43 protein-coding genes and 1 CRISPR repeat array (1 of these 44 only partly in view) are annotated in these 57,671 nt (G+C 46.4%); of the genes, 29 read left to right on the forward strand and 14 right to left on the reverse strand.

Annotated elements, in window-relative coordinates; all coding sequences use genetic code 11:
- Positions 1-68: 68 nt before the first annotated feature.
- From U1I11_RS09170 to U1I11_RS09180, 3 genes are all read right to left on the reverse strand, one after another.
- Positions 69-488: a hypothetical protein gene (locus U1I11_RS09170; RefSeq protein ID WP_322905793.1), complete on the reverse strand. Its 420-nt coding sequence runs from the start codon at positions 486-488 to the stop codon at positions 69-71.
- A 901-nt stretch (positions 489-1,389) separates the two neighbouring features.
- Complete coding sequence (locus U1I11_RS09175) at positions 1,390-1,773, reverse strand: VOC family protein (protein WP_322905794.1); 384 nt, start codon at positions 1,771-1,773, stop codon at positions 1,390-1,392.
- Positions 1,774-1,938: 165 nt separating this feature from the next.
- Complete coding sequence (locus tag U1I11_RS09180; protein ID WP_322905795.1) at positions 1,939-2,910, reverse strand: helix-turn-helix transcriptional regulator; 972 nt, start codon at positions 2,908-2,910, stop codon at positions 1,939-1,941.
- Between the two features lie 229 nt (positions 2,911-3,139).
- On the opposite strand from U1I11_RS09180, the gene U1I11_RS09185 reads away from it, so the two are divergent.
- Positions 3,140-4,186, forward strand: a complete 1,047-nt coding sequence (locus U1I11_RS09185) for an SPFH domain-containing protein (RefSeq protein WP_322905796.1) — start codon at positions 3,140-3,142, stop codon at positions 4,184-4,186.
- Positions 4,183-5,166, forward strand: a complete 984-nt coding sequence (locus tag U1I11_RS09190; protein ID WP_322905797.1) for an NAD(+)/NADH kinase — start codon at positions 4,183-4,185, stop codon at positions 5,164-5,166. The genes U1I11_RS09185 and U1I11_RS09190 overlap by 4 nt, the downstream gene beginning before the upstream one ends.
- A gap of 26 nt (positions 5,167-5,192) precedes the next feature.
- On the opposite strand, the gene U1I11_RS09195 is transcribed toward U1I11_RS09190, so the two are convergent.
- Entirely contained in the window at positions 5,193-6,299 is a 1,107-nt protein-coding gene (locus tag U1I11_RS09195; RefSeq protein WP_322905798.1) for a DUF4179 domain-containing protein, read from the reverse strand.
- Between the two features lie 368 nt (positions 6,300-6,667).
- Positions 6,668-8,368: a methyl-accepting chemotaxis protein gene (locus tag U1I11_RS09200; RefSeq protein WP_322905799.1), complete on the reverse strand. Its 1,701-nt coding sequence runs from the start codon at positions 8,366-8,368 to the stop codon at positions 6,668-6,670.
- Between the two features lie 440 nt (positions 8,369-8,808).
- Here U1I11_RS09200 and U1I11_RS09205 point away from each other — a divergent pair, with 440 nt between their 5' ends.
- Positions 8,809-10,131: a glycoside hydrolase family 27 protein gene (locus U1I11_RS09205; protein ID WP_322905800.1), complete on the forward strand. Its 1,323-nt coding sequence runs from the start codon at positions 8,809-8,811 to the stop codon at positions 10,129-10,131.
- A complete protein-coding gene (locus U1I11_RS09210; RefSeq protein WP_322905801.1) occupies positions 10,118-10,405 on the forward strand; it encodes a hypothetical protein in 288 nt (95 codons plus the stop codon). Before U1I11_RS09205 ends, U1I11_RS09210 begins: the two co-directional genes overlap by 14 nt.
- Positions 10,406-10,618: 213 nt before the next feature.
- On the opposite strand, the gene U1I11_RS09215 is transcribed toward U1I11_RS09210, so the two are convergent.
- Complete coding sequence (locus U1I11_RS09215; RefSeq protein WP_322905802.1) at positions 10,619-11,500, reverse strand: DegV family protein; 882 nt, start codon at positions 11,498-11,500, stop codon at positions 10,619-10,621.
- A gap of 650 nt (positions 11,501-12,150) precedes the next feature.
- Here U1I11_RS09215 and U1I11_RS09220 point away from each other — a divergent pair.
- From U1I11_RS09220 to yqeK, 3 genes are all read left to right on the forward strand, one after another.
- Positions 12,151-12,765, forward strand: a complete 615-nt coding sequence (locus tag U1I11_RS09220) for a DUF1836 domain-containing protein (protein ID WP_322905803.1) — start codon at positions 12,151-12,153, stop codon at positions 12,763-12,765.
- A gap of 179 nt (positions 12,766-12,944) precedes the next feature.
- Positions 12,945-13,365: direct repeats of the CRISPR family, unit length 27 nt; unit sequence TTTATATGGACGTAGTGGGTTTTAAAG.
- A gap of 844 nt (positions 13,366-14,209) precedes the next feature.
- Positions 14,210-15,904, forward strand: a complete 1,695-nt coding sequence (locus U1I11_RS09225) for a M3 family oligoendopeptidase (RefSeq protein WP_322905804.1) — start codon at positions 14,210-14,212, stop codon at positions 15,902-15,904.
- Positions 15,905-16,311: 407 nt separating this feature from the next.
- A complete protein-coding gene (gene yqeK, locus U1I11_RS09230; RefSeq protein ID WP_322905805.1) occupies positions 16,312-17,502 on the forward strand; it encodes a bis(5'-nucleosyl)-tetraphosphatase (symmetrical) YqeK in 1,191 nt (396 codons plus the stop codon).
- Positions 17,503-17,607: 105 nt separating this feature from the next.
- On the opposite strand, the gene U1I11_RS09235 is transcribed toward yqeK, so the two are convergent.
- The 3 genes from U1I11_RS09235 to garR form a co-directional block, all read right to left on the reverse strand.
- Positions 17,608-18,969, reverse strand: a complete 1,362-nt coding sequence (locus U1I11_RS09235) for a GntP family permease (protein WP_322905806.1) — start codon at positions 18,967-18,969, stop codon at positions 17,608-17,610.
- Between the two features lie 62 nt (positions 18,970-19,031).
- Positions 19,032-20,477 carry a four-carbon acid sugar kinase family protein gene (locus U1I11_RS09240; protein ID WP_322905807.1) on the reverse strand — a complete coding sequence of 482 codons (1,446 nt, stop codon included), beginning with the start codon at positions 20,475-20,477 and terminating at the stop codon, positions 19,032-19,034.
- A gap of 155 nt (positions 20,478-20,632) precedes the next feature.
- Complete coding sequence (garR, locus tag U1I11_RS09245) at positions 20,633-21,535, reverse strand: 2-hydroxy-3-oxopropionate reductase (protein WP_322905808.1); 903 nt, start codon at positions 21,533-21,535, stop codon at positions 20,633-20,635.
- Between the two features lie 194 nt (positions 21,536-21,729).
- On the opposite strand from garR, the gene U1I11_RS09250 reads away from it, so the two are divergent.
- The 4 genes from U1I11_RS09250 (at position 21,730) to U1I11_RS09265 (ending at position 23,795) form a co-directional block, all read left to right on the forward strand.
- Positions 21,730-22,350, forward strand: a complete 621-nt coding sequence (locus U1I11_RS09250; protein WP_322905809.1) for a GntR family transcriptional regulator — start codon at positions 21,730-21,732, stop codon at positions 22,348-22,350.
- 97 nt (positions 22,351-22,447) lie between these two features.
- Entirely contained in the window at positions 22,448-22,993 is a 546-nt protein-coding gene (locus U1I11_RS09255; RefSeq protein ID WP_322905810.1) for a GNAT family N-acetyltransferase, read from the forward strand.
- Positions 22,994-22,995: 2 nt separating this feature from the next.
- Positions 22,996-23,370, forward strand: a complete 375-nt coding sequence (locus U1I11_RS09260) for an NUDIX domain-containing protein (protein ID WP_322905811.1) — start codon at positions 22,996-22,998, stop codon at positions 23,368-23,370.
- Positions 23,367-23,795 carry a VanZ family protein gene (locus U1I11_RS09265; RefSeq protein WP_322905812.1) on the forward strand — a complete coding sequence of 143 codons (429 nt, stop codon included), beginning with the start codon at positions 23,367-23,369 and terminating at the stop codon, positions 23,793-23,795. The genes U1I11_RS09260 and U1I11_RS09265 overlap by 4 nt, the downstream gene beginning before the upstream one ends.
- Positions 23,796-24,032: 237 nt before the next feature.
- On the opposite strand, the gene U1I11_RS09270 is transcribed toward U1I11_RS09265, so the two are convergent.
- The 3 genes from U1I11_RS09270 to U1I11_RS09280 all read right to left on the reverse strand — a co-directional run bounded on the left by U1I11_RS09270 (position 24,033) and on the right by U1I11_RS09280 (position 27,517).
- Positions 24,033-25,118 (reverse strand): S66 family peptidase, encoded by a 1,086-nt coding sequence (locus tag U1I11_RS09270; RefSeq protein ID WP_322905813.1) that lies wholly within the window; start codon positions 25,116-25,118, stop codon positions 24,033-24,035.
- A 460-nt stretch (positions 25,119-25,578) separates the two neighbouring features.
- Positions 25,579-26,556: an aldo/keto reductase gene (locus tag U1I11_RS09275; protein WP_322905814.1), complete on the reverse strand. Its 978-nt coding sequence runs from the start codon at positions 26,554-26,556 to the stop codon at positions 25,579-25,581.
- 166 nt (positions 26,557-26,722) lie between these two features.
- A complete protein-coding gene (locus tag U1I11_RS09280) occupies positions 26,723-27,517 on the reverse strand; it encodes an ABC transporter ATP-binding protein (protein ID WP_322905815.1) in 795 nt (264 codons plus the stop codon).
- A 241-nt stretch (positions 27,518-27,758) separates the two neighbouring features.
- Between U1I11_RS09280 and U1I11_RS09285 the strand changes: the two genes are divergently transcribed.
- From U1I11_RS09285 to U1I11_RS09320, 8 genes are all read left to right on the forward strand, one after another.
- Positions 27,759-28,772 carry an ADP-ribosylglycohydrolase family protein gene (locus U1I11_RS09285; RefSeq protein WP_322905816.1) on the forward strand — a complete coding sequence of 338 codons (1,014 nt, stop codon included), beginning with the start codon at positions 27,759-27,761 and terminating at the stop codon, positions 28,770-28,772.
- A complete protein-coding gene (locus U1I11_RS09290; protein WP_322905817.1) occupies positions 28,772-29,515 on the forward strand; it encodes a DUF1361 domain-containing protein in 744 nt (247 codons plus the stop codon). Before U1I11_RS09285 ends, U1I11_RS09290 begins: the two co-directional genes overlap by 1 nt.
- Positions 29,516-29,536: 21 nt before the next feature.
- Positions 29,537-31,333 carry a sensor histidine kinase gene (locus tag U1I11_RS09295; protein ID WP_322905818.1) on the forward strand — a complete coding sequence of 599 codons (1,797 nt, stop codon included), beginning with the start codon at positions 29,537-29,539 and terminating at the stop codon, positions 31,331-31,333.
- Positions 31,334-31,384: 51 nt separating this feature from the next.
- Positions 31,385-32,995 carry a response regulator gene (locus tag U1I11_RS09300; RefSeq protein ID WP_322905819.1) on the forward strand — a complete coding sequence of 537 codons (1,611 nt, stop codon included), beginning with the start codon at positions 31,385-31,387 and terminating at the stop codon, positions 32,993-32,995.
- Between the two features lie 286 nt (positions 32,996-33,281).
- Complete coding sequence (locus U1I11_RS09305; RefSeq protein WP_322905820.1) at positions 33,282-34,955, forward strand: type 2 periplasmic-binding domain-containing protein; 1,674 nt, start codon at positions 33,282-33,284, stop codon at positions 34,953-34,955.
- 129 nt (positions 34,956-35,084) lie between these two features.
- Positions 35,085-35,978 carry an ABC transporter permease gene (locus U1I11_RS09310; protein WP_322905821.1) on the forward strand — a complete coding sequence of 298 codons (894 nt, stop codon included), beginning with the start codon at positions 35,085-35,087 and terminating at the stop codon, positions 35,976-35,978.
- A gap of 27 nt (positions 35,979-36,005) precedes the next feature.
- Positions 36,006-36,884 (forward strand): carbohydrate ABC transporter permease, encoded by an 879-nt coding sequence (locus U1I11_RS09315; protein ID WP_322905822.1) that lies wholly within the window; start codon positions 36,006-36,008, stop codon positions 36,882-36,884.
- A gap of 27 nt (positions 36,885-36,911) precedes the next feature.
- Complete coding sequence (locus tag U1I11_RS09320; RefSeq protein WP_322905823.1) at positions 36,912-38,987, forward strand: beta-galactosidase; 2,076 nt, start codon at positions 36,912-36,914, stop codon at positions 38,985-38,987.
- A gap of 153 nt (positions 38,988-39,140) precedes the next feature.
- Here U1I11_RS09320 and U1I11_RS09325 read toward each other — a convergent pair whose 3' ends face one another.
- A complete protein-coding gene (locus tag U1I11_RS09325; protein WP_322905824.1) occupies positions 39,141-40,172 on the reverse strand; it encodes a glycoside hydrolase family 53 protein in 1,032 nt (343 codons plus the stop codon).
- An 852-nt stretch (positions 40,173-41,024) separates the two neighbouring features.
- Here U1I11_RS09325 and U1I11_RS09330 point away from each other — a divergent pair.
- The 3 genes from U1I11_RS09330 to U1I11_RS09340 all read left to right on the forward strand — a co-directional run bounded on the left by U1I11_RS09330 (position 41,025) and on the right by U1I11_RS09340 (position 46,460).
- Positions 41,025-42,614 carry an N-acetylmuramoyl-L-alanine amidase family protein gene (locus U1I11_RS09330; protein WP_322905825.1) on the forward strand — a complete coding sequence of 530 codons (1,590 nt, stop codon included), beginning with the start codon at positions 41,025-41,027 and terminating at the stop codon, positions 42,612-42,614.
- 532 nt (positions 42,615-43,146) lie between these two features.
- Entirely contained in the window at positions 43,147-44,424 is a 1,278-nt protein-coding gene (locus tag U1I11_RS09335; protein ID WP_322905826.1) for a C40 family peptidase, read from the forward strand.
- A 419-nt stretch (positions 44,425-44,843) separates the two neighbouring features.
- A complete protein-coding gene (locus U1I11_RS09340) occupies positions 44,844-46,460 on the forward strand; it encodes an ATP-binding protein (protein WP_322905827.1) in 1,617 nt (538 codons plus the stop codon).
- Positions 46,461-47,167: 707 nt separating this feature from the next.
- On the opposite strand, the gene acsA is transcribed toward U1I11_RS09340, so the two are convergent.
- Entirely contained in the window at positions 47,168-48,892 is a 1,725-nt protein-coding gene (gene acsA / locus U1I11_RS09345; RefSeq protein WP_322905828.1) for an acetate--CoA ligase, read from the reverse strand.
- A gap of 263 nt (positions 48,893-49,155) precedes the next feature.
- Between acsA and U1I11_RS09350 the strand changes: the two genes are divergently transcribed.
- The 7 genes from U1I11_RS09350 to U1I11_RS09380 all read left to right on the forward strand — a co-directional run.
- Positions 49,156-50,280, forward strand: coding sequence for an acyltransferase family protein (locus U1I11_RS09350; protein ID WP_322905829.1), 1,125 nt, complete (start codon positions 49,156-49,158; stop codon positions 50,278-50,280).
- Between the two features lie 671 nt (positions 50,281-50,951).
- Positions 50,952-51,590 carry a GNAT family N-acetyltransferase gene (locus U1I11_RS09355; RefSeq protein WP_322906186.1) on the forward strand — a complete coding sequence of 213 codons (639 nt, stop codon included), beginning with the start codon at positions 50,952-50,954 and terminating at the stop codon, positions 51,588-51,590.
- A gap of 30 nt (positions 51,591-51,620) precedes the next feature.
- Entirely contained in the window at positions 51,621-52,799 is a 1,179-nt protein-coding gene (locus U1I11_RS09360; protein WP_322906187.1) for an acetoin utilization protein AcuC, read from the forward strand.
- 309 nt (positions 52,800-53,108) lie between these two features.
- The gene (locus U1I11_RS09365; protein WP_322905830.1) at positions 53,109-53,669 is read left to right on the forward strand and encodes an imm11 family protein; all 561 of its coding nucleotides are present in this window, start codon (positions 53,109-53,111) and stop codon (positions 53,667-53,669) included.
- 162 nt (positions 53,670-53,831) lie between these two features.
- Positions 53,832-54,962, forward strand: coding sequence for a glucose-1-phosphate adenylyltransferase (locus tag U1I11_RS09370; RefSeq protein WP_322905831.1), 1,131 nt, complete (start codon positions 53,832-53,834; stop codon positions 54,960-54,962).
- 19 nt (positions 54,963-54,981) lie between these two features.
- Complete coding sequence (glgD, locus tag U1I11_RS09375) at positions 54,982-56,085, forward strand: glucose-1-phosphate adenylyltransferase subunit GlgD (protein ID WP_322905832.1); 1,104 nt, start codon at positions 54,982-54,984, stop codon at positions 56,083-56,085.
- Between the two features lie 33 nt (positions 56,086-56,118).
- Positions 56,119-57,671, forward strand: partial view of a glycogen/starch/alpha-glucan phosphorylase gene (locus U1I11_RS09380; protein WP_322905833.1) — the 5' portion only. It continues 886 nt past the right edge of the window; only the first 1,553 of its 2,439 coding nucleotides appear in the window; it begins with the start codon at positions 56,119-56,121; its stop codon lies beyond the right edge, outside the window.

Raw genomic sequence — 57,671 nt, forward strand, 5'->3', positions numbered from 1 at the left:
CTAGCGTAGATTAGCGACTATCCACTAACCGGATCGAATCAATCTAGCTCATGAACGTATTAGCTTGCTTAATAACGTGAACCTGTTCGCGATGTATACAGTGTTTTCTGGCTTGTTTTGGCTCCGTGTGCTCGTGCGGCAGGCTGAGCGGCAGCTACTGGCGTCGGGAATGCCTCACGGAATGAGCCCACACAATGATCGCATAGTCGACCTTGACGAATCGGTTTTTGGCAGCATTCACAAGGGAACGTCAAATTGATATACGTATGTGAAAATTTGCCTGCTTGAATAAATTGATACAGTTCCTGCATACCGATACCGGAAGCTTGACTCAGCTCCTCAGTGGTACTTTTTGGAGACCGCCATAAGTGATCCAGACAACGATTCATCGCTCCGTCCAACTCATCTCGGCATCCATTGCACATATTACGCAGATTTTTTTGATATACAGAACCGCAACGCGGACAATAATCGACCATCAAACTCATCAGGATCACCTCTTTCGATTAATAGTACCAATAAACATGTATTAAATAGATCGTATGTTACATCGATTAAGCATTAGTCTATTTACGCTAAAATAGTTGTGTCTTTGCCGAGCAATCGTTCCTATAAAATGGCTGCAATGTTGATTCATCCCCGCCGTGCACAGTAATAAGATAGTACAGCTGCAAACTATACGATGTATACCAATCTGTATAGTAGAATGAAAACAAATACAAGTTAGATTACGTGCATATTATGATCATTGCGAGGCAATAGGAATGGTGATAATACAAATAAATCTACAAGTAAAACGAGTAAAAATGTATCATTTTGAAGCCGTAATATGATGTGTAGCTATATAATACTTCTTTGGGACTAATGGCGCAATACAAAATACATGTTCCATTCAAATTATTTATAAAATATTACTTTTACCAACATTTTCACTCTAAAAGGAACATTAAAAGCAATGTTTTTAGTCTAATCTGCCTTATTATTCGACACAGATAGGTATAAAGAAATGTTTCCTAATTATAATTAATATGTCTTATTTACGCATGATTGTATCAACTATGATCACAGCATCAACATTCATATCAGCTAATGAGCGCATCGATTTCCCTTATACTCCGTACAAGCTTGCTGTATAAATGATAAACTTCCTAGAAATAATATAAACCATTCGTTCGTAATCAATCACCTTTATCGATAAATGTCAATACATTAAAAACGTTATCTTCTATGTATTTGAGTGAACATAGTACAAGTCAGCAAGCGATGGTAATTGCTATACCATGCCAAAAAGATCGCAAATTCGCCATCTTACGATGACATCATCCTATGCGATCTTCTGAACTATTGTTATAGATGTTGTACAGATAACGATTATAGACAATGATCCGTTTAGCCTACCGCCGTACAAATCTCCACCAAATGACCGTCCGGATCGGTGACATAAGCAACCGTCTGTCCCCACGGTTTAGTTTCCGGCTCGCGTACGATCGGTACGCCTTGCTGACGAAGCTGCTCCATCGTACCGTGCACATCTTCAGTTACAAAACCAATTTCAAACGTGCTTGTGGCGGACATATCGGCAGTCAAGCCCAAATTAAGCAGCTCATTAACCGAAGTTCGTGTATTAAGCGACAATGTAGTCGCCCCTGTCTCAAACTCCACATACGTATCCACTTGCATTTTGATCGAAAGCCCTAGCAAATCACGGTAAAAATGCAGCGAAGCTTCCAGATCGTTCACATACAAAATGATATATTTCATATTCAACTTCATGCTAATGCACTCCTGTTCGATTGAGATTGTAAAATAGACATTGTGCAAACATAGTCGCACTGTTGTCAAAAGTGATCATGCTGCTCTTTCATTATACGATCCCTATTTGTACTGCCGCTTGGAAAAAACGGACAATGTCCACTCATTCCCGACTCTATCGCGACATTAATTTTGATCAGTATGTTCGTTCCTATAATCATTCATTATCAATTGACCGGGTGATACGCCATAATAACGCTGAAACGCAAGATTCAGATGCGCTTGATCATAATAACCAAAATGTACAGCTACTTCGCGCAGTGTCAGTTGCTGTAATGATCCTTTTCCAGTAATAGCGTAGGGAAGTGACTGATATTGCACATCATCATTTTTAAAAAGTTCTGCATTTGCTACATCATCTGAAGCTGGTGGCTGATACTGTTTAGGCCAGACTTTAGCATTCGCAAACTGAAAATAACGTAGCACCACCTGAAATCGTATCATATCCGACCATTCTTTGGGCGAAATGCCCAGTTCTTGCTGAAACAGCCGTCGTAATGTGCGTTCGCTGTAGTGCATCTGTTGCGCCAATTCACGAATCGTCAGCCGACCTTGCTTCGCATGAATCGATTGTACGATTCCATGCAAACGCTGTGTATTCATGTCATCCTGCTGACGGAGTAGCTTCAACAACCAGCGATCGGTTCGCCCGATGCGCTGCTGCATCGACGGCGCTGTGACGATATATTCTTGGATCGAAGCAGCAGCAGAGCCTAACCATTGTTCCAGTGTTACCTGTATTCCTGTCAGCGCAGTTCCCGCATCACCGAGCAAATGCCGCACTTCACTCGCATATAAACGAATGCCGAAAAACGCCATCGTTTCCGCCAGCTCCATCACTTCATATGAACGCATTAATGACGATAAAAAGGCACCACGATGATCGGTTGCATACAGATCGAAAATAATATCGATACAGCCATCCGGCACAATTCGATGCATTTGACTGCCATACTGTGGCTGCACAGCCGAACTCCAATAACAGCATACAAATGGTCGCAAAGCTGGCGCAGATGTGTATTCAACATATTGATAATGTTCATGCAGCAGTCCATGCTCTAACATCGGCGGCTGTACCGGTTGAAATCGGGACATCATTTGCCTCCTTTTACACGATTTTTATGTACGTAAATAGTAGGTAACGACGATTTGTTATCTTTCCAGCAAGCTATGCCCAACATACCATAAACAAAACCGAAATGATCATATAAATATTTTGTTAATATCATATTGATTATATCATAATCTTATGTTACAATCATGCCAACTAAAGATATTATCAAAAAGTTAATAACATTAATAGCATAACAGAGAGGATGAGCGACTTATGTTCGGACTGCGATTTGCCAAATTCCAACCGAGTGATTATGTAATGAAAATTAAAAACGGGAAAATTGTAAAAGAAGGCATCGGTCTTTCTTTTTATTACTATGAGCCAACGACTTCGGTCGTTGTTGTACCGGTATCGTCGATCGATGTGCCATTTATGTTTGAAGAAATTACTAGCGATTATCAGACGGTGACTGTACAGGGGCAAGTCACCTATCGAATTATCGATTATCACCAAACGACCCGCATTTTGAACTACACGTACAATTTGAAAAAAAATCGCTATTTGTCCGATGATCCCGAAAAGTTGTCGCAACGGGTAATCCATATCGTGCAGGTGATGATGAAGCAGCGCATCGAGCAGCTTCCACTGCGTGAAGCCATTCAGGCGGGCGAGTCGCTCGTGCGTCAAATTAGCGCCCAAATTCAAAACAATCCGGAACTGCAAAAGCTGGGGATCGAAGTGATGGGGCTATCGATCGTTGCCATACTGCCTAACAAAGAGACGATGCGAGCACTTGAAGCACAAGCGCGTGAGCAAATATTGCGCAGTGCGGATGAAGCGCTCTACGAGCGCCGTAACGCTTCGATCGAACAAGAGCGCAAAGTACGCGAAAATGAACTGAATACCGAAATCGCCGTCGAAACGAAAAAGCGGCAAATTCGCGAAACACAGCTTGAAGCCGAGCGTTCGGTCAAAATCAAGCAAAATGAGATGGAAGAAGAACAATTGCGCTTTGATACCGAACTGGAAGAACGCAAAAGCCAGCTGATCGAACTGACCGTTTCTAACGACAAAGCACAAGCGGATGCGCGCGCTTATGAAATGTCGGCGGTGATGCAATCGCTTGAAGGCGTACAGCCGCATGTATTGCAAGCGATGGCAAGTATGGGTATGAAACCGGATCAATTGATCGCTATGGCATTCCAAGGCATCGCAGAAAATGCCGGACGGATCGGTCAGCTTAATATTTCGCCTGATCTGTTGCAAGGATTGTTACATGAGTCGAATGCTGCTACCGGACGAGGAGGCAGAGAACGATGACATCGCGTTTAACGGAAAATAAGCTGATTGTAGTGAAGCGCAGAACACGTTTGCAAGAGTTGATCGTGCGTTACAATACGGTACAGCAGGCACAATTTTATATCGAACGTATGGGTGCCGATTTTAGCGATTATGTACAGGAAGATCAGCACTATCAACTGGCGCTGGAGCGTGTGATGCTCCAGTTGCAGCAACTCGGACGTGTACAGTTGCTTGATCGGGAACATGTGCCTAGCTTTATTTTTGGACGTGACGATGTGGTCGTTGTACTCGGTCAGGATGGATTGGTAGCGAATACGATGAAGTATGCGACCGGGCTGCCATTGATCGGCGTAAACCCAGACCCAAGACGCTGGGATGGGGTGCTGTTGCCGTTTGGCGTTGATGATCTGAGCTTGCTTGTACCGGAAGTGTTTGCACGCAAGCGTCACGTGCGGGATGTACGACTCGCCTGTGCTACACTCAATGATGGTCAAGTGCTATACGGTGTGAATGACTTATTTATCGGTCGTAAAACGCATGTGTCTGCCCGATATGAAATTAGCTATCGCGGACGCATGGAACAGCAATCTTCGAGCGGGGTTATCGTATCGACCGGTATGGGTGCCACCGGTTGGCTCAAAAGTGTATTGACCGGCGCTGCCGGTATCGTCAGTCTCGCTCATGATCGTGCTGGTCAATCCTACGACGAGCAGGATAGTAGCAGACGACAGCCATTGCCGCAATTATCGGCATCATTTGATTGGAATGCGCCTTATTTATATTTTAGTGTACGTGAGCCATTCCCTAGCCGCACCACGTCGGCTGAACTGGTGTTTGGGCGTATTGGTATTGAAGGCGAGCCACTGCGCATCGTGTCACAGATGCCGGAAGAAGGCGTTATTTTTAGCGATGGGGTGGAAAGTGATTATTTGGAATTCAATTCAGGCATTAGCGCCACAATCGGCATAGCAGAGCAAAGAGCGCATCTTGTAATTTGATGCGCTTTTGGCGATTGTTATGTTAGTTATTTGATTCGGATGATGCGTACGTCTTCGTAGGCTACCGCATCGCGCGGTTTGACGACAAGTTGGAGCGAATCGGGATTATCGAGCAGATTGCTGTAAAACACATGTTCAAACGTATACGGACTTTCACTGATCAGACGGCTACCGATCGGTTGCAATGTGACCGATTGTTCTCCTTTTTCCGAAATCATAGCTTGCGGAATTAGCCATAATTGTTTGGCGATCGCACCGTGCACATTTTCGTCCGCTGTAAAACGTACACGTATTTCCAGCGGGGAAATTTCGACCCGTGATAATGTAATCGTATGCGCACTCCATGTAATTTGGCGATTCGGATAAATGATCTCTGTTTGTTGACGCTGAAAATGCGGTGCCAGCGAAATATGCAACAGCAATGTAGGCGAATAATGGACACGATCCGCCGTTGCTACACCTTTCGTACTGTTGTCGGTAGATATAATTTGAAACTGCGCTGCAATTTCACGTGGAAATGGTTGCTTTGGATTCAAGCGTACAGTAGCTGTGCCGTAATATTGCCGCGGGTCTTGTGTGTCCGGAGCACCATTAAGCCGGGCAGGAGAGAGACTAAGCGGTTTGCCGGTCGCTACATTACGCAATTTGACACTGCTCATGCCCGGAATGGCGGAGTCACGGTCGGTATGGGCAGTGTAGAGCACAATGAGGCGACTTTCGTCTGCGGTTACGGCATTAATGGTCAGGCGGTAGCCAGTTTGCTCAGCGGTTTTATTGATAGTTTGAATATAGTGATGTTCGATGGCAGAAGTCAGACTCTGATTGCCAATTTGCTCACTCTGATAAACACGAAACGGCTCTAATTCCCCCCAGTTTGCTTCATTAGATTGTATATGCATAAGCGGCTTCAGCCAAGTTGTCGCAACGAGAATACAGATGACGATGAGCGTTGCGACCGCGACGACGAGCAAGCGTGTGTCGAATAAATGACGAAATGCTGCCCAAAATGAGCGCCCAGGAGCGGTAACTGCCGGGACGTCGGTTACGGCAGGAAGTGCAGGCGGCGGGGAAGACTTGGTAAGATGCAGCGGCTTGGCATCTGGCTGCAACGGCTGTTTGTCATGCTCGTTCATCTGCGTCCTCCTTTCGGATTGAGCGATTGCATCGTGTATATTGTAGATAGCGATCATCCATCACGACTGCAAGCGGCGCATAATTCATGTGAGCAATATTGTATAGCATAGTGATCATTAAAGCAGTCATTAATGAGCTCATCCAAGCAGTTATTCCACTTGTTATGCAATCGATAATGATCGGTATTATCTCTGCTCGCTTGAGCATACTGTTCAATTACCTTTATTGTACCTTGTTTTGGATAATAAATTCCAGCTATTATCGACAAATGGATACAATTGTTCATTGACAACAAAAAGCGTCCATCTGCGCATAAATATTGCACAGATGGACGCTCAAAGCGGCTAAAGACATATGGGTCATGCTTTTATATTTTAAATTCGCTAATCTGTGCTTGCAATTGCTCGGCAGTTGCAGCGAGTGCGGTGGAGGAGGACGTGATTTCTTCCATCGAAGCAAGTTGCTCCTCCGTTGTAGCGGAGACATTCATCGTTCCAGCAGACGTTTCTTCGGTAATGCGCGCAATTTCGTTAGCAAAACGCATCAGTTCTTCGGTACTGGCGGACATTTGCTCCGTACCTGCCGATACGTCCTCTATATCTCCAGCCACTTTATTCACAGCAGTCAATATATTTTCAAAAGCGGTGCCAGCAACAGATACCGACGCAATTCCTTTGCTGACCTCTTGTGTGTTTACTTCAACTGCCTGGATAGCACGATATGTTTCTTTCTGAATTGCGGTTACGAGCTCGGTAATTTGACGAGCCGAATCCGCCGCTTGCTCCGCCAGTTTACGCACTTCATCCGCTACAACAGCAAAGCCGCGTCCGGCATCACCGGCACGTGCCGCTTCGATTGCGGCATTTAGCGCGAGCAGATTCGTTTGTGAGGAAATGCCAGTAATGACATCGCTAATATTACCGATCGTTTGGGAACGCTCGCTCAGTTCCTGTACAATTTTGGACAGAGAAGACATGGAACTTTGAATCGAATCCATCTGTGCGACAGCGGTACGAATCGCTTCATTGCCATCGGCGGACTTGGACGCCGCTTCAGCAGCAGAGCCAGATACGGTCTGGGCACGCGTAGCGATCTGTTCAACGCCGAGCGACATTTCTTGCATCGCCTGCGAAGAACGGGTCGTCAACTCGACCTGGCGATTGCTGCCTTCCGCTATTTGCCCAATCGTCCCGGCAATCTGACGTGAAGCATCGGTATTCTGCTCACTGCTTGCCATTAATTGTTCGGACGAAGCAGCGAGTGTTTCGGATGTGGTAGCGACCGATTCGATCAAGCGACGCAAGTTACCAGACATTGAATTGAAGGCATTAGCAAGCATACCGATTTCATCACGGTTTTTGATCTGAATAAGCTCACCGCTTAAGTCGCCATCAGCAATCTGCTCCGCCGCCGCTTGCAGTCGTTTGATCGGTCTGGAGATAAGTGCCGAAATGATCAATGCGATGGCAAGCCCTGCCAAAATAGCAAGCAAAGAAATGATAATCACATTGAAAATTGTTTGCTGGCTAAGATTTGCAGCAGCACTTGTTGTTACCGAAGCATTATCATTTTCTAAATTGATTAGTTTGGTGAGTGAACTATTCGCTGTGTACCAAAGTGGATAGGCTTTACTGTGCAACTCACTTAGCTTCAGCAGATCATTCGCTTGACCAGCCTTGATCATATCAGGAACGAGTGCAATATAGCTGTTGTAGTTAGTCGTGAAACGATCATACAGAGTTAATTCTTCTTCACTTTGCAATAATGCTTTGAGTTTAGGCGTTTCCGTTCCGATTTTGTGGAGTAACGAGTCAAAGCGACCTTGAAAAATTTTCACTTGAGCTGGATTACGCTCTATGCCAACACTTAACATCAGGCGTTCGACATCGGATACGTCTCCATTCATTATTCCGAGCAGGGTAACACTTGGCATCGCTTTTGTATCGATCATTTTTACTTTTTGTCTCATTCCATTAATTCCGAAGATGCTAATAGCAGCAATAGCAACTAACAACAGTATTACGGCTGCAAATCCGGCTATCAATTTCATTTGAATCGAAAGTTTCATACATTCACACTCCAACGGATTATTTTACTAAATTGCTGAGCCGTATACACTATTTCGTCATACATAGTATATCGACCATGTTAGCGGAAAATTTACAGTGGAAAAATGCTTTTTTAGTTCTAAATACCTAAATTGAAAATGATAACAATTCTCATTTGTTGTATATATGAATATTGATGTTGATAATGAATTGTTAAATGAATTATTTAATTTCTAAATATCTCAAAAAATAAAAAAATAAAAAATTTGAAAATTTTTTATATCGAAACATGTCGTTTCGTGTATTTTAGTTTAGAGGATGATCATTTTTTTTTGGATTTTTTATTAAACATGCTGCAATTTGTTTCAGTCTGGCAATACCGTTGAATTGCTACTCTACAAACGGTATGATCGAAACAGAAACGCAATAAATATAGCTGAACAGATAAGGAGTGTATACGATGCGGCATCATCAATGGGCATACGTACCGCCAATGGGCTGGAATAGCTGGGATAGTTACGGAGCTGCGGTACGTGAAGAAGAAATTCGCGCGAATGCGGAATATATGGCAACTCATCTGCGGCAGTTCGGTTGGGAATATATCATTGTCGATATTCAATGGTACGAACCGGAAGCAAAATCGTCGGTATATCGCCCCTTTGTACCGCTGGAAATGGATACGTATTCGCGCTTAATGCCAGCGCCGAATCGTTTCCCATCTGCAACTGATGGACAAGGGTTTAAACCGTTGGCGGATTATGTACATTCCCTTGGTCTTAGTTTTGGAATTCATATGATGCGTGGTATTCCACGTCAAGCGGTACATAATGATACGCCGATCAAAGGTACAACAATAACGGCACGCCAAATTGCCCATACGAATTCAATCTGTCCGTGGAATACGGATATGTACGGTGTAGATGCATCCAAGCCGGGAGCGCAGGCATACTATGATTCGTTATTTGAGCTATATGCCGAATGGGGAGTAGACTTCGTTAAAGTGGATGATATCGCCGCGTCGCGTCTGTACGATACCCATGTGGCGGAAATAGAACTGATTCGGCAGGCGATCGATCGCTGCGGACGTGCGATCGTGCTTAGTCTGTCACCAGGTCCTGCACCACTAGGCTATCATGAAGCATTGCACGACAATGCCAATATGTGGCGCATTACGGATGATTTCTGGGATCAATGGGAGCTATTATACGATATGTTTGAGCGTTGTGAACAATGGGCACAGTTTGTTGAAGTAGGCAGTTGGCCAGACTGTGATATGTTGCCACTCGGTCATATCGGCATTCGTTCAGTCGATGGCGGCGCTAGCGATCGCTGGACCCGATTCACCGAGGATGAGCAAGTGACGATGATGACGTTATGGTCAATCTTCCGCTCCCCATTAATGTTCGGTGGCGAGCTGCGGGATAATGACGCTTGGACGATGTCGCTACTCACGAATGACGAGGTGCTGGAAGCGAATCGTTCCGGTCGTTATGCACGGCAGGTGTATCGTGATGAATATGACCGGATTGTATGGACATCCGAAAATGCGACTACAGGCGACCACTATGTGGCGTTGTTTAATGCTGGAGATGACCCGGCATTGGTGCGAGTAAGCTTGGAACAACTCGGATTACCGAGCGGCTATTACCGTCTGCGCAATTTATGGGAACGTGGGGAAGCGGGGCAAGTAGGCTACGATATTGAAGTGAAAATCCCGCCGCACGGTGCCAAATTTTATAAGTTGAGTCGGATGGATTATGAGGATGTGGTTGTACGGAGATAGAGTAGAGAAAGAGAATTTAAAGATATCTGATAAAGATAGAAGTATAGGGGAAAGCTGGGATAACGATATGGATGGTACACATATATTCATTATGGCTCCTATTGCAATTGTTGGTTTAGCGCTATTGATTGCTAGTTTAGCTGATGCGCAACAGAAGCGCAAAGATGATCGACAACCTGTAATTGAACAGATAAGCAAAATAGTAGATAAAAGACCCATGCAAACTTCGGAAACGACTAGCAAGTTTTATGTAACCATTGAGTTGGAAAATTAACAACGTGTCGAAATTGAAGTATCTTCAGATCAATATGGATTAATTGTGGTCGGGGATCACGTAAAATATATTGCGCAAGGAAGTCGTAAAAAGGTAGAACGAATGATGTAGGATGGAATGATAGAACTGCAATATAAATAAAAACAGGAGCAAGCATGATACTTGCTCCTGTTTGGTTTCTACATTCAAGTCAAACGACCACTCACACTCAAGTCAAGCCATAGTCGAGATCGGCGCACCCAAACGTCCTAATGCACTATAATGATTTTTAATCCATGCTAGCGCCAGCGTACCTTCACCGGCATGAATGCCTGCCACCGGAATAAAGGAAGCGATCTCAATTCGCAGCAGCGGCGCCATATGCATAATTTCTTCTTTTAGCTTGAATGCGCCTTCCATATTGTTCGCATGCATAATGCACACATCGCGCACATGCTCAATATCTTTTTTTAACACATCTAGCAGCTTTTGGCGCGCCTTTTTCATCGTACGGATTTTGTCTTCTACGATCACTTTGCCTTCTTGAAAGCGCAGTAATAGATGAATGGAGAGCAATTGGCTAATGACGAGCTGTGTACCGGATACACGTCCGCTACGATGAAGCTGGGACAAACTTGCCGGAATCATATAAAAACTCATATCTTCAATCATCCCTTGAATCCGTTCACTGATGTCGGCTGCACTCATGCCTTCACGATGATACAATATCCCTTGCAAAATCATCTCTCGCAGCGGAAACGCGCCAATTTTCGAATCGATGCCAATTACCGGTGTATCCGCCATCTCGGCAGCTTGCAATGAGGAATGGTATGTGCCACTTAGTTCAGATGAGCAGTGAATGACGATAATATCATCATAACGCCCTTTCAGGCTTTCATATAAATGCACAAATTCGCCAATCGGCGGCTGTGAGCTGCTTACCTTCTCATGCTCACGCATTTTCTCATAAAATTGCTCGGACGTAATATCAACATTTTCCCGATATACTTCGTCTCCAGCAATTAAACATAATGGCACAACATACACATCATGCTCACGCGCAAAATCCGCATCCATCATCGCAGTGCTATCTGTTACCCAGGCAATTGTTCTCATTCAGATCACTACTTTCATTCATAGGTTTCAACAATACCTTGAAATGTGCAGGATGGCACGAAATTTCAAAGCTTGTGAGCATATGGTATTTTGCAATGATTTACGATGTACAAAATAAGGCAAAATAGACATATGTACTGTATAACTCTATCATATAGTTATTATAACTAGATGTCATGGTGATTACAAACTTTAAATGTTATTACGAAAACGAAATGTTTTTCGTTTCAGCTTTTTTTCGGTATAATAGGAAACAGTATCATTAAAGTGTCGCTCTGTTCACAGCTTGGACAAAGAAATAGGCAATGGATATGTAGCTTTATGAGCACAACTTGTACGATGCATGTGCAAAAATACGCTAGTAGTGATTACGATCTTGTTCCTGTTTAACACAGCTTGCGCGCTAAATGCGCCAAAAGTACACTGACGGTGATTGCGGTCTCGTTCCTATTTGACACAGCTTGTGCAATGAATGTAAAAAAATCTTTGGCTGTGCATATATTTTTTCGCAATGAATGTGAATAAGCTTGAGCGCTCCAAACGGCGCATCATCATCATATGCAATGAACGGCAAATTACATAGTCGCTACGCTGCTGAACATGACGCAATTGAATATAAAATAGAGTGGAAACGAAAGGAGGCACAAGCGATGGAACCGCAATATCCGTTATTGGATCAGCTCAAACAATGGGGCGAAACGAAGGTCGCTTACCGCTTCCCACGTTGGGAGCAGCTTCCGGTCATTGGCATTTATATGGATCAACTTGTCGCCTGGCTAGAGCAACAGTTCCACCAGTTTCCCGGTGAAACCGCAGGCAAGCTTATAACCCCATCGATGATTAACAACTATGTCAAACAGAAAATCATCCCGCCTACCGTCAAAAAAAGATATTCCCGCGAGCATATTGCTTACCTCATTATAATCTGCAATTTAAAACCCGTCCTACCGATCGCCACCATTCAGGCGATGATTACGACCCAATTAAAGACGATGACACTGAATGAAATTTACAACCATTTTTGCGAAGAACAGGAAGCCGCTTCCCACTACACGATGGAAATGGCCAAACAGGAAGGCCGCAATCTGCGCAACAACGCTGCAAGCTCCCAGGAAGAAATGCTCGCCGGATTTTCGCTGAAAATGGCGACGCTTGCCAATGCAGGTAAGATATTGGCGGAGAAGATTACATGGCTGGAAAGGGAAGACGGAGCGGAACATGAGGGTGAAGTAAAAATATTGGAAGTACGTCATGTAGGGGAATAATGTTGAGTTTGCAGCGAACGAGAATGTTGTCGAATCGCTGGGAGAGCAGGCGTGGTGGGGGATTTGGGGTTTTTAGTTGAGAGGCGATTTACAGGATTGGCGGTTCGATGCAAAATGAGGATTGAGGGAGGGGAGGAGTGCTTGTGTGGTGAGGGGTTTGGGTGGTTTTGGGGTGGGGTTTTATATGGACGTAGTGGGTTTTAAAGCAAACATGTAATGCAGTGTGGTATCGGTGTCAGTGTAGTTTTATATGGACGTAGTGGGTTTTAAAGTAAACTTACTCCGCTTGAGTGCTGGCGCTTACAGGGGTTTTATATGGACGTAGTGGGTTTTAAAGATAGATAGAAATAGGACACATATGGTCACAGAGCAGGGTTTATATGGACGTAGTGGGTTTTAAAGTATCGTAGTAATTGACTATGAGGTTGCGCTTTACGCGGTTTATATGGACGTAGTGGGTTTTAAAGATCGGCGCTAAGCCGATGCCTGGAGCATTGAAGGGTAGTTTTATATGGACGTAGTGGGTTTTAAAGGGAGACGAGTAGTATCGGGATGTTTCATCATAAATCAAGTTTTATATGCACGTAGTAGATTTTAAAGTATTTCTTACTCTGTCTATACTAGAGCGTGTATGCCAACTCGTAGGCTGCGAGCTGCACTTCGCTGCGGGAAGAAAATAAGGGGTAAGGACGGACTTTAGTGTTTGCGGTTTCCAAACACGAGGTGCGATGAAAAGAGGGTTTTGCGCAGCAAAATACCCTACTGCTTCAGTGTTTGCGAACTTCAAACACGAGGTGCAATGAAAAAAGGTTTTTGCGTAGCAAAATACCCTACCTCTTTTGAGCACTGGAATCTACCTTCTCTCCCTATTCGTAGCTTCCTGGGCGAGACGGGTGTCCGTCTCCTTATTCCGTCCCGCAGTGGTGGATGCTCCAATGTAATAGTTTGCGTACACGCCCTAGTAGCTTGTATCAAATACATTTACAGCTTGCCTATCTAACCATCGCTTGATGATGAATCGGTCAAGGTACGTTCAAACAAAGTTTTTATTTGAGACAGCCCACTTAGGACATGTACGCAAACTTGATATGCTAGACACCACCCACCGTAGTGCCGGAACGAGTTACAGATTCCCGCCTCCACTAAAAAATCTACAAGGAAGAAATAAATGTAGATTCCTATACTTGTGACAGTCCACCATTAATACTGTGAATATTAAACACACAATAAAACACAATATAATATATCACCCAAAACACAATGGGAATATTTGCATATCCAAATAACAGCATCGACTGGTGACCCGCAGTTTATATGGATGAATGGTAAACTGCTTTGCATTTTTATTCGACCAGCGGATAAAAAATCTGTTCACCTGGTGTGAAATTTAGTAACATAGAGTTAGCCGGTACATTCCGAGATTATTACAGTGAGGTGCAAGTGCATGAAGTTTAGCGAGTTTACTTATGAACGTCCTAATATGGATGAGCTGAAAACGAATTTTGAGCTGCTGCTCAATCGCTTTAAAGAAGCGTCTAGTTTTACAGAGCAGGATCAAGCGATGGCGGACATTAACAAGCTGGTCAATACCTTTTCCACCCAAACCCAGCTCGTTTCGGTACGTCACTCCATTAATACGGAAGACGAATTTTACAAAGCTGAACAGGAGTTTATGGATGAAGTGGGTCCTGTATTTCAGGAGTACATAGACAGCTATTACAAAGCGCTTGTACATTCCGCTTTCCGTACGGAGCTGGAACAAAAATGGGGTAAGCAACTGTTTGACTCCGCAGCGTTAACGCTGAACACATTCCATCCTGACATTATCGTTGATCTGCAACAGGAAAATAAATTAACGACCGCCTACGGACAATTGATCGCTTCAGCGAAAATCCCGTTTGAAGGCGAAGAACGTACGCTAACCCAGCTCGCACCATTCGAGCAGTCCAAAGATCGTTCGATGCGCCAGCGCGCCGGTGAAGCGCGTTACGGATTTATGGCGGAAAATAGTGCAGAACTTGATCGCATTTACGATGAGCTCGTTAAAGTGCGGACGACGATCGCACGCAAGCTAGGCTTTAACACATTTACCGAACTCGCTTATGCGCGTATGAATCGTACCGATTACGGCCCAGAGCAAGTAGCGGCTTTCCGTAAGCAAGTACAGGAGTATATCGTACCGGCAGCGGCACGGTTGAAAGAGCGTCAACGGCAACGCCTCGGTTTGGATCGGCTGGCGTATTTTGACCAGTCGTTCAGCTTTGAGAGCGGCAACCCGACACCGAAGGGCGATGCGGACTTTATCATTAACAATGGTGCCAAAATGTACGCCGAGTTGTCGCCGGAAATCGATGCTTTTTATCGGATGATGCAGGAAAATGAACTGATGGACCTGCTCAGCAAAAAAGGCAAAATGGGCGGCGGTTATTGCACGTTTCTGAACGATTATCAAACACCGTTTATTTTCGCCAACTTTAACGGAACTTCCGGTGATATCGATGTGCTGACCCATGAAATGGGACATGCGTTCCAAGTGTATGAGAGCCGTCATTTTGAAGTGCCAGAATATATTTGGCCTACCTATGAAGCGGCGGAAATTCATTCGATGAGCATGGAGTTTTTTACATGGCCGTGGATGGAGCTGTTTTTTAAGGAAGATACGGATAAGTACAAATTCGATCATTTGTCCAGTGCGCTGAACTTTATTCCGTATGGCGTTGCGGTGGATGAATTCCAGCATGTGATTTATGATCATCCAGACTTTACGCCAGCCGAGCGCAAAGCAGCCTGGAAAGCGGTAGAAGCGAAATATTTGCCGTTCTGGGATCAGAGCGACAATGCGTATTTGGCGGCAGGCGGCTTCTGGCAAAAACAAGGGCATATTTACGAAGCGCCATTTTATTATATCGACTACACACTCGCTCAAATCTGTGCATTCCAGTTCTGGAAAAAGATGCATCAGGATCAAAAGGCAGCATGGGCGGATTATGTGAATCTGTGCAAACAGGGTGGCAGCAAATCGTTTACCGGATTAGTAGAAGTGGCAGGTCTGATCTCGCCGTTTGAACAAGGTTGCGTCGCTTCCGTTATTGATGAGATCGAGAGCTGGCTGAACGGGATTGACGATAGCAAGCTGTAATGAGATACATTTAATCGTACTTTAGGTGAGACAAGCTACTAGTGACTTGTCTCGAATACATTTACGGTTTGTCGATCTAACCATTGCTTGATGATGAATCGATTTAGGGACGCTTAAAAGCAATTTCCATTTGAGACAGCCTACTAGTAGGTTGACCAAGTTAAATGTTAATTTTGATCATGCACTGGAATCCTGATGAACAATAGCTTGAGCTAGCTTCAACACTCAAATGAATCTCGGTCAAGGTACCAGGTTCCGCCGTTTTGCACAAGCAGGTTTATCGCTAGTCGGTTGTTGCAGTCACTGCACATAGCCGGGCGATGAGCCTGTTTGTTTTGTCAGAAGGCACGGGTGTATAATGTGGTTCATGCAAACAGAAGAAATGAGCGACAGGAGCGTGTGCATAGATGTCATCAGCAGCATGGAAGCTTGGAGCGATTATAGTGCCTGCCGAGCTGGTGCGATATTTTCCCGTTTATGAGTCAGGGGAGACGGTCGATCGTTACATCGAGCGGATATTTAATTATAACGGACAGCCGGATACATGGGCGCATTGTCAGGCGGTAGCTGCCGAGGCGCAGCGGCTTGCCAGACGCTATAATGTCGATACAGAGCTGGCGGTGCTGGCAGGCTGGCTACATGATGTATCAACCGTTATACCTGATGCAGCCCAATGGACGCTCGCTTGTCAGTATGGACTAGCCACCGTTGAAGCAGAGCGTCAAGTTCCATTTTTGCTGCATCAGCGGCTGTCGGCATGGATTGCCGAGCATGTGATGGGCTATGACGATGACATGCTGTTGCAAGTGATTGACTGTCATACGACATTGCGCGGCGATTTGGAGCTGCTCGATAAACTATTGTTCGTTGCCGATAAATTGTCATGGGCGGATTCGGATGCAGCGCCGTATATCGCCGCCATGCGAGCGGTAGCGGATGTATCGCTCGAACAGGCGATTGATGTGTATATGCGCGCAATGCTTAGCGAACGAGGCAAGCTGGCTGTCGTTCATCCGTGGCTGGCAGCCGCCTGTCACACACTGGCAATGGAGCAGTATTGGCGTTCTCTACCTGCATTATGTGCGCCGATTCAGTGGGGACCTGTTACTGCGCATTTTCGTCCGCGCACCGCTTTACGTCCAGCTCAGCAGGCGCTCGTTAGCAATGTATCGATCATGCCGCTGGTCGGGGATCAGGTCGTAATGATTCGTTTGACCGATGGACGCTGGGAATTACCGGGCGGAACGTTGGAACCGGGCGAATTGCCACTGGAAGGATTACGGCGTGAAGTGCGGGAAGAAATGGGTGGTGAGCTGCTCGATTATACGCTATTTGGTTGTTTTGAATGTAAGTCGGCGGCTGCGACGGCGTATCGTGCCCATATTCCACATCCTTATTTTATTCGAATGGCTGGATATGGGCAGGTGCGTCTGGATGGACAGCCGCTTAATCCGCCGGATGGAGAACAGATTGAGACGGTGGCTGTAGTTACGATCGAGGAAGCGGAGCGGCGTTTTCGCAGTACCGGACGGGCTGATCTCGCAGATTTCTATCTGATCGGTTACAAAGCTTGGCAGCTCGATGATGTGGAGAAGTAAACGATCCAGCTATGTATATATAAAACGCATACGAAAACACTTCCTACTGGAAAAAGCGGCGTGGTTGTTACCAAGCTATGCCTTTCCAAGCAGGAAGTGTTTTGGTTATGATACAAACACACTCAAAATCATCACGATCCCAAAAGCGACAAAACCGAGTAACGTCTCCATCACTGTCCATGTTTTTAACGTATCAGGTACGGACAGATTCAGATACTGCTTCACAATCCAGAAGCCCGAATCGTTCACATGGGATAAAATAATCGATCCTGCGCCGGTAGCGAGTACGAGCAATTCAGGACTAACCCCCGGCATCGCAACGGCAATCGGTGCCACGATACCGGCAGCCGTCGTCATAGCGACCGTAGCCGAGCCGACAGCTGCGCGAATCAGACCGGCGATTAAAAAGGCGAGCAGTAATGGCGACAGATGCGCTGTCTGAGCAAAGGCAGCGATAGCGTCACCGACCCCGCTGGCGGTCAGAATTTTGTTAAAGCCGCCGCCTGCACCGATCAGCAGTACGATGGCAGCAACCGGACCGAGACAATCATTCGTAAACGTCAGCAATTGCTTACTGTTAAAGCCGCGTGCATAACCAAACGAATATAAGGAGAACAGCAGCGCGATCAATAGCGCAATGACCGGACTGCCGATAAAATCAACTATCTGACGGAACATATTCGTTTCCGGCAAAATCAGACTGACAACCGTTGAAATCAGCATTAGAATAACCGGCAGTAAAATTGTAAATAAGGTAATGCCAAAGCCTGGCAGTTCTTTTTGCTTCGTTTCGGTAAATTGTTCCATCAGTTCGCTGTTGCCCTGGATCGCAATCTTTTTGGAAATCCAGCTACCGTAGAGCGGGCCGGCAATGGCTGCTGCCGGGATGGATACGATCAACGCGAGGAAAATGGTTTTACCTACATCGGCGTTGAAGATGCCGACTGCTAGCATTGCCGCCGGATGCGGCGGGATCAGACTATGCACAACCGCAAGTCCGGCGAGCAGGGAGATACCAATTTTGATCAATGAGGTGCCGGTCTTTTTGGCGATTACGAAGACGAGCGGGAACAGCAGCACGATACCGACCTGAATAAATACCGGAATTCCGCAAATGACCGCGACAACCATCATCGCCCAATGGACATTTTTCTCGCCAAAGACGCGTACCATCGTATTGGCAATGCGCTCGGCACCGCCGGATTCTGCCATCAGCTTACCGAGCATCGTACCAAGCCCGAGCACAATAGCGATAAAACCGAGTACGCTAGCGACCCCTTCCTGAAACGAGCTAACGATAGTTTTGAGCGGCATACCTGCGATCAAACCCATGAATACCGCGCCGACAATGAGCGCGATAAACGGATTCATTTTGAAGCGGGCAATCAGTACGATCAGCCCGATAATGGAGATGGCTGCATAGAGCAGCAGACTCGTATGATGACTTAAACCGAATACAGCGTACATTGTTTTCCCCTCCTGCATACATTCGGTAAGGAGAGCGATGCCCTCCATGTACCGAGTTGAATTTACGAGTGCTGCTGTTGGATCGTTTCGATCGTTTCCCGTAGCGTTGTATCGTTGCCGACATTACCGGGGAAGACGATATACGGAATGCCATTAAATTTAGCTTCTGCACCGGTGAGCCAGACCGGGATGCCGGCGCTCACCTGCCCAAGCACCAGCGCGCGCTTGATAGACAGACCGCGGGTAGCGACATCGCTTGAAGTAATGCCACCTTTGGCGATGATGAACTTGGGAGCAACTTGTAACGATTGCACAATATGCACTAGCGCCGCAGAAACGGTAGCACTAATTTGGAAATTGTCCGCGTTGCTATTCGCGGTAATGAGGCGGCGACTGCTGTACACAACGACATCGGTTCCATTGGACAAATGCGTATTCGCTTCAACTTGCACACGCTGAATTTCCTGTTCACGGTTGGCATCGTCGAGTAGATGCTCGACATTCATTTCCAATCCGAGCACATGATCCAGTTGCAATAATTGCTCCAACTGACGTGTCGTCTTCTGTACATACGAGCCGACGATGACGATCCCGCCGTGTTTACTTTGTGCATCCGCAATGAGCCGCTCCGCAGGCACGTAATCCACATCGCTAATGCCAGCATACGATTTGACGAATGATGCTGCTGTACGGAAAATAAAGCGTTTTCCGTTTTGCTCTGCACGCAGCAGTGCTAGCGACAATAAATCCATATCTGCATAGGAAATGACATTGACGATAATAGGCACATTGTCAGTTGCTTGCATCAGTAGCGCATCGACCTGTTGTGGGTGACGGCGCAACTGTGCTAGCGAAATGACTAGACATTGGGAAGTGGTGAAGCGATTTGCTGTTTTCTCCGCTACCCATTCCGTAAGATCGCCGTTGTTATATCCAAATACGCGATCCTGCGCAAATTCGGTTTCGTGCACTGGTACCAGCACATCGTGATCCAGCATATAGTGGGTATTGTTAATCGTAAATCGTCCACCTTCCAAGAAAGCTGGAATGATCAGATGCCCGTCAAAACAATAGCCTTGCCGCTGTGAAATTTCCTCTGTCAGTACATCAATTTCCAGCGGATAATACCCGCGCAACATCGAATCACTACGGCTAACAAAGGTAAATTCCTGTCCGACCTCGTCCGCCACTTTGCATACATTGGCGGCAATCTCGCGATTGATTCGCTCAGCGTTCTCCGCATCCATGCCACGTGTATTGGTTAAAATATAAAATACTGGCTCTGACGCGAGAAAAGCCTGTCGTAATAGTTGTTCATCCCACTGTGTCAGTACATAAATATCATGTACCGTCTGCACACCGGTTGGATCATCATCGAGCACGATGATTTTACGATTGCGTTGCTGTTGCCACTCTGCAATCTGCTGCCTTGCACCAGCCAGCGGGGCTTCCGCGGGAAGGTGCTGTGTAAGTTGTTCCAGTGTTGTTTTGGAAGAATGGATGTTCATCCTGTTCACCTCATGTCGTCATTTTGATAATATGTGTACGGCGCGCGGATAAGGGGCGATGAATCGGTGAGTGTCCGTGAAAATGATGCTTAGCCTATACAGTCATGCCAATGATCCGCGATACAATCATGCCAGTAAACAGCAGATCGCCCGTATTAATCTGTGGAATTTGCTCGAACCTCAACGCCCGCTAATTTTTCAAAATACTGCACGATTCCGCCGTGATCATCTGCCGCTTTGCCGTCTACTTTTAACGCATGGAAGATTTCCAACAGCTGGCTGCTCAGTGGTAGCGGCACTCCGATGTCATGCGCCGTTTCCATGACATTGGTCATATCTTTCAGATTAATATCGATCCGTCCGCCAGCGACAAAATTGCGTTCCAAAATGAGCGGTACTTTGGCATCCAGTACCGCACTACCTGCCAGACCGCTGCGAATCGCCTCATACATCTTACCAATATCGATACCAGCTTTAGCGGCGAAGACGAGTGCCTCTGACATAGCAGCGATATTTAGATTCACGATAATCTGATTTGCCAGTTTAGCGGTTGTGCCGGAACCGTTAGCTCCGACTCGAATGACCTGACTGCCCATCACTTCCAGTACCGGCAAAACGGAATTGAATACGCTCTCATCTCCGCCCGCCATAATCGCCAGCGTACCATCAATCGCTTTCGGTTCACCGCCGCTGACAGGTGCGTCGATCATGTGTAAACCGGCAGTTTGTACAGCTGCGGCGATGTCGCGCGAGATGACAGGCGAGATTGAACTCATATCGACAATAATGCTGCCTGGAATAGCGCCTTGCAGTACACCATTCTCGCCGAGTACGACTTGCTGTACATGACTGGAGTTGGGGAGCATCGTAAAAATAATTTCGCTTTGCATCGCGACTTCTGCTGGCGTCGTTCCGCTGCTAGCGCCTTGCGACACCAATGTATCTACGGCGGCTGTATTAATATCGAATACTTTTACCTCATAACCAGCTTGTAGCAAGTTACTGACCATTGGGCGTCCCATAATGCCGAGTCCGATAAAGCCTAAACGTTTTTGCATCTGTATTTCCTCCGATCTTATTTTGAAAGCGATATCAATCTCTATTTGAAAGTTATTGTACACAATAATTTAATTTTTGTATACATTTTTATCTAAAATGTATTCTTTTTAAATTTGGAGCGCTAAAAGCTGTTTGTGATTAGGTTGTGCATTAAAATGATTTTCGCTAAAGTAAACAATAGAGGTGAACAACAATGGAACAGGATTATAACAAAACACGTTCCGCTTATGCGCAATCGTATGAAGTGCTGCGGGATATGATTTTGAACGGTCATTTAACACAAGGAACGAAGCTGGTAGAGGAAAAGCTGGCTGCCGAGTTAGGTGTCAGTCGCACACCGATTCGCGAAGCGATCCGCAAGTTGGAGCAAGAAGGGCTAATCGTCAACAAACGAGTAGTCAAACTGACGGAAACGGATTTGCGCAATACGTTTGAATTGCGAATGTTGCTGGAAGGGTATGCCGCTCGCAGTGCTGCCACCTTTCTGTCTGCCACCGAGCTGGATAAGCTGAAGCATTGTGTGCAAATTGGACGGGAAGGCAGCAAGGACGAGATTATGGAAGCCAATCGCGAATTTCATGAGCTCATTATGCAAGCGAGCAACAATACGCGGATGATCGATCTGTTTGACCAGATGCAATCGGTTATTTACTTGTTCCGGCAAAAAGTTGTGCTGCATGATCGACCGTTTCTGATTGAAGAACATGCGCGTATTTGCGAAGCGATTCAAGCGCATGACGGCGATACGGCGGAGAAGCTGATGAAGGAGCATTTACAAGCAGATTTGGACTTTTGCCTGCATTTGATTCGTTAATCGGTATGTTGAACGTTAGACGGTTATGAGATGATGAATAGGAATCAAATATCCAATATAACGATATGATCCACATAGCCAAAGGAGGTCGTACCGTATGATCATCCGCCATGCTAGACCGGGCGATGAAGTAGGCATTGCCATCGTTCATGTGCATAGCTGGCAGACGACTTATGCCGGTTTGCTGGATATGGCGTATTTGCAGCAATTATCCGTGTCACAGCGTCAGCAGGCATGGCAGGAGCAATTGAAACGAATGGACGAGCAGTATCAACTGTTAGTATTAGAGGATGAAAGGGGTATCATTACCGGTTTTATTAGCGGCGGAACTAGCCGTGAACTAGCCGTATCACATCGACAGCGTGAGGGGGAAATCTACGCGCTGTATTTGCTATCGTCAGTGCAAGGGAACGGCTGGGGCGGGCGATTGTTATCCCTGATGCTGCAATGGATGCAACAACAGCATTATGATCATGTGATCGTCTGGGCATTGCGCGACAATCCGACTGTACGCTTTTATGAGCATTACGGAGCTGTACCTTACAAGGAGCAAACGATCAAAATCGGCGGTCAATTATACCGTGAGACTGCGCTGCGCTGGAGCGATTTACATAAGCGCTCTTACATAGTAAAGGAGTCATAACGATGCCAATACGCATATGCTGTCTGTGCCTGTTTGAGCAGGCAGGACGGTATCTGTTTCAGGAAACGGTGTATGCCAGTAGCGGACGCATGATGTATCGTCCTGTAGGTGGCACGATGGAATATGGGGAGCAAAGTATCGATACAGTCGTTCGCGAAGTTGAGGAGGAGATTGGCGCTGTGATTGAGCAACCGATCCTGCGTTATATTATCGAAAATCACTATGAAACGAACTGCCAGAAAGTCGCCGAAATCAGTGGTCTAATGGTGGAGGAATCGTCTGAACAGCCGCAACATGGGCATGATCTAGCTTTTATTTATGAAGGGAAATTGCCGAATCAGCAGCAGTTCCCACATTCGATGAGCGCTTTAGGATGAATAAGAGACACGCGACGTTCTTGGTGATCGGTTATACGTTGCTGCTACTGTATTGGATGTTTTTCGGATTTGGTCGTCATGCGCCAGATGAGGATACGCCGTATCGGTATAATGTGATTCCGCTGCGTACGATTGCCGACTTTGCAACGATGCGTATTGGCACGGTGATGGATCAATGGATTAATGTACTAGGCAATATCGCTGTGTTTGTGCCGTTTGGATTGTTCATTCCATTAGTGCGTAGCGTACGATTGTTGCCTTTTGCGGGTGGATTTGCGCTGTTCATTTTGTTGCTGGAGATATTGCAGTTTATAACGAGACGTGGCACATTTGATGTGGATGATATAATGCTAAACACGATTGGCGCTTGTTTGGGCTATGCGGGTTTGCATTGGATTTTACATCTAATGGCACATAAAAAATGATACAAATCCCCTGTGGCTACATGTGGAGCATACATTGACCAGCTCACGGATCATGTTCAACGTTCCGGTAGGCGACGGTCAGTGTGTAGATGTGAGCAGCACAGGGGATTTTAATGAACATTCATTCTAACGTATCCCAATTCGTATCTGACATAGCAATGGGAATTGCCTAACTGCTGATACAAAATTGTAACAGATCGTCATTGTTATTTTGCGACGTTTAACCAGCCTTTATGCTCAAGCCAGCGTCTGCACAATCGTTCCTTTGCCATCTGTGACCGTAAGCTCCGCTTTCGCACCGTTTATTAACGTGATCTGCGGCGGAATATGACCGATGTCCACATTGTAGATGACCGGGAAATCCAACTCGTCAAATGCACTGTGCAGCGCATCGATCAGCTTGAAATTTTTCACTGGTGCATAACCAGCAGGGCGACCGATCAGCACAGCACGGGTATGCTGGAACCAACCATTTTGCTGCAATTGCCATAGATGACGGTAAATATCGGCGGCGTTCATCTCACAGCTTTCCACATACCAGATGATGCCGTCTTCTTTTCCATACTGCTCAATAAAAGAAGGAACAGGTGCCCAAACGGTTCCTATGAGCGGTGTCAGTACGTCCAGACAGCCGCCCAGCAATCGACCGGATACGCTAACCTTCGCACCGATTTGCTTTTCCTGACCGAGAATTTCCCAGCTTGTCGGTGCATCGAAATTGAATCTTGGCTTGCTAAAATCACTTTTGGATTGATAATGAGCAGACGACTGCTGTTCGATCGGTTGTCCGGCTACAGCGGTCAATAGATCATGCCAGCGCGCTGTAGTCTCGTCATCCGCACGCGCAATATCGACTCCGCTCGGCCCATGAGCACTGCCATAACCAGTATACAAAGTATATACAAATGTTAATGTACTCGTATCCGAAAAACCCAGAATCCATGTGGGCGGTAATGTCCGAATTTGCTGCCAATCTAGCAGTGGCAGCAATTCCATTAAAAATTCGCCGCCCCACGGTGGAATAATCGCCTTGATCTCCGGATCAAGCAGAAATGTTTGCAGCTCGGCAGCACGTTCTTTTTTCGGTAAACTGACGCATTTGTCATCTGTCCAGACGCTAGTACCGATGACTGGCTCATAACCAAGTGCTGTTAAATAATTACGCATGCTGTGAACAAGATGATGCAGCTGCGCCGTGACTCCACTGGACGGAGCGGTAACCGCAATCTTGTCGCCAGGCTGTAATGCAGGTGGAAATTGTATTTGCTCTGGATATGTAAAATTAGAATGAGTAGAGGACGAATGATTGGATAGTTGGGACATATAATAACCTCCTTTGGATAGAAACGAAAAAATAATATGACGATAAGATGCATAAAACTAGTAGGTTGTCTCAAATGAAAATTGTGTTTAAACGTCCCTAAATCGATTCAGCACCAAGCCATTGTTGGATCGACAAACTGTAAATGTATTCGAGACAAGCTACTAGTAGCTTGTCTCCATTAAAAATCAGGTTCGAACGTACCTGAATACGTGCATGATCAAGCGATGATGACAAAGACATATTCGGAATATATATGAGACAAGCTACTAGGCAGTGTCTTCAAACCTTCAGCGTTGTCATTTTATTGTTTAAGTGGATCGCATTTTATAACAAAACCACTACTCGCAATCTTTACAAGCAAAGGATGTAAACATGGAGGAGCACATTACACATCCATGTTTACATCCCCGCATACTTATATACGATGGTATACGTACATAAAAAGGATGATCATGCTGCTTACCAGAGGCGATAGGTGGCGAATGGCTCGCTATAACGGAACGGCTTGCTCAGATGTTCCAGCTCTGCCTTAATTTTATCGCTTAGCACAACATCGACACTGTGCAAATTGTTGTTCAATTGCGTCACACATGTTGCGCCAGCAATAATGCTGGACACGGCAGGCTGCTCCATTAGCCAGGCGAGCGATAGCACTGCCGGATCGATCTCGAGCGAACGGGCTGCCCAACTGATGCCGTCGGCAAGACCGATGCGCTCGCCTGTCATCAGACGGTTAAATGAAGGGTCTTTATCGGCACGCGAGCCAGCCGGAGCTTCATCTTCCTGCGAATATTTACCGGTCAAAATGCCGCCAGCAAGCGGGAAATACGGAATGATGCCGATACCTTGATCCAGACAAAGCGGGGTCAATTCCTGCTCTGGTGTACGGTCGGCAAGCGAATAGGACGTCTGAATCGAGATAAATCGTTCCAGTCCCAAACAATCGCTCAGCCCAAGCGCTTTCATTAACTCCCATGCCGCATAGTTGGAGGCGCCGATATAACGAACTTTGCCGGATTGTACCATATGTTCCAGCGTGCGTAGCGTTTCTTCCAGCGGTGTGTTTGGATCAAACGTATGAATTTGGTACAAATCGATATGATCGGTTTGCAAGCGGCGCAGACTATTTTCCAATTCACGCTGTAAATGATAACGGGAAGAACCGCGCTGATTCGCACCTTCACCACGCGGCAAGCCGGCTTTGGTCGCTAGAATAACCTCGTGCCGTTTCGCTCCTTTTAACCCTACCCCGATAATTTCTTCGGAGGCGGTGTTGGCATAAATATTAGCTGTATCGATAAAATTCACACCGCTATCGATCGCAGCATGCAAAATTTCGATGGACGTTTTTTGATCGGCGCGTTTGCCGAATGAGTTGGTGCCCAGACCAAGCAGTGACACCTGTAAGCCACTGCGACCAAGATATCGATATTTCATAAATGATAATACTCCTTTCGCCGGGGCGTAATTAGACAATACTGGAAAATCGAAATTCAAAATAGAGAGTGCAAAAGTAAAGGAGTTGTATCAATAACGTACATCTAACGTACAGCCCAAATGCCGTAACGTACAGTTAACAGCCACTCTGCTCGTTTATCGGTATTTACGAAATGGCGTCATGCCCGCTCAGCCGAATTGAATACCGTGCGCCCGGCTCAGGACGAACGTCCACCTCGGTGCCGAAAAATTCGCTCAAACGCGCCGAAGCGAGCATAGCGGCGGTATCACCTGCATCGAATACACGACCGTCACGCAGCAGCAATGTCTTGTTAAAACAAGGCATAATCTCCTCGATATGGTGGGTCACATAGATCAATGTAGGGGCTTGTGTACGATTGGCAATTTGCTGTACACGATGCAGCAATTGATCCCGAGCGAATATATCCAGCCCTGTACACGGCTCATCCAAAATAAGTAGCTCCGGTTCAGCCATTAGCGCACGCGCAATTAAGATACGTTGCCGCTCCCCTTGAGATAATGTATCATAGGTGCGTCCGGTCAGATGATCCGCATCCAGTTGACGCATAAGCGATAGTGCCTGTTCCTGATCTTGCTCACCGATGACGCTGTAGACACCGATCGAAGCGAATTTGCCGCTTAATACGATGCTTTCTGCCGTATCGCGTCCATGCAAACGTTGTTGTAGCGATGTGCTGACCCAGCCGATTTTTTGGCGATGTTCGCGCAGATCGACTTCACCATACGTTTCACCAAGCACGGCGATTTTACCGGTTGTCGGCCATATATATCCATTAATCATATTGAGCAATGTCGTTTTGCCGGAGCCGTTTAGCCCGAGCAAACACCAGTGCTCTCCCGGCTGCACTTGCCAGGAAATATCGTGAATAATTGTCCCTGTCTCACGTTGCCAATTGACATGCTGCATATCGATAATCATGGTGTTCGCTCCTTTGGTTCAAGTTCAGCTTAATATGTACGCTCGGTCTGCCAACAATGTCGATTGCATATGCCGTACCAAGCTGTACGTTGTGCCTATCTTATAATGGATGAAAGCTGTATATTAAGATGATTATATCATCATTTGTACCGTGTTTGGGATGTGTAACTACGGTAGTCCAACAAGCCGTTGTTACTATCATATCTAAAATGATCATTTACAGAAAGGAAGTACATACTGTATGAATATACATAACGATTGTAATGAACATCTGGAGCATCATAGCGATCCACTTGCGAACGTCCGCGACGGTATCATCGGTTTATTTGTCGGTGATGCGGTTGGTGTACCGTATGAATTTATGAGCCGCTCGGAGATTGCCCGGCAGCCGGCGACCGATATGATCGGCTATGGCACGCATCGTCAGCCGCCTGGCACTTGGTCGGATGACAGTACGATGACGATGTGTCTGTTATATAGTCTGCACATGTATCCGCTGCTGAATACCGACGATTTGGGGCGTCGTTTTATCCAATGGTATCGCCAAGCAATGTGGACGGCGCATGATGAGCTGTTTGATATCGGCATTGCGACCCGGCAAGCGATTGAGCGTTTGGAGCAGCCCGCTACGGTTGCCGAGGAAGCGGGCGGTACGGATGAATACAGCAATGGCAATGGGTCATTAATGCGCATTTTGCCGCTGGCGTATCGGTTGGTAGAGGCGGATATGGCGACCCGATACCAATGGATTCGGCGTGTATCTTCGCTGACGCATCGGCATCCAGTGTCCATTTTGGCGGGCGTGATTTATATTGAATTTGCGATTGGGCTATTAAAGTATGGCAGAACGCGTACGCTGGCGCAGCATTATACTGCCCTATGCGAGACGATCCGGCAGCAGTATAGCGAACATGTCGAAATGGAACGTTTTCAGCGCATTTGGAACGGTTCGCTCATAACATTGCCTCAGCAGTCGATCCAGTCGAGCGGGTATGTGCTGCATACGCTGGAAGCGAGTTTGTGGACATTGCTGCATACGAACAGTTATCGTGAAGCGGTACTACAGGCGGTGAATTTAGGTGAAGATACCGATACGACCGGAGCGGTGACCGGTGGGCTTGCCGGTATGTATTACGGTTATGAAACGATTCCGCAAACGTGGCGAGATCGGCTTGTGCGCCGCGAGTACGTAGAGGAGTTGTGTCAACAATTTGCGTCAAGTTGTGCCAAAGTAAGAGATGGGGGGAGCAGGTAATGAATGATACCGTGTGGGGAACAAAGCCGTGGATAGGCAAGCTGGTGATGCTAGTTGTGCTGGGCATAGCGACGTTATTTTGCTTCTGGATCGGGTCACATTTGCGTGTGTATACAGGGCGTGAGCTGTATCGATTTTTGAATTGGGACATTTTCCTCGCTTGGGTACCTGCTTTGCTTGCGCTGTTGCTAGACGGTGCGATTGCGCTAAGCCGTTACTGGAGGTTGAGGCTGGTTGGGAAAATTGTGATCGTATTGCTTGGCATTTGCTGGTTGTTCTTTTATCCGAATGCAGCGTATTTGGTGACCGATCTCATTCATCCGTTTGTCCATTATCGACCGAGTGGGCGTTTTGCTGAAGATTTGGAATTTTGGTATCATCTGTTTCTGTTTTTTAATGCTGGTACGCTTGGGCTTGGTTTGGGCACGTATGCGCTATCGTCGGTGCAGCAACATATTGCCGAGCGGTATGGCTTATGGCGTAGTTGGTTGTTTGCGGCGCTCGTACTCATCTTGAGCAGCATTGGCATTTATATCGGACGTTTTATTCGCTGGAACAGCTGGGATGTGTTCACACAGCCTCACAATGTGCTGAATGATATGATGACGGTCGTTAACGATCCGTCACAGCTACGTTTTATGCTTGTCTTTACCGGGATGATGCTGATTATTAGCGGTATCGGTTATATTTTAATGCGCGGCGGCATGTATTTGATCCGTCGTACTGGCGGCTATCGCTGGTAAAGATGAAGGAGTGCAAAGAGGATGTCCCGCTACAACCTGTTCACTAAGATTGTCATTCTTGTCGTACTCATGCTCATTCCTGTTATCGTAATGTACAGTTATTCTAACCGCACGACAGCGAATGTGCTGCGTAAGGAGCTGAATCAGTCGAATATGAATCAGCTCAGCTTTTTTCAAAATCAAGTGAATACGAATATTGAGCTGCTCGCTTCATGGCCGAATTTGCTTATTCATGATCCGGATATCGTTAGCTTTAACGATCTGTATTTGCAAAATGGATATTTGAATCTCGATGCGATCAATTTAGTTAAACGCATTCAGAGCAAGCTCGCGATTCAGGAAAGTTCCTCCAACTGGCGCAGTCGGCTATCGATCTATTCGCCGTCACTGGAACGGCTTATTACCGATAATGATGTGACCGATATTAGCAAAAAAGAAGCGCTGCAAAGTTTCCACTCCGGCTGGCAGGTGAGCAAGTTGCCGGGGAGACAGAGCAGCGCATCAACCGAGTTTGAATTTTCATGGACATCGATTTTACCATACAATGCGACCGTAGCAGCGAACAATATTAGCACGGTCGTCAAAGTGGAATTTGATAGCGGTAACATTCAAGACATGCTCGATAAATTCAAAAGCGACGGCCGGCGTGATCCGTTTTATTACAATCCTGCCTTTGGCACAATCTACAATCGCTCTGCCGATCATCAGCTGACCGATGAGCTCATTTCCTCATTGCATGAGCAGCCATTACAAGATTTGGAAAGCCGTACGATCGAAGTGGACGGCAAACCGTATATGGTCAATGTCGTACGGTCGGAAGCGACGGGCTGGTATATGATCGACTATATTCCGCTGGACGATATTTTGAAGCCGATCGATGATTCCAATCATCTGTTTTATTTGGCGATGATCGTCTTGTTGTTGATGAGCTGTATCGCTTCGTATTTGTTGTATGCGCAAGTGCAAGTGCCGATGCGTCAGCTGATTGCCGGATTTAATCGGTTAAAACAAGAAGACTATTCAGTCCGGATTGCGCCCAAAGGACGCAATGAATTTGCCTATTTGTCGGATCGTTTTAATTCGATGGTGGCGCAAATTCAAATGCTGTTTGAACATGTGTATTTGGAGAAAATTCATGTGCGTGAAGCGCGTTTGAAGCAATTGCAATCACAAATCAATCCGCATTTCTTTTACAATTGTTTCTCATTTATTACGAGTATGGCGAAGCTAAACAACCAGCAAGCTGTCATTGCAATGTCGAAAAACTTGTCTCAATATTACCGCTACACGACAAGGCAAGAGCGCGATCTCGTGCCACTGGCGGAGGAGATGGCATTTGTAAGCAATTATTTGGCGATTCAGCAAATGCGCATGTCGCGGCTGCATTATACGATAGAGCTGGAACAAGCGCTGACAGCGGTGCCGATTCCGCCGCTGCTAATTCAGCCATTAGTGGAAAATGCTGTCATTCATGGCATTGAGCCGTATTCGTCTGCCGGTCAATTGACGATCAAAGGCGGGCGCGATGGCGAGCACTGGCAGATCAGTGTCGAAGACGATGGCAAAGGACTCGATGAGGAACGACGCTTCCAGTTATGGAACAGCTTGCAGGAACCGCTCGGTGCAGAAATGGGCTGTGGGCTATGGAATGTGCATCAGCGGATGCAGCTGCGGTTTGGCGACGATGCAGGGGTAACGCTCAGTGCTTCCGAGTTGGGCGGGCTGAAAGTGACGTTAAGCTGGCGCGCCGAACGAGCAGAAGCAGCACAGACAACAGGAGAAACAACAGGAGAGACTGCAATGCATATGATGCAGTAAGTAGATAAGCTCAGAAATAACCGACGAAAGAGATCAGGGAAGGGAATAAATATGGTTAATATTTTGCTTGTAGATGATGAATCGTATGTGACGGAAAGTCTCGCGTTAACGATTCCGTGGGCACAACTGCGTATCGATGAAGTATATTGTGCCGCTTCGGTCGATCATGCACTGCAATTGCTGCGGCAGCATGAAATTGAGCTCGTTGTCACCGATATTCGGATGCCGGATCGTGATGGACTAGAGCTGCTTAGTGAGCTAAACAAAAGCTGGCCTCATGTACGTTCGCTCGTATTGACCGGGCATTCGGATTTTGAATATGCACAAAAAGCGATTCGTTTGAACGCCAGCGATTATATTTTAAAACCGGTCGATGATGATCAATTTATAGAAAGTGTTAGTAAAGCGGTCGATGTGATCGAGCAGGAATGGGGTCAACTCGACAAATACAATCGGCTTGCTTATCGCCGTCAATCTGAATTGGAATTGCTGCGTGACGGGCTGCTCAGCGATATGCTGCTTGGACGTGAGCTTGGTGAGCGCGAGCTGTATGAGCGGCTGGAAAGCTATGAGATCAACCTGCAACCGCAGCGCCAAACTCGGATGCTGTACATGTCCACCGGCAGTTCATTACGTGGTATGGAGGAAAGTGAAGCACGATTGCTAGAATACGCGCTTGGCAATATCGCTGCCGAGCTGCTCGGTGAACATGATCCAGTCTGGTTTGGTCGTACGCCGCATAGCGGATTAATTCTGCTCTGGCAAACTGGAGCACGGTCGCACGCAGATAACCAAGCACGATTGCAAACGCTCATCACAAGCGCAGCAACGTATTTGAAAATACAGCTTACCGTCTATGTGAGCGAGCCATTTCTATTCCCGACCGAGATGGCGATGGCGTACCGTCAGGTGCTGCGTTCGGCACAGCATCCTGTCGCTCAAAACGACGACGCTCGTTTGCGCTGGTTGCAGCAAGCCGAAGGCATTCAACAACGTCCGGCAGTGATCAAATATATGGAGACACTGTACAAGCCGCCTACACTTATTCATTTGCTGGAATCGGGACAATGGAACGGAGCGCGTGACAAAGTGCTGTCTGTGCTCGATTCATTGGAATCACTACCATTAACCCATGAACATCTGTACGAAGTGTACCTTGCCGTCAGCAATGCGCTCGTCTATATGTCTCACCATCACGGTCATATGCTAGGCGAAAGCGATGCCGGCAGTCTTGATCCTTTTGCCGCTCAGCATATTACCGGTTCGCTCGATCGTTTGCGGAGTTGGTGTATGAATGTGCTCGGTCGCCTTGAAGTACAACAAAGCAGCTCCAACACCGAACCAAGCCGCAGCCGCATCGTCAAACAAGTACAGGAAATCGTGTCCGATAGCTTAGGTCAAGACGTATCTGTTAAAAGTATCGCTGACCGTGTCTATCTGCACCCGGTCTACCTGTCCAAAATTTACAAAACCGAAACCGGCGAAGGTTTAGGCGACTACATTATTCGTATCCGCATGGAAAAAGCGCTCTACATGCTCAAACATACGAACCGCAAAATCTACGAAATCACCGCCGAACTCGGCTATCAAAACCCGCAATATTTTAGCAAACTGTTTAAAAAACATTACGGCATGACGCCGAATGAGTTTAGGGATAGCTAAGTAAACCCTAATTTGCTGCCCAGCATGACATGGTGCTACCAAAAACTAACTAGGAGCATATGCTTTCGCTGAAGTCGCAGTAATTTACAGCTAAGAAAAGACTGTAAATTCCCGCACTCCAAAGCAATATGCTCTTTTGTTTTGCCAAATCCCCCAACACCTTGCTAAAGGTGCAGGAATGTTAACTTCGTGACATAGGCGCTCCTGTACCCCTCACGTATAATAAACATATGGAACAAAACAGTTCACGTACAACGGTGTTTAACTTGAAGGGGGAGCAAGCAATATGGGAATGAAAAAAATAGCGGCAGTTTTGCTAACCACGATGCTGACAGCGGGAAGTTTGGCTGCATGCGGTGGAGGCGGCAGTTCGAGCAATGGAGCCGCAGCGGTAACAACTGAAAACGCATACAAAGAAAAATACGATCCACCAGTAACCGTAACGACTGTATGGGGCGTAGACCCAACATTGCAATTCAAAAACGGTGAATCAATCGAAAATAACGTAGCGACCAAATGGGCTAAAGATAAGCTTGGTATCGATATTAAATCGCTCTGGTCAGTAACCGATACGAACGGAGCGTTTGCTACTAAAATGCGTCTCGCCATGTCATCCGGTCAGGAAATGCCAGATGTCGTAACGATCGGTGATACCGATTCACAGCTTGCTCAAGATTTGATCGATTCCGGCATGTTCAGCGAAGTCGGTCCGCTATTTGATAAATACGCTTCTGCTACATGGAAAAAAGCGATGTCACAAGACCTGAACGCATGGAACCCATACATCCGTGAAGGCAAAAAAATGGGCATCCCGGTACTTGACTATGCCTACAACCACGATTATGTACTGTGGATTCGTCAAGATTGGCTGAACAAGCTGAATATGAAAGCACCAACCAATATGGATGAGCTGGAAAAAGTAATGGATGCGTTTAAAAACAAAAACCCAGACGGTCTGTCCCCGGACAAAGTCGTTCCGCTCAGCATCGGTTTCAAAACATCGATGAACACATGGATGGGCGATCCGTCGTGGATTTTCGGCGCGTACGGTACATTGCCACAGCAATGGAATGTCGCTGCTGACGGCACATTGCAATACGGTTCCGTACAGCCGGGGATGAAGCAAGGTCTGACGAAGCTGAAAGACTGGTTCGACAAAGGCTATATCCCGAAAGAAGCGGCACTATGGGATGAAAACAAAACATCCGAGCCAGCGGTTGCAGGGACAGCAGGCATTATTCCAGGTCCATACTGGATGAGCGGCTGGCCGTTGCAAGATACAGTGAAAAACGTACCGGATGCGGCTTGGACGCCGATTGCGATTCCAGCCGGTCCAAATGGCAAAGCGATGCGTCACGGCACGAGCACAACTAACGGTGTCATTTTGATCAACAAAAATATGAAGCATCCTGAAGCACTGTTCACCTACGAAAATTATATGTTCGATAACCTCGCCAACCCAGATGCCAAAGGCGAGTTTAAAAACGGTCTGTTTAAAGGCTATGACTACGATCTGGATGCCTCTGGCAATACCGTTCCAATCGATAAAATTCCTGGCGGTTATGTGAACAGCGTACGTTACTTGCTCGTGCGTGACGGCGCACGCATTCCGAACGCACAGATGGATGCGTTGCTGAAACTTGCCAACGGGGCAAAACCGGAAACACGTCTGGAGCGCGACGTAGCGACCAATTACGGCAAACAAACACCGGAAGCGGCTAAAGTGTTAATGTCGCAAAAAGATAGCTCGTACCCGGATATGTTCACCGGCCCAACGACACAAAGCATGAAAACGAAAATGGACTACTTGAACAAAATCGAAAGCCAGACATTTAACGAAATCATCTATGGCAAATCCCCAGTCGATGCGTTTGATACATTTGTGCAAACGTGGAAATCGTCGGGTGGCGATGATGTAACAAAAGAAGTAAACGACTGGTACAGCAGCATCAAAAAATAATTCGCCATAATCTAAAAACTATCTGTAGCGGATATAGCAGCATAGGAGCAGCATAACGACCTGGTCTCCGGGTCGTTATTTGCTTAGCTTGACCTGCATCGGCGTTGCTTGAAAGTAGGAGGAGAGTATATGAAAACATTAAAGAAAACGTGGCCGTTTCATATGATGCTACTGCCATCGATGATTTTCCTGCTGTTGTTTAGTTATTTACCAATGGGCGGCATTGTGATGGCATTCCAAAACTACAAGCCGTGGCTCGGCTTTAGCGGCTCGGACTGGGTCGGTCTGGATAATTTCCGCTATCTGTTTGAACGTCAAGACAGTGTACAGGTCATTTGGAACACATTGATTATCGCTGTGCTGAAGCTGATTTTTAATCTGTTTGTGCCGTTTGTGTTTGCGATTTTACTGAACGAGATTCGCCGCGTAAAGCTGCAACGGACGATCCAGACACTCGTTTATTTGCCGCACTTTCTGTCCTGGGTCATTTTGGGCGGTATTTTGATCGATTTGCTCGCTACGGATGGATTTGCCAATCGCATATTGGGCGCGCTATTTGGCACGCAGCCGATCTTTTTCCTCGGTGATAACGACTGGTTCCGGTTTACGGTAATCGTATCGGATGTATGGAAAGAATTCGGCTACAATACGATTATTTTCCTCGCTGCATTAGCGGGTATTAACCCGGCGCTATATGAGGCGGCAGAGATGGACGGAGCGACACGCTGGAAGCAGACGATTCATATTACGATTCCAGCGATTGTGCCGATTGCGGCAGTTGTTGGTACATTGGCGCTCGGTAATGTGCTTAATGCCGGGTTTGACCAAATTTTTAACTTGTACAATCCGCTCGTTTACCAAAAGGGCGATATTATCGATACATTTGTGTATCGTACTGCGATTTTGAATGGCGAAATGGGCTTTGGTACAGCGATCGGTCTGTTTAAATCTGTAATCAGTATGGTACTGATTTTGCTTGCTTATCGTGCGGCTGCCAAATGGGCGAATTACCGCATCTTCTAATGACTTACGAAGGAAAAGAGGGAAACGATGTATTACAAAACAACAGGTTATCGTATCTTTAATGTATTCAATATTGCACTGCTCATCTTGCTGGCGGTAATGTGTGTCGTGCCGCTCATCCATGTGCTGGCGGTATCGTTCAGCTCCAAGGCGGCAGCCGATGCCAATCTGGTCGGTTTGTTGCCGATTCAGTTCTCAACTGAAGCGTACAAAAAGACGATGTTTAATCCGGTATTTTTGCATTCGATCTGGATTTCCGTATTGCGTACCGTAATTGGGACGGCGATTACGCTGTTTCTCACTTTCCTTGCTGCCTATCCGCTATCCAAAGAAGAATCGGTGTTTAAAGGACGTACTATATACTCGTGGCTATTCGTATTTAGCATGGTGTTTACCGGCGGTCTGGTGCCTTTTTATATCGTCATTCAAAAGCTCGGTCTGATCGATTCGTTCTGGGTGCTCGTACTGCCTGGTGCGGTGAATACATTCCTCGTTATTTTGATGATGAACTTTTTTCGGGGCATTCCTAAAGAATTGGAAGAAGCGGCATTTATGGACGGTGCAGGCCCGTTTCGCACATTGTTCACGATGTATTTGCCGATCTCGATGCCGTCGATTGCGACGATTACATTGTTTAGTATGGTATTTCACTGGAATTCCTGGTTTGACGGTTTGTTGTATCTGAACAACTCAAATCAATTTCCGCTCGCTACTTTCCTGCAAACGGTCATCATTCAGCAAGATATGAGCTCGATGAGCGCCAGTCCGAAAGAAATGGAATTGATTTCGCAAACGACCGTCAAAGCGGCACAAATTTTTATCGGGGCAGCGCCGATTTTGATCGTATATCCGTTTTTGCAAAAGTTTTTTGTGAAAGGGATGACGTTGGGGTCGGTGAAAGAGTAATTCTACTACCATTCAAAGGAGCTTGTTATGACAAATTTCACTACCAATGTTACTCCAACTTGGACAGCAATGCTGCATGGTGCAGACTATAATCCGGAGCAGTGGAGACATCGCCCGGATATTTTGGAAGAAGATATTCGGCTGATGAAGCTGGCGAAGTGTAATGTAATGTCGGTTGGCATTTTTTCATGGGTGGCGCTGGAACCGGAAGAAGGCGTCTACACATTTGAATGGCTCGATCAGGTGCTGGATCGTTTTGCAGCGAATGGTATACACGCCTTTCTCGCTACCCCGAGCGGTGCGCGTCCAGCGTGGATGTCTGCTAAGTATCCGGAAGTGCTGCGTGTAGAGCAAAATCGTGTGCGCAATCTGCACGGTTTTCGTCATAATCACTGCTTCACGTCCCCAGTGTATCGGCAAAAAGTAACCGCGATGAATACGCTGCTGGCGGAGCGTTACAGCGATCATCCAGCAGTAATCGGCTGGCATATTTCCAATGAATACGGTGGGGAATGTCATTGTGATTATTGCCAGGAAGCGTACCGCATATGGCTGAAAAAGAAATACAACAACGATTTGCAGCAGCTTAACCGCGCATGGTGGACGACATTTTGGAGCCATACGTATACGGATTGGTCGCAAGTGGAATCGCCGGCACCGCATGGGGAGACACAAGTACACGGTATGAACTTGGACTGGCGTCGTTTTGTCACCGACCAGACGGTTGATTTTTGCCGTCATGAAGTGGAACCACTGCGTAGAACCGAGCGTTTGCTACCAGTTACGACGAATTTTATGGAATTTTTTGAAGGATTGAATTACTGGAAATTTGCTGACCTGCTCGATATTTTGTCATGGGACAGTTATCCGACATGGCATGATCATGAAGGCGATACGATGCAAGCTGCCAAAATCGCCATGATGCACGATATCGTGCGCTCGATCAAGCAGCAACCGTTCCTGCTCATGGAAAGTACGCCAAGCTTGACTAACTGGCAGCCGATCAGTAAAAACAAACGTCCAGGTATGCATTTGCTGTCTTCCTTGCAAGCGGTCGCGCATGGCTCCGACTCGGTACAATACTTCCAATGGCGCAAAAGCCAAGGCTCTAGCGAAAAGCTGCATGGCGCAGTCGTTGACCACGTCGGTCATGAACATACCCGCGTCTTCCATGATGTGCAGCAGGTAGGCGATGCATTGGAACGCCTGCAAAGCGTACGTGGAAGTAGTGTAGAAGCGGAAGTTGCCGTTATTTTCGACTGGGAAAATCGCTGGGCAGTCAAAGACAGTCAAGGCCCACGCAACTCCGGGATCGGCTATGAACAAACGGTGCTGAACTTCTACCGTGCTTTCTGGGAACGTGGCATCGCGGTCGATGTGATCGATATGGAGCAAAATTTGTCCAAATACAAAGTAGTTGTCGCACCGATGTTATATATGGTACGCGCAGGGGTAGGCGAAAACTTCGAGCGGTTTGTGCAAGCAGGCGGAACACTGCTCAGCACGTACTGGTCAGGTATTGTCAATGAAAACGATCTTTGTTTCCTCGGCGGCTTTCCTGGCCCGCTGCGTAACGTACTAGGTATATGGTCGGAAGAAATCGATGGTTTGCATGAACATGACCGCAACCGCCTGATCGCCAGTAGCGGTAACGCGCTGCAACTGCAAGGCGAATACGAAGTACGCGATCTGTGCGACCTGATCCATCTGGAACGAGCGGAAGCACTTGCTGTATATGGCGACGACTTTTACGCTGGACGTCCGGCACTGACGGTAAATCATTATGGTGAAGGTGAAGCATATTATATTGCCGCACGTACGGTAGATCATTTTATCGGCGATCTGATCGAACGGATTACGCATAAAGCTAACGTAAAGCGCACACTTCGTACAGCATTGCCGCAACATGTCACCGCCCATGCTCGTGTGCAAGGAAAGGATGAATTTGTATTTGTACAAAATTACAGCAATGAAACGAAGTCGGTTCAGTTGGACGAGCATAGTTATGACGATCTGATCGCTGGAACAGAGCTGGCTGGATGTAGTACGATTGAGTTGGAAGCGTATGGAATTCGGATTTTGAAGCGTAAACGGAGTCGGTAAACGGTAGAGGGACACGGTGCAGTGAATATTGCTGTACCGTGTTTTCGTTTAAGATTGCATCCAAATGATGAATGCGATGCATATATAGCAAAAAAGCGTATTTTCTATGGTGAAGAAATACGCTTTTTTGTGTTGCTAATTTGCTTAGTTCAATCAATTCAAAAATGCATCCAACGCAATCGTCACTTTCCCCTTCGAATCAAATGCGCCTTTCGTATACGAATACCACGTCCCGTACTGCTCCGGTTCCCAGTAAAATACACCAAGACCTTTACCGCCCGACACCGCCCGCGTTTTCGCCAAAATATCGCTCAAAAACGCTTTGCTTGTCGCCGGATCGCTTGCATCCATACCGACTTCGCTAATCATCACTTCCTTGCCGTAACGAGCGACCATATCGTTCATATTGGTCAGCGTTTGCTGATTTAACGTCTGCCAGTTGTTTTTGTCCGGATACAGTGACATCCCGATTACATCGTATTTGGCACCGTTTGCTTTTAGACCGTCAAACATCCAGCGGAACAGTGAATTGTCATAACCGTTTGATACATGCACAATTACTTTTGTACCCGCATTCACCTTTTTCACCGCATCATAGCCGGAATTGATTAGCTGTGCAAAATTGCTCATGCTTTTCGAAGCGCGTCCGTCTTCCCATAACATGCCGTCATTCGTTTCGTTACCGACTTGCACCCATTCTGGCGTAACACCTTGCGATTTCAATGTATTCAGTACATCGTAAGTATGATCGTATACCGCTTGTTTCAGTCCGTTAAAGTCTTTATTTTTCCATGCAGCCGGTTTAGTCTGATGCGCCGGGTCTGCCCATACATCGCTGTAATGGAAATCAATCATTATGCGGAAGCCCATATTTTTGGCGCGTACCGCTTGCTTCACTACATCCGCTTTATTGGAGAAATTAATCGATGGATTTACCCATACACGTAGGCGAATGGAATTGATGCCATGATCTTTTAAAATTTGCAAAGCATCTTGCTTCGTGCCAGCATCATTGTAAAACGCCCAATTGTAAAATTCCATCTCCGACAGCCAGCTCACATCCGCACCTTTGGCGAATGCAGTTGCCGCTGCGGCTTTAGGTGCAGTTGCCGTCGTAACGCTAAGTCCGCCTATAATCGCTAGACTAAGCGCCAGTGCGGTGAATCGCTTCATCATTTTTTTCATCGGTATTCATCAGCCTCCAGCTTATTGTATGCGTTTACAAAAAACTGTTCTTCGCGAAGGAACAGATTTATTGTAGTGCAAAGTTTGCTAATACGGTACGATACAATGCAAACATTTAAGCACTTTTTTCAAGAAGATGCATATAGAGTTGGCGAATAGAGGCATCGAATAGTAACGAGCATCGTGCTGATTTCTATTTTTTGGTAAAAGGCGTAGCTGCGCACCTTAGGAGCGGCAAAGTTTACAAGCCACTATATTCTGATTATCATAATAAAAGATATACATAGTGCATCATGCGGATTGAAATGCTCTAAGATGGGATGAGCCTGCATGTGACGCCTAATGTGCATCCAAGCTGGCAAAGCTGACGATTTGATTTACACTAGCGGATCGTACTATACATTCGTGAAGGCAATTCGTCATCAAGGCAAAGGGGGAATCTATGGAATAATGATGGATGTCCATACGGTCCAAGCCATCGTGCGCATGGCTGCGGTTACTTGTCACCCAGTTGTTGTCGTCGGCAGTTTATTCAGTAATCCAACAGTGTACAAGTGTTGAAATGAGTGCAATCTGTACAGCGAATATGCATATTACATAATGTACAGCCAGCGAACGCTCTTATTTCGATCGGTCCGAATCGATCAGATTGCAACATTTCACATTAGTCCGCTGTTATTTATATAGAAAAAGTGCGGCGATTTATTGCCGTTTGTCGATGTTAAGCTAATGATGTAGCGGAAATAATCGATATAATATTTGTAGCATTGACAAGCAGACAAGTCAGAAATTCATGACAGACTGGGCTTCATTTACAAAATCAATGTCAACAAGAGAATGGCAGGGGAATGTATGAACAAAAAACACAACTGGATATTGGGAATGGTGCTCGTGCTATTGCTGATGGTAATGCCATCGGTTGGGCATGCCGCACAACAGGCGCACATCAATCTGAACGGCAAAGCGATCAGCATGCCGGATGACGTGCAGATTGTGAGCGTGAAAGGCAGTGTGATGATCCCGCTGCGGGTCGTCGTTGAACAACTTGGCTACAAAGTCGATTGGTCAGGTCCGAGTCAGACCGCTACGATTAGCCAAGGCTCTAATGTGGTAGCACTTGTCGCTGGCAGTACCAAAGCTACCGTAAACGGCAAAAGTTTTGATCTGGAGGCAGCGCCAATTATCCAGCATGGTACAACGCTAGTGCCGCTTCGTTTTCTCGCTGAAAATACCGGTGCAACCGTCACATGGGATAACAATTCCAAAACAGTACTGGTGACGACGAAGCAAAGTCAATCGGACAGCGCGGGCGATAAAGACGGTTCTTCCACTAACGGAAGCGCTGACAGTTCAGACAAAGATGCTAATACGGGTACAAGTTCCCCAAGTGCAATGGTGAATGCGCTTAGCTTTAGCGACAATCGGCTGACCGTAACGATAGATGGCAATGTGAAACCGAAGTACAGTTCGCTGACGAATCCGAACCGAATCGTGCTTGATTTGCCGAAAGCAGGCTTTTCCACTGCTTTTCTCGGTGGACAAACGATGTCGGTCGGTCAAGTTGGCAAACTGGACGTCACCGGTTATCCGCAAGTGGCAGGCGTTCGTTACTCCTTGTTTAGTGGCAGTCCATCGACCGTTCGAATCGTGCTTGATTTGAATCAGGCACAACAGTACAAAGTGATCACCAATACGAAAGGGTTAGTTATGGTCGAGCTGAACGGTGCGAACGACAATAGCAATACACCAGGCGGCACCGTTACGCCAGTGTCTGACAACACGAATGGTAGTGAGCAGACGGGTGGTAGTACCGACCCTAACAACAATGGTAACACAGGCAACACGGATAATGGCTCTACTAGCATCACGCCAACACCAGGCTCAGGGCCTGGGCAAAATGGCAAAAAGGTCGTCGTTATCGATCCCGGTCACGGCGGTTTGGATTCCGGTGCAGTCAGCTTAAACAAACGTTTTGAAAAAGACTTCACACTCGCAGTGGGGTTGAAAATTCAGGCGTTGTTACAACAAGACCCGAATATCGATTTTGTGCTTACACGCAGTGATGATACGTATCCGACATTGCCGGATCGGGTCAAGCTCGCCAACAATTTGCATGCTGATGTGTTTGTGTCCATTCACGGTAACAGCACTACATCCAAAGTATCACCGAGTGGCACCGAGATTTATTATACGCGTCCGCAAAGCCTTGATTTTGCCAAAGTGATCCATGATCATGTTGTGCAAGCGTTGGGTCTTCCAGACCGTGGCATCCATGCCAAGAGTCTGCATGTGACACGTGAGACGACTATGCCAGCAGTCCTGATTGAAGCGGGATATTTAAGCAATGCTGGTGATGAAGCGTTAATGTACACCGATGAATTTCAGCAAAAGCTCGCTCAAGCCGTCGTAGACGCAATTAAGCAATATTTGAATGTACAATAGGTAACAAAACTGTGAATTACGTGTAATTTTTATTCGACAGCATTTGATTCAATATGGTATAAATGTGGTAAGCAACTGTGATAGAAAAATGACGTATTCGTCATTTTGTTTATAATCGCAGTTTTGCTTGCCACATTTTTTTGTGTTTATCGCTTGCGCTAACTGTATGAATTTGGGAATCTTCATAGCTTGGATGCAGACGGATAAAGGGTTTTACTAAGTCTTTGGTCCTGTTCATTGTTCCAATTTAGCAATTATGATACGGTCGCTTAGCGATGCTGCATATATTGGTTACAGTGGGCGTGATTTGGAGCAAAAGTAAAGCAGATTTGACTATCACTAGCTATCATCTGTATAACATGACTCGGCTTCCAGTTTCTTACTTTAAAACGTCAATTATTTTAGCCATTATGCAAAAATCGTATGCCCATGTCGCACTCATACGCTATCCAGCCATAGGATTACCCGATCTATACATAACTCCATTGATCAGACAGCAGGACAGATCGAGAACCGCTGAGGAGGACATCCAGTGAAAAGAAAGCTTATCACACTACTGACTGCTGCCGTATTGTTAACTTCCGCTCCAGAGATTAGCCAGGCGGCGGTAACACCTGTTCCGATTGGTAAAATCAATATGCCCGTTAACTTTCGTTCCGGTCCAACGATCGATAGCACCGTATACAGTACACTTCAGCCTGGCACAAGCATCAAAATATTAGGCGAAGTAAGCCCGCACTGGCTTCATATCAAAGTGGGGGTGAAGATGGGCTATGTATCGGCAACGTATGTGGACTACAAACCGCTGACAACTTCGTCCAAATCGTCGTCCGCTTCCAGTACAACCGGCAGTAAAAGCAATACAGCTGCTTCTACAGGCACAACAAGTACAACTGGCAACAAAAGTAGTACAGCTACTGCTTCAGACACAACGAGCAGCAAAAACAGCACCACTACTTCCGCAAGCACTGCTGGCAGCAAGAGCAATACGAGCAATAACACATCCAGTTCTTCCAGCACGACGGTATCGGCACCTGCACTTGCTTCATCAACGCCGGTTGTGATTGCCAACCCGACAGCAAGTAATAGTACATCTGCAAGTGCTCCGGGCACAGGTATCGTAGAAAAGGGTGTGAATTTCCGGGCTGAGCCGAATACGACCAGCAATGTATTACGTGTACTTGCCCCTGGTGAAGTATTCAGTGCATTGGAGCAGCCGACAGCTGCTTGGGTAAAAATACAGGACAAAAATGGCATCACCGGTTATGTATCCACTGATTATGTATCGTACACATTGCCTGCTTCGCAAACAGCGATTTTGGCAGAAGTGCCGCAGGACACAGTCGATCAGGTGGAGGACAAACCATTCAATCCACCTGCACCGACATTTAACTTCCCTACATTGTCTACAGGGCAGCCGCTTGATGAAGCGTCGGCGGATCGCATTTTGGCGAATGCGCTGGCATTACAAGGGATTACCCAATATGGCTACGGTAAAAATGAGGCACCAACATTGTTCGATTGTTCCTCGTTTACGAAGTATGTGTTTGGGTTGGAAGGTATCGATCTGGCTTGGGGCACACGGTATCAAAAAGATGTCGGTATTCCGGTCGAACGTGGACAATGGCAAAAAGGCGATCTGCTCTTTTTTTCAGCCGGTGATCCAAATGTAATTACACACGTAGCGATTTATGCAGGCGATAATAAGATCATTCATAATAGTCCGAGCTTAAATGGCATTACGATCTCAAACCTCGATCTTGCGTATTGGCAAAGTCACTATGTAACCGCTCGCCGTGTTTTGCGCTAACATCAATTAAGGCGTGTTGGCAAGCTATTTTACACGTAGCTTGAGGCAGTTGGTTTTCATGGAGCTATGCTGTCTCGACAACTCGGTTCCTTTAAAACGTGAACCTTTCGATTTATGACATGATGAGGTCGACCGTTTGAAGATCGCAAACACTGAAGCAGTACGAGCTGTTGCTATGCAAAAATGCTTTTTATCGCGTCTCGTATTTAATAGATTACAAACACTGAAATAACCTGTTTTGCCCGTCCGGTGTCGTATGAGGTGCCGGGCGGTTTTTTTGCGCCAAAAAGATTGTAAGCAATTTAGGCGGTATACAAGGTTTGCACATGGTAAAAACCGACCTTTATATGTTATGCTATTGATATTATGAAGATAACGTTTGCTTACTGCAATTGATTATACCCACTCAGGGAGGCAGCATGAATATTGATCCTAAAGCACCAGCGATTGACTGGGAGTATGTAGTTCAAAATTTAAAATCATCTGTAACGATTGCGGATGCACGCAAGCCGGATTTCCCGCTTGTATTTGTGAATAAGCATTTTACAGATTTGACCGGCTATACCCGTGAGGAAGCGATCGGTTACAATTGTCGTTTTTTACAAGGGGAGGATACACTGCCGGAGACGGTACAAGCATTTCGTGAAGCGCTCGCGAAACAGCAATCCGTAACGATTGAAGTTTTGAACTATCGTAAAGACGGTTCTTCTTTCTGGAACGAAGTCAATTTGGACCCGATCTTTGACCAGAATGGGGAATGTCATTATTTTGTCGGTATTCAATTTGATATTACGAAGCGTAAACAAGCAGAGCTGCAAGTGTTACAAGCAAAAGATGAAGCGGAAAGTGCGAATGTTGCCAAAGGACGCTTTCTCGCCAATATTAGTCACGAGATTCGTACGCCGCTGAATGGCATTATCGGCATGACCGAGCTGATTTTGCTGAATGAGGTAGAAGAAGACTTGCGTGACAATATGAAAATCGTGCAAAATAGTGCGGAAACATTGCTGACACTTATTAACGATATTCTTGATTTTTCCAAAGCGGAAGCCGGAAAAATGAATCTGGAACATATCGAATATAATTTGCATGAGCTGATGGATATGACGATCAAAGCCCACCGTCCATTAACATTGGAGAAAAGGATTGGCTTGAATTTATATATCGATCATAGCGTGCCACAGCGAGTATACGGTGATCCGCATCGTCTCAAACAAGTATTAAACAATCTGATCGGCAATGCCGTCAAATTTACGCGTCACGGTTCGGTCGATGTGTCGCTAACCGGATTTGAAGATCAAGGCGAGGAACTGAAGCTGCGCTTTCGTATCAAAGACAGCGGTATCGGCATCGCCAAACAAGATCAGAACAAGCTGTTCCAGAGCTTTAGCCAAGTGGACGATTCACAAAGCCGTGAATTTGGCGGCACCGGACTTGGACTTGTAATTAGTCAACAAATTGTAGAATTGATGCAGGGCACGATTACGGTAGAGAGTGAGCAGGGTCTTGGTAGTACGTTTGAATTTACGATTCCGGTTCGTTACCCGATCCTATCCAATTCCCGCAGCGATTCTAGTACAATCGTCAAAAAGCTGTCCGAAACGGTCGCTCGTCATCCAAAAGTAGCCGATGGCCCTGATAAGGAAAGTGCACCGTTACGTGTACTGCTCGCTGATGATGACCGGATTAGCTGTCTGATCACATCGCGTATGCTCAATAAGCTCGGTTATTATGTAGACACCGTTGATAACGGATTGGAAGTCATCCGTCTGCTGGAGCAAGACGATTGTTATGATCTCGTACTGATGGATATTCAGATGCCGGTTATGGATGGGCTGGAATCGACCTATGCGATCCGTCACTCCAACAACATCAAAAATAAAGATATTCCGATCATTGCGATTACCGCCAACGTATTCAAAGATAATCATGACCAGATTGTCGAAGCCGGTATGAATGGCGTCTTGTCCAAGCCTGTACAGATGGAACGTCTTGCCGAATTGGGACAACAGTTGGAAAAGCAAAAACGTCTGTAATGTATAGCATGATCGTATGGAAATAAAGTGTATGATAAATAAAGCGAAGGATGGCATTAGTAGCTTGACCTATTTATCATCAAACGATGATTAGATCGACAGACTGTACATGTACGTAAGACAAGCTACTAGTATCCGAAATAACGATACGATCTGTTGCTACCGAGCTATCATCAATCATTTCACCTCGTTGGATCGATGCACAATAGGTAGCAGATAGGCTACTGCATCACAACGTAACTATAGATAAAGCGAGTGGAAAAGGCTGTATGCCTGTCGTGAATATGACGGGTATACAGCCTTTTTAGGCATCGATATGGATTTTGGCTTACACAAAAGAAATTGACTGGGCAGCACGCCTATATGCGTCTGCTCCCAGTCAATGTAAGCCAATACGTTGGCTATTTTCGATATATAGTTGATGCTGTACAGATTCTCTTTATAAATAAAGATATGCAGTGGCTTTAAGTCCAACATGTAAAGCAGTCAAGATAATAGGTTGTTTCGATTAAAAATCAGGTTCGAACGCACTTTAACATGTTTATGATGAAGCGATCATAAGATAGGCATAGCATGAATTTATTTGAAACAAGTTATGGACAGTTTGTTTCACCTTACTAATGGATTTGCACGCTTTTAAAACTGTTCGTCATAAACGTGAACAGGACTACACCTACCTACAATGGATCGCAACAAGCCATGATCGTTCAATCTTCCAATGTGGATAGATCGCCTGTCGGCAGCTCCAGCTCCCATGCTTTCAGCACACGGCGCATAATTTTACCGCTGCGTGTTTTGGGTAGCTTGTCTTTAAACTCGATCTCGCGTGGTGCGGCATGGGCAGATAAACCTTCTTTAACGAAACGGGTAATGTCCTGTTTCAGCTCATCGGATGGTTCATAACCTTCACGCAATGAAATAAACGCTTTGATCACTTCACCGCGTACCGGATCAGGCTTGCCGATGACACCCGCTTCGGCAACTGCCGGATGCTCAACAAGCTTGCTTTCAACTTCAAATGGCCCCACACGCTCACCGGATGTGTTGATTACGTCATCGATTCGTCCCTGGAACCAGAAATAGCCATCTTCATCCATATAAGCGGAATCGCCGGAAATGTACCAGCCTTCAATGCGCATATATTCTTCATATTTGGCAGGATTGTTCCAAATTTTGCGCATAATCGATGGCCACGGTGTTTGGATTGCCAGATTACCCATCCGCAGCGGTGGCAACACATTGCCTTGATCATCGAGAATAGCGGCTTCGATACCAGGCAGTGGACGCCCCATCGAGCCTGGGCGAATGTCCATACGCGGATAATTGCAGATTAATTGTGCACCTGTTTCGGTCATCCACCATGTATCGTGAATGCGCTGTTTGTACACGCGATAGCCCCAGCGAATAACTTCCGGGTTCAGCGGCTCACCGACGCTCAGTACGTGGCGTAGCGATGACAGATCGTATTGTTGTACCGCTTCATCGCCCGCACCCATTAGCATCCGGAATGCGGTTGGCGCACTGTACCAGACGGTCACTTTATAGCGCTGGATCGTTTCGTACCAGTCCTGCGGGCTAAAGCGACCGCCACGAATTACATTGGTGGCACCATTCAACCACGGCGCAAAAATTCCGTACGACGTACCGGTCACCCAACCCGGATCGGCAGTACACCAATACACATCATCAGGCTGCAAATCGAGTACGATGCGACCGGTATATTCATGTTGTACCATCGCTCCATGCACATGATACACGCCTTTTGGTTTGCCGGTCGAACCGGACGTATAGTGAAGAATGAGTCCGTCTTCCGCATCGACCCATTCGATCTCCGCCTCATCAGACGCTTCCGCCATCGCTTTGCCCAAATGAATATGGCTCTCATCCAGCTCGGACTCATCGCCATAGACGATAATATGCTTTAGTTCGGGCAGCTCAGCGGCAGGCACGCGTCCAACGAGCTTTGGCGTGGTAACGATGGCGACCGCACCGCTATCTTGCAGACGATCGCGCACTGCCGTTTCCATAAACGCTTCAAACAGCGGGCCAGCAATCGCGCCAATTTTAATAATGCCTAGCAATGTAAAATACAGCTCCGGTGTACGCGGCATAAAAATAAACACACGATCCCCTTTACCGATGCCAAGCTTGCGCAGCATATTGGCAGCTTTGTTCGATTCGCGGCGCAGTTGTTCAAATGTATAACTTTCATCCCGCCCCGGATCGCTGTAATGCAGGGCGACTTTATCTTTTAGTTCGGAAGTGGCATGACGATCGATCGCTTCATAAGCGAGATTCAACTTTCCGGTTTCATGCCAGCTAAAACGTTTTTCGACGTCAGACCAGTCAAATTCCTTACGGGCTTGCTCGTAATCCATCATATTGGCTTGTGTAGCTTCGGCGGCAATGATTTCGATCGTATCTTTTCCCATAATGACCTCCACATGATTTAAAGTATCGTATCCACTTCCATATATAGCGCTTACAATTTAAGATACTACCATTTCACAAAATGTTCAAATTCTTTCTAGCTGTTTATCCAAATCTGGATGCAAAAAAGGATTGAATTTTTCCGTATTAACATACATAATATTACAAAAGTTATTCAATTCGCGTATTTTTGAAGGAGGGACGTAATCGACATTATAAAACGTATGAATAACGATATCCAACATAAAGAGGGGTGTATAATATTATGACTAATCAACAGCTTGCAGCCAAGCCTAGGCGGACGATCGATGAAGTGTCAATCATTCGTGTCATCGCCTGTCTAAGTGTGGTGCTGCTGCATTCGATCAAATTTTCTACCGGGGACAGCAGTGAGGGAGCGATCCAGTTTGGTTTGTGGTCATTGGCTGGATTGTTGTCGTTTGGTACGTCTACATTTGTATTTATTTCGGCGCTCATTCTGGCTTATTCGTATCCGAAACAGTTGCCTAACGGCTTTTATGCAAAACGAATTCGCTTTTTGCTAATCCCGTTTGCTTGTATGGCGATATTTTATGCGATTGTGTCTGGGTTGACCAAAGATTGGTCGATTCCGAAGCTGGTCGTATACAATTTGCTTGGTGCGTATCATGGTTGGTTTGTGCTCGTTATTTTTCAGTTTTATGTGTTACATCAGCTGTATGCCGCCTATATCGATCGGTTTCGTCCGGCGGTTGTGCTCGGTGTGTCGCTGTTTGTGAATGTGTTGTATCTTGGTTTTTTCAATTTGGTGCCGCCACCGGCTGGTGGGCTGGCTGCGTACATATGGGAGCGCGGCTATTGGATGCCGTTTACCGGTTGGTTGTTTTATTTTTCGCTTGCTTATTATTGCGGGCGTCATTACGAGCTGTTCCTGCGCGGGTTGGAACGGTACAAATTGTGGATTATCGCTGCCTTGCCGCTGACGGCGGGCTGGGTCGTGTATAACAATGCATTTTCCAGCTTAGGCTTTGGTTCCAAACGGGTCGATATGATCGGATTTACGGTCGTCATGATTTTGCTGCTGTTTTTGCTATTGCGAGGTGTGAAACGCATTCCGCCGTTCGTAACGCTCATTAGCCAATATTCATTTGGCATTTATTTGGTACATTGGTTTTTCCTTGAGATGATGGATCGCGCTATAGAACGATTGGGCATTGCGCTCGGTTATGCGGAAATCCCGTTATTGTTTGTCGCCGGTATCGCCTGCTGTATCGTGACGATCTGGGTGTTTAATCATATGGTGCCATTCGGACAATATGTTGTCGGTCGCATTAATACCGGACGTTCGGTGCGCACACAAGCAAGCATACGTACGACGACTACCCATTCAACAGCAGCGGAAAATGGCTGACAATGAGCGGTATAGTTGCCAGCGGTATAGTTGCCGATGTGATCGATTGAGTGAAATGCTGTTTGCAAAATATGCTGCTAATTACGACATTATAACGAACCTAGACAAACCGAACATATACACATAATAGCAGGCATTTGGTGAAATAAAATAACGATCATTTGTAAGTAGCACAATCGACAGCTGCTGTACTTGCGTAGTTTCGCTTCATCTGAATCTGTTTCTAATTTAGTTTGGGGAGCCGGTTACAGCATTCCGCTGTTGCGTCCAATTTGATCGCTGTCTGCTTGTTGAAATGATTAAATGATTATAGGTCTCGTCCGTTTGCGTATGTGCTCAGGCTCATCGATTTATCGGGATAGCTCCATTGTAACGATAACTGTAAAGTCTCCGTATCGTCACCTAATTTGGTAAAAGGTGACGACACGGAGATTTTTGCATAGACTTATCTGTATCTGTATCTGTATCTGTATCTGTATCTGTATCTGTATCTGTATCTGTATCTGTATCTGTATCTGTATCTGTATCTGTATCTGTATCTGTATCTGTATCTGTATCTGTATCCATTTATGCTCGCATTTGAGCTGCATGCAAATGTTGTGAAATCGGCTATAATCAAAGCAGGCACCTTGCCGTAAGCGTTATCATAACGTTCAGGAAAGGAACCCGTGATGGAACATATTAAGATCAAGCAAACCGAACGATTACATCGTGCAGATGGAAAAGGACAACTGGTGCTGGAAGGGCCGGTCTCGCCGGAACGAGTAGCAGCGTGTCATATGCACGCTCAACTTGATGCTTTCCGCCGTCCAGCTGAGCAGCATGAAGCATTGATTGAGATCGCCGATTTACCCGAAGGACGCATTATGATGGCGACCGATGGCGATCAAATTGTCGGCTATGTGACGTTTCACTATCCCGATGAATATGAGCGCTGGTCAGAAGGCAATATGGACGATTTAATCGAATTGGGAGCGGTGGAAATTGCCAACGATTACCGAGGCCTTGGACTCGCCAAAAAACTGATCCAGCTTGCATTTCAGCAGCAGCAGCTCGACAATGTGATTGTATTTACGACCGAATATTACTGGCATTGGGATTTGGAAAGTACCGGATTAAACGTATGGGATTACCGCAAAATGATGGAAAAGCTAATGAAAAACGTCGATATGGTCTGGTTTGCCACCGATGATCCTGAAATTTGCTCGCATCCGGCGAATTGTTTAATGGTGCGAGTAGGTAGAGCGGTGCCACAATCATCGGTGGAGGCGTTTGACCGACTCCGTTTTCGTCAACGTTTTATGTATTGATTCATATCGTTAAAGGAGGCAATGGAGACGATGCTGCAAGCAGCCTATGTATATCATCCGGACAGTCTCAACTACGTATTTCGCCGGGATCATCCGTTTGACCAGCGCCGTTTGGTCATGACGATGGAGCTGCTAGAGCAGGTGCATAGTTTGAACACAAACGATATTCATATACCGGCAGCGCCACTGGATGAGCGTTTGCTGCAAAGTGTGCACATTCCTGCATATGTTGAAACGGTCAAACAACTCAGTCTGCCATCTCCAGTGGAACCTTATGTTAGCCAGGCTGGACAGTATGGTTTGGATGTGGAGGAGACGCCATTTTTCCCAGGCATGCATCGCAGTGCCAGCGCGATTGCTGCCGCTTCGGTACATGCCGCCGAACTGGTGATGAGCGGCAAGGCGGCGCATGCGCTGCATCTAGGCGGCGGACTTCATCATGCATTACCACAAAAAGGAGCAGGTTTTTGCATTTATAACGATGCATCGATCGCGATTCGTTATATTCGTGAACAGTATGGAGCCAAAGTACTGTACATCGATACCGATGTGCATCATGGTGACGGGGTGGAGCTGAGCTTTTATACCGATCCGAATGTGTTTACGTACTCGATTCATGAAACCGGCAAATATTTGTTTCCCGGTACAGGACGGGTAGAGGAGCGCGGTGCGGGTGAAGGGTTTGGCTGTACGGTTAATGTGCCCGTTGAACCGTATACGGAGGACGATTCGTGGTTGGAATGCTTCAGCGATGTGCTGGAACAGGTGCTTGAATGCGCACGCCCAGATGTGATTGTAAGTCAGCATGGTTGTGATGCACATGCGCTTGATCCGTTATCACATATTCATTGCTCGATGCGCATTTATCGCGAGATGCCGAAACTGATTCATGAGGCGGCACATCGTTATTGCAATGGTCGCTGGGTAGCACTCGGTGGTGGTGGATACGATATATGGCGGGTCGTACCGCGTGCTTGGTCGCTATTATGGCTGGAAATGAGCGGGCATCCGCTGCTTGCCGACATCGATCGTCATCCGCTGTTACCGCTGCCTGCCGATTGGTTGACCCGCTGGCAGCGTGAAAGCCCGCTTGAGCTGCCAAACACATGGCTAGACGATGTGAGCCGCTGGGAGCCGATGCCGCGGCGGAGCGAAATTACGGAGCACAATCGGCATATTTGTGAGCTGGCTTCATCGTATTTGAAGTGATGAAGCGATAAAAAGGTTATCCTTTCCGTACGTTGAAGGCGAGTAGGATAGATCATGCTCATAAAAAGTTTGTAAAAAGTGACAGTAACGGTAAAATCGGGTATATAAGCAATGCTGGAGCAGACAGCACTTCTTCCGGTTTTGTGCAAAATCGTTTAGATTATTAGTTATTTGCAGAAGGGAATTGCTATGCTTGTGTCGAATTGAACGTATAGCGGGTTTATAGTAAGCACAATGTGAGAACAGGGTACACGGTTGCCTTGCTCAATTACGCTGGATGCTGCGAAAGTGTGAAAGGATGAGTGATCTATGTGTTATCTCCTGCTGCCAGCGGACATTTATCCGGACCGCTATTGGTTTAAGTATCATTTTAATGACTCCCCGGATCATCTTAGCTTCAAAAAAGGCACCTTGCAGCGCGACTGGGCAAAAGTACCGCGCTTTCATTTGCAGGGGGATATCGATCTGGATCGGTTGTTGTTGTTTGACTGGTTTATGACCGATGGGCCGGATTTGATCGGACCACGGCTGTCAGCGCTAATTCGTCAGTATGCGCCTCAAGATGTACAGTTGATTGATGCTGATGTAACCGTTAATGGAGAGCCGCTGCGCGGGTTCCAGGTTCCGAACATTACGACTGTCATCGATTGTCTGGATATGGAGGAATCGACGTATGTGCCGCTGTTACCAGGTGTGCACGGCAGTCCGCCGCATTTCATATCTATCGTTTTCCGTTCGCATGCACTGGAAGGACATGGACTGGTACGATCCAACGAGGACATTAGCCTTATTGTCGCATCCGCTGAATTTGCGGAAGCGTGCCGGTTGCAAAATATTACCGGCATTCGGTTTCAGCAAAATTTAACATGAACAGCCGGTGAACGGTACAGACGCCTATACGGCTGATGCGCATCGGGAAAGTCTCCGCTTGATCAGTGCATGAACAGATTCAAGCTTAGTTCTATTTTTAGTCTCTCCACGTTATTAGATGTCGCGTAATGCATGTTCAACTTACACGAAGGAGGCTTTTCCATGAGTAAAAAAGAAGTTGTTGCTATGCTGCTTGCCGGAGGACAGGGCAAAAGGCTGAAAGATTTGACCAAAGCATTGGCAAAGCCCGCTGTCTTTTTTGGCGGCACATATCGTATTATTGATTTCCCGCTCAGCAATTGCGCCAATTCGCGTATCGACACCGTAGGTGTTCTGACACAGTATGAGCCGACCGTGTTGCACGCATACATAGGTGTGGGCAACGACTGGGACATGGACCGCAAAAATGGCGGTGTGTTCGTCCTGCCACCACACGAACGTCAGGAAGGCAGTAGCTGGTATCAGGGTACTGCGGATGCGATCTACCGTAACCTTAAGTTTATTGAAAGCTTTGACCCTGAACACGTATTGATCCTTTCCGGTGACCATATTTACAAAATGGACTACCAGAAGATGGTAGATTACCATATCGAAAAAAATGCCGATTGCACGATCTCTGTCGTGAATGTCACGCTTGAAGAAGCGTCCCGTTTCGGCATGTTGAATACCGATGATAATTTGAAAATTTATGAGTTTGACGAAAAGCCTGCTGAGCCGAAAAGTACGCTCGCATCGATGGGTGTATATTTGTTCAAATGGGATGTGCTCAAATCGTATCTGATCAAAGATGAAGACAATCCGGCATCGTCTTACGATTTCGGCAAAGATTTGATTCCGCTTTTGCTCAATGATGACAAAGTGTTGTACGCGTATCCGTTTGAAGGATACTGGCGCGATGTCGGTACGATTCAAAGCTTGTGGGAAGCGAATATGGACATGCTGTCCGAACAGCCACTGCTTGATCTGAACGATCCGAGCTGGCGCATTTTTACCCGCAGTCCGAACCAGCCTGCCGCTTATATCGCACCTTCGGCAGTTGTACAAAATAGCATCGTTAATGAAGGCTGCATGGTACACGGTGAAGTGAATCATTCGGTGCTGTTTTTCAATGTTGAAGTTGGAGAAGGCAGCGTCATTACCGATTCCGTCATTATGCCAGGCGCCAAAATCGGCAAAAATGCCCGCATTCATCGCGCGATTGTCAATGAAGGTGTCGTGATCGAAGACGGTGCACAAATCGGTGTCGGACATACCGAACAAGATGAGATCATGCTCGTAACGAGCGAATCATAACAGAGGGACGGTGACAGGAATGAAAGGATTTGTAGGGGTAATCAATCTCGATCATGAACTGGATCAACTCAAGGAACTGACCTATTTTCGTTGTGGCGCAGCCGTTCCTTTTGCCGGTCGTTACCGGTTAATCGACTTTGCTCTGTCTAATATGATGTACGGCGGCGTAGGCGATATCGCTTTATTCGTACGCCGTAAATATCGCTCATTGATGGATCATCTAGGTGAAGGTCGTCCGTGGGATATGGATCGCAAACGCGGCGGACTATTCATTTTGCCACCGGATTGGCATGATCCAACCGATACATCGCTTGGCGATTTGCAGCATATTCATAACAATATGGACTTTTTCTACCGTGCGCACGGTGATGTGGTCGTGCATACCGGAACACAGCATGTGAACAAAATCGATTACAAAGATGTGTACGCTTATCATTTGGAAAAAGGCGCTGACATTACGGTCGTCTACAAAAAAGTCGATGAGCTGCGTCCTGAACATGGCGCTTGCCGCCGCATTGAAGTGGATGCGGAAGGCTTTGTAACCGATATTCATCAAGACAGAAGCCACAACAATATTTATGTGGAAACATTTATTATGAGCAAAGAGCTGTATTTGGAGCAGATCAATTACTGTATCGCTCACGGCAAAAGCTATTTTTTCCGCGATGTGATTCAGAACAATCCGAACCGCCTCAAAATCGCTGGTTATGCCTATACAGGCTATAACGCGGTGATCAATTCGGTGGAAAGCTATTATAGCAACAGTATGGATTTGCTCTGCCCAGACAATTATCAACAACTGTTCCGCGAAAATCCGGTGCAGACCAAAATCAAATATGAAGCGCCTGCTAAATATTTGGAAGGCGCCAAAGTGAGCAATTCGCTTGTTGCAAACGGCTGTGTGCTGGGCGGCGAAGTGGAGAACAGTATTTTGTTCCGCGGCGTCAAAGTCGAAAAAGGCGCGCGTGTCGTCAATTCAATCATTTTGCAAAAATGCACCATCGAAGCCGGAGCGGTACTGGAAAATGTCATCTTGGATAAAGATGTGCAAATTTCCCATAACCGTACGCTGATCGGTGATCACAAGCATCCTTACGTGACAGCCAAGAGCACCTCTCTCTAAAGTTACTAAACTGACTGCAGGAGGAATCGCCTTTTGTTTACAAATAAAGAAGAATTCAAACAGATTTTTCAAAGTAATATCGTTTCCAAGCTTGGTAAGCCGTTAGCGGATGTGTCCTCTGAAGACGTGTATACGATTCTTAGCCAGATGATGCGTGAAATTGCCGGTAGTGAATGGGCGTCGACGAACCAGGAGCTGCGTAAAGATGAGCAAAAGCAAGTTTATTATTTGTCACTGGAATTTCTGATCGGGCGTTTGCTCGGCAACAATTTGCTAAATATGGGTATGCTGGACATCGTGAAAAGCGGTCTGGACGATCTGGGCATTTCGCTAGAGGAGATTGAAGAACAAGAAGCTGATGCAGGGCTTGGTAACGGCGGTCTTGGTCGCCTTGCCGCCTGTTTCTTGGACTCGCTCGCTTCGCTTGGGTATGCCGGTCATGGCTGTGGTATTCGTTACCGTTATGGCTTGTTTGAACAAAAGATTGTCGACGGCAATCAAGTCGAATTGCCGGATGATTGGCTGCAAAAAGGTTTTGAATGGGAAGTGCGCCGTGCCGATCGCAAAGTGGAAGTTCGTTTTGGCGGTCATGTAGATACGCGGGAACAAGATGGTGAGCTGTATTTTTCGCTGCGTGATTATGAGGCGGTATGGGCAATTCCGTACGATGTGCCGGTCATCGGTTATCGTGGCAATCAGTCGGATTATCATGTGAATACGCTTCGTCTATGGAGTGCAGAGCCGGTGCCAGAGATGGCGAATCGCAATCTGGACGGTGCAGGCAACTATTACAGCTATCTGAATTACAATCGTTCCGTCGAATCGATCTCGGAGTTTTTGTATCCGGATGATAGTCATTATGAAGGGCGTTTGTTGCGTTTGAAGCAGCAATATTTCCTATGCTCGGCAGGTTTGCAAAGCATTTTGCGCACGTATGACAAGCTCAAGCTAAGTTACGATCATCTGCCAGAGAAAATTGCGATTCATATTAATGATACGCATCCAACGCTGGTCATTCCGGAACTGATGCGCATTTTGCTCGATGAAAAAGGTTATGGCTGGGATGAAGCATGGGATATCGTTTCCCGTACCGTCTCCTATACGAACCATACCATTTTGAGCGAAGCGCTTGAAAAATGGCCAGCGCCGATGATCCGCGATCTGATCCCGCGTGTGTATATGATTATCGATGAGATTAACAAACGTTTTTGCAAGCTGCTGATGGAGAAATATCCAGATGATCCGGAACGGGTGGCGCATATGGCAATCATGTTCGATGATCAGGTGAAAATGGCGCATCTTGCCATTGCAGGCAGTTATAGCATTAACGGGGTTGCTGCGCTGCATACCGAGATTTTGAAGGAACGGGAAATGCGTAACTTCTATGAACTGTATCCAGAGCGCTTTAACAACAAAACGAACGGCATTACCCATCGCCGCTGGTTAATGCATGCCAATCCAAAGCTGGATGAGCTCATTACCGAGTCGATCGGTTCACGCTGGAAGACGCATCCGAAGGAACTGGTCGGCATTTTGAAATATAGTGGGGATGCTGCTTTCCAGCAACGAATCGCTGCGATCAAACA

Origin of the sequence: Paenibacillus campi (assembly GCF_034659835.1) — a bacterium.
GTDB classification, from domain to species: Bacteria; Bacillota; Bacilli; order Paenibacillales; family Paenibacillaceae; genus Saccharibacillus; species Saccharibacillus campi.

What these genes read in the sequence shown, in the direction of transcription:
- U1I11_RS09170 (WP_322905793.1), bottom strand. Translation starts at nt 488, where the DNA reads ATGAGTTTGATGGTCGATTATTGTCCGCGTTGCGGTTCTGTATATCAA.
- U1I11_RS09175 (WP_322905794.1), bottom strand. Translation starts at nt 1,773, where the DNA reads ATGAAGTTGAATATGAAATATATCATTTTGTATGTGAACGATCTGGAA.
- U1I11_RS09180 (WP_322905795.1), bottom strand. Translation starts at nt 2,910, where the DNA reads ATGATGTCCCGATTTCAACCGGTACAGCCGCCGATGTTAGAGCATGGA.
- U1I11_RS09185 (WP_322905796.1), top strand. Translation starts at nt 3,140, where the DNA reads ATGTTCGGACTGCGATTTGCCAAATTCCAACCGAGTGATTATGTAATG.
- U1I11_RS09190 (WP_322905797.1), top strand. Translation starts at nt 4,183, where the DNA reads ATGACATCGCGTTTAACGGAAAATAAGCTGATTGTAGTGAAGCGCAGA.
- U1I11_RS09195 (WP_322905798.1), bottom strand. Translation starts at nt 6,299, where the DNA reads ATGAACGAGCATGACAAACAGCCGTTGCAGCCAGATGCCAAGCCGCTG.
- U1I11_RS09200 (WP_322905799.1), bottom strand. Translation starts at nt 8,368, where the DNA reads ATGAAACTTTCGATTCAAATGAAATTGATAGCCGGATTTGCAGCCGTA.
- U1I11_RS09205 (WP_322905800.1), top strand. Translation starts at nt 8,809, where the DNA reads ATGCGGCATCATCAATGGGCATACGTACCGCCAATGGGCTGGAATAGC.
- U1I11_RS09215 (WP_322905802.1), bottom strand. Translation starts at nt 11,500, where the DNA reads ATGAGAACAATTGCCTGGGTAACAGATAGCACTGCGATGATGGATGCG.
- U1I11_RS09220 (WP_322905803.1), top strand. Translation starts at nt 12,151, where the DNA reads ATGGAACCGCAATATCCGTTATTGGATCAGCTCAAACAATGGGGCGAA.
- U1I11_RS09225 (WP_322905804.1), top strand. Translation starts at nt 14,210, where the DNA reads ATGAAGTTTAGCGAGTTTACTTATGAACGTCCTAATATGGATGAGCTG.
- yqeK (WP_322905805.1), top strand. Translation starts at nt 16,312, where the DNA reads ATGTCATCAGCAGCATGGAAGCTTGGAGCGATTATAGTGCCTGCCGAG.
- U1I11_RS09235 (WP_322905806.1), bottom strand. Translation starts at nt 18,969, where the DNA reads ATGTACGCTGTATTCGGTTTAAGTCATCATACGAGTCTGCTGCTCTAT.
- U1I11_RS09240 (WP_322905807.1), bottom strand. Translation starts at nt 20,477, where the DNA reads ATGAACATCCATTCTTCCAAAACAACACTGGAACAACTTACACAGCAC.
- garR (WP_322905808.1), bottom strand. Translation starts at nt 21,535, where the DNA reads ATGCAAAAACGTTTAGGCTTTATCGGACTCGGCATTATGGGACGCCCA.
- U1I11_RS09250 (WP_322905809.1), top strand. Translation starts at nt 21,730, where the DNA reads ATGGAACAGGATTATAACAAAACACGTTCCGCTTATGCGCAATCGTAT.
- U1I11_RS09255 (WP_322905810.1), top strand. Translation starts at nt 22,448, where the DNA reads ATGATCATCCGCCATGCTAGACCGGGCGATGAAGTAGGCATTGCCATC.
- U1I11_RS09260 (WP_322905811.1), top strand. Translation starts at nt 22,996, where the DNA reads ATGCCAATACGCATATGCTGTCTGTGCCTGTTTGAGCAGGCAGGACGG.
- U1I11_RS09265 (WP_322905812.1), top strand. Translation starts at nt 23,367, where the DNA reads ATGAATAAGAGACACGCGACGTTCTTGGTGATCGGTTATACGTTGCTG.
- U1I11_RS09270 (WP_322905813.1), bottom strand. Translation starts at nt 25,118, where the DNA reads ATGTCCCAACTATCCAATCATTCGTCCTCTACTCATTCTAATTTTACA.
- U1I11_RS09275 (WP_322905814.1), bottom strand. Translation starts at nt 26,556, where the DNA reads ATGAAATATCGATATCTTGGTCGCAGTGGCTTACAGGTGTCACTGCTT.
- U1I11_RS09280 (WP_322905815.1), bottom strand. Translation starts at nt 27,517, where the DNA reads ATGATTATCGATATGCAGCATGTCAATTGGCAACGTGAGACAGGGACA.
- U1I11_RS09285 (WP_322905816.1), top strand. Translation starts at nt 27,759, where the DNA reads ATGAATATACATAACGATTGTAATGAACATCTGGAGCATCATAGCGAT.
- U1I11_RS09290 (WP_322905817.1), top strand. Translation starts at nt 28,772, where the DNA reads ATGAATGATACCGTGTGGGGAACAAAGCCGTGGATAGGCAAGCTGGTG.
- U1I11_RS09295 (WP_322905818.1), top strand. Translation starts at nt 29,537, where the DNA reads ATGTCCCGCTACAACCTGTTCACTAAGATTGTCATTCTTGTCGTACTC.
- U1I11_RS09300 (WP_322905819.1), top strand. Translation starts at nt 31,385, where the DNA reads ATGGTTAATATTTTGCTTGTAGATGATGAATCGTATGTGACGGAAAGT.
- U1I11_RS09305 (WP_322905820.1), top strand. Translation starts at nt 33,282, where the DNA reads ATGGGAATGAAAAAAATAGCGGCAGTTTTGCTAACCACGATGCTGACA.
- U1I11_RS09310 (WP_322905821.1), top strand. Translation starts at nt 35,085, where the DNA reads ATGAAAACATTAAAGAAAACGTGGCCGTTTCATATGATGCTACTGCCA.
- U1I11_RS09315 (WP_322905822.1), top strand. Translation starts at nt 36,006, where the DNA reads ATGTATTACAAAACAACAGGTTATCGTATCTTTAATGTATTCAATATT.
- U1I11_RS09320 (WP_322905823.1), top strand. Translation starts at nt 36,912, where the DNA reads ATGACAAATTTCACTACCAATGTTACTCCAACTTGGACAGCAATGCTG.
- U1I11_RS09325 (WP_322905824.1), bottom strand. Translation starts at nt 40,172, where the DNA reads ATGAAAAAAATGATGAAGCGATTCACCGCACTGGCGCTTAGTCTAGCG.
- U1I11_RS09330 (WP_322905825.1), top strand. Translation starts at nt 41,025, where the DNA reads ATGAACAAAAAACACAACTGGATATTGGGAATGGTGCTCGTGCTATTG.
- U1I11_RS09340 (WP_322905827.1), top strand. Translation starts at nt 44,844, where the DNA reads ATGAATATTGATCCTAAAGCACCAGCGATTGACTGGGAGTATGTAGTT.
- acsA (WP_322905828.1), bottom strand. Translation starts at nt 48,892, where the DNA reads ATGGGAAAAGATACGATCGAAATCATTGCCGCCGAAGCTACACAAGCC.
- U1I11_RS09350 (WP_322905829.1), top strand. Translation starts at nt 49,156, where the DNA reads ATGACTAATCAACAGCTTGCAGCCAAGCCTAGGCGGACGATCGATGAA.
- U1I11_RS09355 (WP_322906186.1), top strand. Translation starts at nt 50,952, where the DNA reads ATGGAACATATTAAGATCAAGCAAACCGAACGATTACATCGTGCAGAT.
- U1I11_RS09360 (WP_322906187.1), top strand. Translation starts at nt 51,621, where the DNA reads ATGCTGCAAGCAGCCTATGTATATCATCCGGACAGTCTCAACTACGTA.
- U1I11_RS09365 (WP_322905830.1), top strand. Translation starts at nt 53,109, where the DNA reads ATGTGTTATCTCCTGCTGCCAGCGGACATTTATCCGGACCGCTATTGG.
- U1I11_RS09370 (WP_322905831.1), top strand. Translation starts at nt 53,832, where the DNA reads ATGAGTAAAAAAGAAGTTGTTGCTATGCTGCTTGCCGGAGGACAGGGC.
- glgD (WP_322905832.1), top strand. Translation starts at nt 54,982, where the DNA reads ATGAAAGGATTTGTAGGGGTAATCAATCTCGATCATGAACTGGATCAA.